The organism is Blautia sp. 1033sp1_1033st1_G9_1033SCRN_220408 (assembly GCF_040929965.1).
GTDB classification, from domain to species: domain Bacteria; phylum Bacillota; class Clostridia; order Lachnospirales; family Lachnospiraceae; genus Blautia_A; species Blautia_A ammoniilytica.
Genome location: NZ_JBFKZO010000001.1, coordinates 230686 through 288356, shown reverse-complemented (window position 1 = coordinate 288356; position 57671 = coordinate 230686). Strand labels below are relative to the sequence as shown.

Genomic DNA, 57671 nt, shown 5'->3' with positions numbered 1-57671 from the left:
TATCCCGGAATCGTCCCAGGGGAATGTCTGCCACCTTAATAGAATGCATCCGTCCACCGTCTGTAAACAGACAGATCTTATCTGTATTCATACAGGTAAAGATATATTTATTCTCGCTGTTGGCTGCTTCTTTATTTCTTTCGTAAACATTCATATCCACCAGCTTCATATAGCCGAAGCGATCCATCAGGAAGCATACCTGCATTTCTTCCATTTTTTTCTCTTCATATACAGCTTCCTGGGCATTTTCAATGGTTGTCCGCCTTTTTACAGTATATTCCTTCTTGATCCGATCCAGATCATCCATGATCACATGTGCCATAGAATCATAATTATTCAGAATATCTTCGTATCTGGCAATATTGTCCATGGTCTGCTTGTACTCAGCTTCCAGGGCTTCGATCTCCAGACCAATGAGACGATACAGACGCATTTCCAGAATAGCCGTTGCCTGCTTTTCAGAAAAATGCAGCTTCCCGGCTGCCGTTTCACTTGCCTTTGACTTAAAACGGATTCCCTTTGTAACACCTTCCACCAGACATTTTTTCACCTGCTCCCGGTTCTTGCTTCCACGCAGGATTTCAATGATCAGGTCGATCACATCGCAGGCCTTGATCAGCCCTTCCTGAATCTCTTTTTTGTCCATCTCTTTTGCAAGAAGGGTGGTGTATTTCCTTGTAGTGACCTCAAAAAGAAAATCCACATGATACTCGATCACCTGCTTAAGGCTTAAGGTTTCCGGTCTGCCCTCTGCCACTGCCAGCATATTAACGCCAAAGGTATCCTCCAGCCTGGTTTTCTTATACAGCATATTGGTCAGATTCTCCACATCCGTATCCTTTTTCAGTTCCAGTACGATACGGATCCCTTCTTTGGAAGACTGGTTGGAAATGTCAAGAATGTCTGTAGTCTTTTTTGTTTCTACCAGGGCAGCTACGTCATTCAGGAATTTACCGATATTTGCTCCCAGCATGGTATACGGGATTTCTGTGATCACCAGCAGCTGTCTGCCGTTTTTTTGCTTTTCAATCTGCACTCGTCCACGGATACGGATCTTCCCGGTTCCTGTTTCATAAATATTCAGAAGCTCATCTTTATTGACAATGATACCTCCGGTAGGAAAATCCGGGCCTTTCATATAACGCATCAGCCCCTTAACACTGATCTCATTATTTTTCATATATGCTTTAACCGCATCCACCACTTCTCCCAGATTGTGGGGCGGAATACTGGTAGCCATACCTACCGCAATACCGTCTGCACCATTTACAAGAAGATTAGGGATACGTACAGGCAGTACCTCCGGTTCTTTCTCCGTTTCATCAAAGTTAGGAAGAAAATCCACCACATTCTTATCAAGGTCTGCAAGGAATACTTCCTGGGTAAGCTTTTCCAGCCTGGCTTCCGTATACCTCATAGCTGCAGCTCCATCTCCTTCAATGGAGCCGAAGTTTCCATGTCCATCCACCAGGGTCTTGCCCTTTTTGAAATCCTGAGCCATCACTACCAATGCCTCATAAATGGAGCTGTCTCCGTGCGGGTGGTATTTACCCATGGTATCTCCAACAATACGGGCGCATTTTCTGTAAGGACGGTCATACCGGATCCCCAGCTCATACATATCATAAAGGGTACGCCTTTGTACAGGCTTCAAGCCATCCCTTACATCAGGAAGTGCCCTGGAAATGATCACGCTCATGGCATAATCAATATATGATTTCTGCATTACTTCCGAATAATCGGCAGCAATTATATTATCCTGCTTTGTTTCCATCTTCTATATCCTCTCTGCACTGACTATACGTCCAGTTCTGCATCTGTAGCATGCTCATAGATAAATGCCTTCCTGGGAGGCACATCACTGCCCATCAGGATTTCTGTCACACTGGATGCAAGCCTTGCATCCTCGATCTCCACCCTCTTCATCCGTCTTGTTTCCGGATTCAGGGTGGTTTCCCACAGCTGCTGGGCATCCATTTCACCAAGACCTTTGTATCTTTGCAGGGTAAAGGTACCGGATTTGTGGGTACGTCTGTATTTTTCTAATGCCTTATCATCATACAGATATTCCTCTTCGCCTTTTTTTGGCATAACCTTATACAGCGGAGGCATGGCAATATACACATGTCCTTCATAGATCAGTTCCGGCATGAAACGGTAAAATAACGTAAGAAGCAAGGTTGAAATATGTGCTCCATCCACATCCGCATCTGCCATGATCACGATCTTATCATAGCGCAGCTTTGTAATATCAAAATCATTTCCGTAGCCTTCTGAAAAGCCACAGCCAAAAGCATTGATCATGGTCTTGATCTCTGCATTTGCCAGTACCTTGTCAATAGTGGCCTTCTCCACATTCAGAATCTTACCCCTGATTGGAAGGATAGCCTGATAATTCCTATCCCTGGCTGTTTTGGCAGAGCCGCCTGCAGAATCTCCCTCTACAATAAAGATCTCGCAAAGAGCAGGATCCTTTTTCTCACAGTTAGCCAGTTTCCCATTGGAATCAAAGGAATATTTCTGTTTTGTAAGAAGGTTTGTCTTTGCACGTTCTTCTGTTTTGCGGATCTTTGCAGCTTTTTCCGCACAGGAAAGTACAGTCTTTAAGGTTTCAAGATTTCTGTCAAAAAACAGTACCAGCTGTTCTCCCGTTACCTTGCCGGTAGCACGGGCAGCATCCTGATTATCCAGCTTAGTCTTGGTCTGTCCTTCAAATCTTGGCTCCGGATGCTTCACCGACACAACTGCAGTCATACCATTCCGGATATCTGCCCCTGTAAAATTCGGATCTTTTTCTTTTAATATGCCAATTTCCCTGGCATAAGTATTCATCACTGTTGTGAAAGTGGTCTTAAAGCCAGTGAGATGAGTACCGCCTTCTGCATTATAAATGTTATTGCAAAAGCCTAGCACATTCTCCCGGAATTCATTGGTAAACTGAAATGCCACTTCCACCTGGATTCCATCTGCTTCGCCCTTAAAATAAACTGGCTCATGCAGTGTTTCTGAATTCTGATTCAGATCCCGGATATAACCCACGATACCCTCTGGCTCATGATAGGTAATATCCTCAGTCGCGTCCCCTCTTTTGTCCTCAAAGCGGATGGTCAATTCCGGATTCAGATATGCTGTCTCATGAAGACGGCTTTTTACTTCTGTAGCAGAGAAACGGGTCTTTTCAAAAATCTCCGGATCTGGCAGGAAATTCACACAGGTGCCTGTTGTCTTTGTCCGGCCCAGCTTCGGCAAAAGACCGCCTTCCAGAGGTATCGTAGGGATTCCTCTTTCATAATGGTCATGATGGATATAGCCGTCACGGCTGATCTTGATATCCAGATATACAGATAATGCATTTACAACAGAAGAACCTACTCCATGAAGTCCGCCACTTGTCTTATATGCAGAATGGTCAAACTTACCGCCTGCATGAAGTGTAGTAAACACAAGACGTTCTGCGGACATTCCCTTTTCGTGCATGTCCACCGGAATGCCTCGTCCATTGTCTGTAACTGTACAAGAGCCATCCTTTTCCAGAACCACATGGATCAGGCTGCAGTATCCTGCCAGGTGCTCATCTACTGCATTATCCACAATCTCGTAGATCAAATGGTTCAGACCCTTTCGCGATACACTTCCGATATACATTCCCGGCCGTTTACGGACCGCCTCCAATCCCTCCAGTACAGATATACTGCCTGCGTCATAGGTATCTTTTTTTGCCATGACTGTTTCAGATCCTTTCTTAACTGCCCAGTCCCATCTTTACTTCCATCGGCTGAACAGATATACTTGTTCTTTATTACGTTCAAACATTCGTTCTATATCATACCCCAGATCATACGGTTTTTGCAAGCATGAAAAATTTTTTAAAAAAGTGCTTGCATTTTTCTGAAAGGTAGTATATACTAAGCAAGTCGGTTGACGCAAGGCCAGTTGGTCAAGGGGTTAAGACGCCGCCCTCTCACGGCGGAAACACGAGTTCGATTCTCGTACTGGCTGCTATATTTAACCGATATTTATAAGTTTTATTTATACATATGGCCAGTTGGTCAAGGGGTTAAGACGCCGCCCTCTCACGGCGGAAACACGAGTTCGATTCTCGTACTGGCTGCTTTAGAAGAACTGTTTTTACAGTTCTTTTTTTGTGTAATCATAATATGGGGATGCCCTTTGGCATCCCCATATTATGATTATTCAATATCTTCTGCCGGTTCTGCCGGAATAAATACACGTCCATGATCTGTTTTCTGCTTTTTCACAGCTTTAGCCTTATCTTCCGCTTCCTGACAAAAAATCATCTGAGAATTCACTTTTGCTTTTCCACGTCGATTCATCTTTTCATAGGTTCCGTCTGGCTGCAAGATATGCGCCTTTACATTATCCTTAAACTCCACATCCAAGATATGCTTAATTTCTTTTTTAATCTCTTCATCCTCTACTGGGAATACGATCTCTACACGACGATCCAGGTTACGCGGCATCCAGTCTGCACTTCCCATAAAAATCTCTTCATTACCGCCATTATGGAAATAGAAAATACGACTGTGTTCCAGGAAATCTCCTACAATGGATCTTACATGGATATTCTCGCTTACTCCTGGCACTCCCACCTTCAGGCAGCAGATTCCTCTTACCAGAAGGTAGATCTGTACTCCGCAGGCAGAAGCCCGATACAGAGCTGCAATGATCTTGCGGTCACAAAGTGAATTCATCTTTGCCACAATAAAAGCCGGAATCCCCTTCTGTGCCATTTCCGCTTCCCTGTTGATAAGCTTCAAAAAACGATCCTTCATCCAGATCGGAGCTACAACCAGCCGGTTCCAGCTTTTTGGTTCTGAATATCCGGACAGCATATTAAATACAGCAGTTGCATCTTCCCCGTAACGTTCATCACAGGTAAAAATACCACAGTCCGTGTAAAGCTTTGCAGTAGAATCATTATAATTACCGGTAGCCAGATGCACATATCTGCGAATGCCTGTTTCTTCTCTACGCACCACAAGTGTGATCTTGCTGTGGGTTTTCAACCCTACCAGTCCATAAATAACATGGCAGCCTGCTTTTTCAAGCATTTTTGCCCATACAATATTATTCTCTTCATCAAACCTTGCCTTCAGCTCCACAAGTACAGATACCTGCTTGCCATTTTCTGCTGCCTGCGCAAGGGCTGCGATAATAGGGGAATTGCCGCTGACACGGTACAAAGTCTGCTTGATAGCCAGTACATCCGGATCCTTTGCAGCCTGGCGTACAAAATTAACTACAGGATCAAAGCTCATGTATGGATGATGAAGGAAAACATCTCCTTCACGGATCACCTGGAAAATATCTTTGTCGTTCTGAAAGGCTGGTACAGGAGCAGGCACATGCTTTTTCGCCTTGTACTCCTCATAGCCTTCCACACCGTAAACTTTCATCAGCATGGTAAGATCCAGCGGACCGTTAATATAAAAAATATCCTCATCCTTGATCTCAAACTCTGTTTTCAAGATATCCAGCAGTCTTTCATCTGTTTTTTCTTCTACTTCCATGCGAATCACTTCGCCCCACTGACGTTTCTTCAGCTGTTTCTGGATCTCAACCAGCAGATCCTCTGCTCCATCCTCATCAATGGTCAGGTCTGCATTACGCATGATCCTGTAAGCATGTGCACATACCACGTCATACCCCAGGAACAGCTCACCGATATTTTTCTCGATCACTTCTTCCAGAAGGATCACTGTTGTGTCGTTTTCTTTAACGGATGGGATCTGGATCACTCTCGGAAGCACGGAGGGAACCTGCACAGTAGCAAAAACAGTGGATTCTTTTCCTTTTTTCTTGTCCCTTTTGGAAATCAGTGCGCCAATATTTAATGTTTTATTCCGAATCAGTGGAAAGGGTCTGGAGGAATCCATAGCCATAGGAGTAAGCACAGGATATACATTGTCTTCAAAATAGCGATCCACATACTCCTGTTGTTCCTGATTCAGATCCTCATGTCTTGCCATCAGATGAAATCCAGCCTTTTCCAGTGCCGGCAGAAGGGAACGGTTCAGAGTATTATACTGAACATTCACCAGTTCATGGGTCTGAGAGCTGATCTCCTTTAACTGTTCCTTTGGAGTCATTCCTGCAATATCTTTTTTCTCATAATCTGCATGTACCTGATCCTTCAAGGAAGCCACACGTACCATGTAAAACTCATCCAGATTTGAAGAAGTGATGCTTAAAAATTTCAGTCTTTCAAACAGAGGAAGGTTTTTGTCCCTGGCCTCGCTGAGCACCCGGTCATCAAACTTCAGCCAGCTTAATTCACGATTCACATAATATTCCGGTTTTTCAAAATTTTTTTTATCCATGATGCTCTCCTCTACATTTTTCTTTTACGTCTGAGAACCAGGCGCACACCAAAGACTTCTTCAAAGAACTGCACCTTATCCTTAAGCAGTCCAAGTTCCAGGGAAATATCCTGATCTGAATCCACTACCAGCTGCAGCTCTCTTTCTTTTAATACTGCCTTGATCCCTTTTACCTTCTGGTAATGGCTTCTGTCCATAGCATTGGCAAGCCTTAAGATCGCTGTCAGCTTTGCGATCAGCAGATACTGGCTTCTGTCCAGTCCTGTTTCTTCATCCTTTAGCAATTCATAAGAAACAAAATCCGTAGTATTATACCGCACTGCATTGGCAATGATCTTTCTTTCTTCTGTGGAAAGTCCAATGATCTCTGTAGCCATAATGATCCTATACGAACATTCTGCCACATCTCCCATGCTGATATACTTTCCGCAATCGTGCAGCTGAGCTGCGATCTGTAAAAGCAGCCGCTGCCTTGCTTCCATCCCATGGATCTTACGGATACTGTCAAAAATAGCAAGTGCTACATCCGTCGTACCCTGGATGTGGCTTTTGCTGGTAGAATACCGCTTTGCAATATTCCTGGAAGCCACCAGGATATCATTTTCAAAATTATGGCCGCTTTTAATAAATTTCTTCTTTTCTCCGAAATCATAGGCGATCCCGTCCAGCAGTGAAACCCCTGGAAGCCACAAAGACTCTGCATGAAATGCATCCATAAAATTCTTAAGGACTACTAATGTAGGCACGATCAGGGACGCAGATTCCTGATCAATATCCATATCCTCAGCCAGTACCTGTGCAGACTTATGTACGATCTGCTCATACCTGGTCATAAATTCTTCTTTTGTAATAATATTATCCTGCCGTTCTTCCCTGAAAATGGTATCTGTAAGGAAATCTCCCATAAGTATCACATTTCTGATATCCCGTTCTTTCAGATAAAGCCGTTCAAAACCAACCAGGTCATTTCGGATAAATTCCTCCACCAACTGATCATAATGATTGCAAGACTTTTCCAGTTCACGAAGCCTTTCACGGATACGCAGACTTCCGATCTTAAGATTCTGGGTAGTAACCAGTGCATCCTTATCAAACAGGGAAACCTGCAGGCTTCCACCGCCCACATCCAGAATCGCAGTGCCCTTCTGGATGATCTTTTTAAATCCCGTTTCAATGGCAGCAATGGACTTATATCCAAGGAAATGCTGTTCCGCATTACTAAGTACCTCTATACGTATCCCTGTCCGCCGGTATATCTGCTCGATCACGATCAGCGGATTTTTCAATTCACGGAATGCACTGGTAGCACAGGCTCTCCATTCTTCCACGCCGAACTCTGCCATGATCCGTTTGAAATCGATGAGCACTTCGCAGATGGAATCTACCATCTCCATGCTTAAGGTACCTGTAGAATATACCGTTTTTCCCGGTTCCAGCCGAAATCGAACATCATCCAGTTCCCGGAAACCGATCCTTTTTGACAGTTCAAATATCCTCATGCTTACTTCATATGAACCAATATCTATGGCTGCAAAAGTAGTAACTGCCATTCTTTGCTCCTTCCTGCCCCTGAGGGGACCCGTTCACTTTTATTTACCATGTCAGAGATCATCCCTGAAAGTGCCTTTGCTTTATTAATCCACAGGTTTGCCAAGCAGATAATCAATAAACTGCTGTGCAGTCCGCCCTGTAAGTCCTCCATGGGAAAGCTCCCATTTGTTGGCCTCCAGCATAAGCTGGTCTTCCGGCATATGCACCCCATTCCTTTCGGCCAGAACTCTTACAATATTCTGGAATGCCTTTTTGTCCGGAGCCCCGAAATAGATCCGTACCCCAAACCTGTATACAAGAGAAAGCTTCTCCTGTACGGTATCTGAGGAATGAAGATCGTCATCCGGTGCGATTTCCAGCTTATCCGTTGATTTCTCTTTTACAAGGTGACGGCGGTTGCTGGTTGCATAGATCAGGATATTATCCGGCTTCTTCTCAAGGCCTCCCTCGATCACTGCCTTCAGATATTTGTATTCAATCTCAAATTCCTCAAAAGAAAGATCATCCATATATAAAATAAATTTATAATTTCTATTCTTGATCTGGGCGATCACATCATTCAGATCCTGAAACTGGTGCTTGTACACCTCAATGATCCGAAGCCCCTCATCATAATATTTGTTCAGGATTCCTTTAATACTGGAAGATTTGCCGGTTCCTGCATCACCAAACAGAAGGCAGTTGTTGGCTTTTCTTCCTCTTACAAAGGCTTCTGTATTCTCGATCAGCTTCTGCTTAGGGATCTGGTAGCCTACCAGATCTTCAAGCTTCACATGGGCGATCCTTGTGATAGGTACGATCCTTGCCCCTTCCCCATCTACATGCTCAATACGGAAGGCCTTATGAAGCCCCAGCTTTCCAACACCAAAGTCCTTGTAAAACTGCACCATATCTTTCATAAACTCTTCTGTGGTTGCAGCTGCAGCAAGGGTCTTGCTCATATCACAGATTCGATCCCGGATCCTTTGATTAAACATTTTACTGTTGCCGTTAATATTCTCATAATCCTTAAGGCTTTGGCAGCAGGTAGTATGAAATACCCGGTCAAATACCTGAAGGTCAAAATCATAAAGTTCTTTAAAAATCCGGAAATCATGAAGTGCCAGCTGATTAATGCTGCCCTCCACAGCACCTCTAATCTCACAGGCTGTGCTAAATGCATTTTCATGATTTACCAGAAGAAAAGTAAGGTAATTGTGCCAGAGATTTCCGGAAAAGCCATACATACCGGCCATTTCCACAAGACCGCCTACACTTTTATAAAAAATATCTTTTTCTTCCTCAAATTCCTTTTCTCCTGTCAGTTCATATCTATCTATCAAAAAGGTAATCTGTTTTAAGATCTCACCATGTTCAAAATCCCTGTAAAGGATACATTCCTCAATTCTTGCCATTTTTAAATCCCTCTTTTAATAATTTCCAAGTATACGCAGCATATTCGCTTCTGAACGAATCCCCATCAATGCATTTTTCACTGCGCTGTCCTGAAGGTTGCCGTCAAAATCCACAAAAAACCGGTACTGCCAGTTCTTGTCCGGAATCGGCCTAGATTCGATCTTAGTCATATTCAGCCCATTATATATAATGTGAGAAAGCATATTGTACAGAGCACCGCTTTCATGCTCAGCTTCAAAGCAGATGCTGATCCTGGAAGCGTTCTTTACAAACACCGGCTTTCTTCCAAGAATAATAAATCTGGTGGCATTCCCATCATTCTTACACACATTCTTGGCAAGCACCTTCAGTCCAAATAACTCTCCCGCTTCACGGCTGGCAATAGCAGCCTGGGAAACCAACTGTTCTTCGCTGACTTTCTTTGCTGAAGCCGCTGTATTTCCAGCCTTCACCTGTTTCCAGCAAGGATGCTCATCTAAGAATGCCTTACACTGGGCAAGTCCCTGTGGGTGTGAATATACCGTCTGTATATCTTCAAGCTGTGCATTGGACAGTCCCAGAAGCACATGCTCCACCCGGATGATCTGCTCTCCTGCTATATAAAGCTGGTATTCCATCAGAAGATCATAAATATCTGCCACAATCCCTGCTGTGGAATTCTCGATAGGAAGGACTGCATAATCTGCTCTGCCCTCTGACACCTCTTCCATTGCATCCTTAAAGGTTTTCACATGGTAGCTCTTTATATTTTCTTTAAAGTAAGCACGCATTGCCCCGTAACTGTAGGCTCCCTCCACACCCTGAAACACTACAGTTACTCCTTCTCTTGGAAGCTCCTGGATCTGTTCAAAACCGCTGCTGCCTCCAATGCCATTCTGGGTAAGCAGCTGATACTGTCTCTTCCTGCTGATGGCCATGATCAGCTTAAACAGCTCTCCTGTACCCATTGCATTAAAGGAAGTATGTGCCTTTGCCTTTACTCCATCAATCTTTACCTTCTCCCGTTCCGGATCAAGTACCTGTTTGCCTGTCTGTATCTTATATCTAGCCACCTTTTCGCAGACTTCCATCCTTTCTTCAAAAAGGCGTACGATCTCATTGTCTATCCTGTCAATTTCATGACGATATTGTTGTAAATCAGTCATATTTTCTATCAATTTCCTCTTTCCGTTGTCTTATATTGCTTTACAGCCTCTGTAAGAACTCCGATAAAGGACAACGATCCAAATGCAAGGATCACATCCTTTGGTCCTGTTGCCTGAAAAGCCTGTGCTACTGCATCACTAATATGATCACAGGCTGTTACATCCGGATGAAATTCCCTGACCATATCTGCCAGTTCACCGGAGGGAAGTGCCCTCTCATTGTCCGGAGTCTGAATGGTAAACACTTGCTGTGCAAATGGAAGTGTTTTGGAAAGTACACTCCTGCAGTCCTTATCTCTGAACATGCCCATAATGTAGATCAGCTTCTGTCCTTCATTTTTCCTCATAAAGTAATGCCGAATGGTCTCTGCCATCATATCAGCGGCTCCCGGATTATGTGCCCCGTCCACGATCAACAGCGGATCCTTGTGGATCACTGTAAAACGGCCATTCCAGCTAGCTGCCAGAAGTCCTTCCTTTCTCTCCTTCAGACTGGTAGGATAACCACGCTCTTCCAAAAGTTCCAAAGCTTTTAATGCAAGCACACTGTTTTCTTTCTGATAAACTCCTGCCAGGGAAATCCTGTATTCCTCTCCCTTCAGCCAGAAGCTTTGTCCCCAGATCCCTTCTTCCGTGATCTGCGCCTCACTGCTGTCTGCATACACAAAAGGAATCTCCATCTTTTTACATCTTTCCTTCAGTGCTGCCTCTGCCTCCGGTTTTTGTTTCACGGTGACCATAGGGCATCCTTTTTTGATGATCCCTGCTTTTTTCTCTGCGATTTCCCCCAGGGTGCTGCCAAGAAATCCCATGTGATCCATGCTGATGGAAACAATTATGGACAGTACCGGCTGTTTAATGATGTTGGTCGCATCCAGATCGCCGCCCATTCCTACTTCTAGCAGTACAATATCACAGTTTTCTTTTTTAAAATATAAAAAAGCGGCAGCGGTTTCAATTTCAAAAGGGGTTGGATGAGGCAGGCCTTCCCTGGTCATTTCCCGGATCACTTCCGAAATCTCAGTCACACACTCCGCAAATTCTTCACAGGTAATTCTCTCCCCACAGATCTCAAGACGCTCACGATAAGAATAAAGGGTTGGGGAAACATAGCGTCCTACACGATATCCTGCCTTTCCAAGGACAGAATACAGATATGCAATAACAGATCCTTTGCCGTTGGTACCAGCCACATGGATAACCTTCAGGCTGTCCTGGGGATTACCAAGACGTTTCATCATCTCATACATATTATCAAGGCCGAGAACACTTCCATATCTCTCTGCATCCTTAATATATGCACGGCTTTCACCATAGTCCATCTCTACTGCTCCTCTAATGTATTATAAAAGTCCCGGACAGCAGCCACGCCTGTATAAGCAGGTGCATGGATATTGGACGGGCCAGATTTTCATATTATTATATCCTACACGTATTAATTTTTCAAGGCAGGCAATACTAGTTTCATGTAAAATAATTGTAAAATAGGTGTCAGATCATATGAAAAAAAATTTTATTCTTTGTGGGCTTACAGGCTGGTGCCTGGAAATTTTCTGGACAGGCCTTCATGCATTTTTACAAGGTGAAACCACTATGATAGGAAAAACCTCCCTGCTGATGTTTCCTATTTATGGCTGTGCCTCTGTAATCCCAATTGTCTATCAAAGAATCTCTCGCTTCCCAACAGCCTGCAGAGGTCTTGTATATACAGCAGGGATTTTCTTTACAGAGTTTACCAGCGGTAGCATTCTGAAGCATTTTCATATGTGCCCCTGGAATTACAATGATGCTCCTCTTCAGTACAAAGGACTGATCCGTCTGGATTATGCCCCATTATGGTTTATCACAGGTCTTCTCTTTGAAAAAATACTTACAAAACCATCTTGAAAAAATCACCTAAGTATTATATTATAGACCGAAAGGATTTTAGAAAAAAACCTGTTACAAATCACGATCATACATGGAGGTATGAAATGAGACATTTAATGAGTCCGCTGGATCTGTCCACCGAAGAACTTGAAAAAATTCTGGATCTGGCCAGCGATATTGAGAAGGATCCTAAGAAATATGCACATCTGTGTGATGACAAGCGTCTTGCCACTCTTTTTTATGAGCCAAGCACACGTACACGATTAAGCTTTGAAGCAGCCATGATGAATCTTGGCGGCAAGGTCCTTGGTTTCTCATCTGCTGATTCCAGTTCCGCATCCAAGGGAGAAAGTGTTGCTGATACTATCAGGGTTGTTTCCTGTTATGCAGATATTTGTGCGATGCGCCATCCTAAAGAGGGAGCTCCTCTTGTTGCTTCTCTTGCATCTAACATTCCTGTGATCAACGCCGGTGATGGCGGTCATCAGCATCCCACTCAGACATTAACTGACCTGCTTACCATTCGTTCCCTTCATGGACGTCTTGACAACCTTACCATCGGTCTGTGCGGGGATCTGAAATTCGGACGTACTGTACACTCTCTTATTGAAGCACTGGTACGTTACAAAAACGTCAGATTTATCCTGATCTCCCCAGAAGAGCTGCGGATCCCCAGCTATATCCGCGAAGATGTTCTGAAGCGAAATAACATTGAGTTCCAGGAGGTAGAACGTCTGGAGGAAGCTATTCCTGCACTGGATATCCTGTACATGACCCGTGTGCAGAAGGAGCGTTTCTTCAACGAAGAAGATTATGTACGCATGAAAGACTTCTATATTCTGGACAAGGCAAAGCTGGAGCTTGCCAAAGAAGACATGTACATACTTCATCCTCTTCCACGAGTAAATGAGATCGCAGTGGAGGTTGACTCCGATCCAAGAGCAGCTTATTTCAAACAGGTCCAGTACGGCGTTTATGTCCGCATGGCTCTGATTCTCACATTACTGGAGGTAGAATTACCATGTTAAATGTAGGTGCACTTCGTGAAGGTTACGTATTAGATCATATCAAAGCAGGAAAGGCAATGACCATCTACCATGACCTGAAGCTTGACAAGCTTGACTGTACAGTAGCGATTATCAAGAATGCCCGCAGTAACAAAATGGGCAAAAAGGACATCATCAAGGTTGAATGCCCTATCGAGAAGCTTGACCTTGATATTCTTGGTTTTATTGACCACAATATTACAGTTAATATCATTAAAGATGAGAAGATTGTTCAGAAAAAAGAGCTTCGTCTTCCAAAGCAGGTAGTAAATGTGATCCGCTGTAAGAATCCCCGCTGCATTACTTCTATCGAGCAGGGGCTTGACCAGGTATTTGTACTGGCTGATGAAGAAAAAGAGGTCTACCGCTGCAAATACTGTGAAGAGAAATATTCCGGACACAGAAATAAATAAGATGATCTCCATAAAACAAAACTACAGCCTCGGGTCCATGGATCCGGGGCTGCTGCTATTTATAAAAAATAATTTGTTATTTTACTGCGTAAGTAAACCTATAAGCCGGGTTATGTCTTGGGTAATCATCTATCTAGGCCATCCGTTACCGAATGGCTCAAGCGGCCCACCTGAAAGCACGACGGGCAGCCGTATCGCTTTCTTCTCGGCCTTGCTTCAAATGGAGTTTACATGTGCCCGTCCTGTTACCAGGCCGGCGGTAGTCTCTTACACTGCCTTTCCACCCTTACCGGAAAACCGGCGGTTTATTTCTGTTGCACTGGTCTGGGAGTTGCCTCCACCGGACGTTATCCGGCATCCTGCCCTGTGAAGCCCGGACTTTCCTCGTCTGAACCCTTTCGTCTGTCCAGCCGCGATTACCTGGTCTGCTTACGCAAATGCTATTCTAGCATGGTTTTTTCTGTGTGTAAAGCCCAAAATCACTTACACATTAAAACAGCTGCCGCCAACAAACTCCCTGAGTATGGAATTGTTGGGGATTTCTTCACTGGGCACTGCCACAAAATAGTCCAGGAACTTCAACAAACGGTTGGCTTCCAAGTACTCCGGCTCCCCTTTCTTAATGCCAAATAGAAGAGGCTCTGCATAAACTTTCAGACATGCCAGTTCATAGATCAGAGCAGAGTTAAACATAACATCCGCCCCTTCCTGGAACGGAAAAATATTCTGCTCCTCTCCTCTTCGCACAGAGGGCCATCTGGCAATGGTCTCCTTTGCAGAAGTACCTCGGGTTCTTGCATCCCGAACGATCCTTCGGATCAGACGTCCGTCAGTGGTGGCGATCCGATTGTGCTCATCCACATTCAACTGAGTCAGTGCACTGATATAGATCTTAAACTTGCTTTCTGATGGAAGTGCATAGCTTAACCTGTCATTTAATCCATGAATCCCCTCAATCACCAGAATATCCCCTTTCCCCAGCTGCAGATAGTCCCCTTTATACTCTCTCTGCCCTGTTTTGAAATTGAATACAGGCATTTCTACCCGTTTTCCCGCAAGCAATGCAAGCATATCTTTGTTAAACTGCTCTACATCAAGGGCTTCCAGACATTCATAATTCTTTTCCCCGTATTCATCTACAGGAGTATCCTCTCTGTTTACAAAATAATTATCTACAGCAATGGGATGAGGATTCAGCCCATGTGCAGAAAGCTGTATGGAAAGCCTGTGGGAAAAGGTGGTCTTGCCGGAAGAAGAAGGTCCGGCGATCATTACAAACTTCTTATCTCCGGCAGCGGCGATCTGCCTGGCGATTTCAGAAATCTTAGACTCCTGCAATGCCTCCTGGATCAAAAGGATCTGACGCAGACCTTTAACAACAATCTGGTCATTCAGTTCCCCAACAGTGGAAATATCCAGCCGGTCTCCCCATTCCTCGGAAATCTTCTGCACCTGAAAAAGCTTATCTTTAGGTACAAACTCTGGGATCTGATCTGGAGCCTGTGCCTCCGGAAGCATAAGAACGATGCCATCCTTATATAAAACCAGGTCAAAATACTGTATATATCCAGTATTGCATGCCATAAAACCGTAATAATAATCTTCAAAATTCTCGATGCTGTAGATGTTCACCTTGGACACACGGCGATATCGGAACAGTTTCTCTTTATCATACATGCCATGTTTGTGAAATAATTCAATGGCCTCATCTGTCCCAACGCTTCTTTTCATGATCGGTATATTTGCCTCAACAATCTGATGCATCCGTGTTTTGACCTGATCCAGAAACTGCTGATCCACCTGCTGTTTGCCGGAAATGGTAAAATAATAGCCTGCTCCAATGGAATAATGAAGCACTGCCTTTTCTATATTATTTTTGCCGGCCACATCATAAACTGCTTTCAGAAAGATCATACAGGCACTGCGCCTGTATGCATGGTTCCCGATATTTTCTCTGGTTGTGACAAAGCGCAGGGTGCAGTCCCTGTTTACTTTTTTGTGAAGCTCTTTCAGTTTTCCATTTGAAACTACAAGGATCACAGGTGCTTTCTCATCTGCCGGGTATTCTTTAACAATATCCATATAGGAAATTCCCTTTGGATATTCCTTTACGGTTTCGTTTATGGTTACTTTTACTGTTTCCATGTATAGCACCTCCATTTCTATGGCATGCTGATGGTATCACAAATCTGCCATCAGGGTATAGGGACACTGAACCTTTGTACATGTTACCTTCAGCCCGTCAAATACTTCCTGTATTCTTTTTTTCATGGCATCCATGAAAATGTACTCTGTACCATAATGACCTGCATCGATCACTGCCAAACCAGCCTGCAATGCATCAATCCCTGAATGATGATCAATATCTCCAGTCACATACACATCTGCTCCTGCTGCCAGTGCATCCGAAATCATGCTTTTTCCGGATCCTGTGCAAACAGCAGCCCTCTTTACAGGCATGTTTAGATCTCCGTACACTCTCACATCCTTCAGCTTTAAAGATGTTTTGATAAAACCTGCGTATTCTCCAAGGCTCATCTCTTTTGGAAGATTGCCTGCTCTTCCAAATCCCTGTGTTCCATCCAAGCCGTCCTCTGTCACAGACAAAACGCTGGTCTGTGAAATACCAATATATTCTGCACTTAGATCTGCCATTCCAAGAATATCATAATTGGTATGCATGGCATAATAAGGAATATCCTCCTGGATCAGCCGGATCACCTTTCTGCCTGTAAAATCATGGGTATTGATCTTTTTCAGGCCTGAAAAGATCATAGGATGATGAGTAATGATCATATCTGCACCGCAGGAAACTGCTTCCTCCAGCACGCGATCTGTAAGATCCAGCGCAAGAAAAATATGCGAAATTTCTTTCTGATCATCTCCCACCAAAAGTCCTACATTATCCCAGTCCTCTGCTGCCGAAGAAGGAAACTCCTTCTCCAGCCAGTCCGTCAGTTCACTTGCTTTCATATCTTGTAAGCGCAGCCATTAAAAGCTGCTTTTCCTCCTCTACCTCTGCTTTTCGCTCCCTGGCGCCTTCTCCTGCATCCACCAGCTTCTCCAGGATCTTCTTACGGATCCCAAGCTCTCTTTGCAAATATAACTTAAGCACCGGATGCCTGGCTTCTAAAAGAAATTTACCAAAGGCCTCTTCTTCCTTTGTCCAAGGAACACATCCTTCTATGCTCCTGGTCACACGCATCATAGGATAAAATTTGCCATCCTCAAGGATCAGCTCCTCTTCCCGGATCTCCCAGCCCTGTTCCCGGATAAAATGCCGGAAATGGCATACATCCGACTGAGGCTGCAGGATCAGCTCCTGGAAGGAATCAAGCACCTGTTTTCCTTCTGTCAGGATCCGTTCCATCAAAGGACCTCCCATCCCTGCGATCACCAAGGTATCTCCCTCTCCGGCCTTTAGTGCAGACAAGCCATCAGAAAGACGAAGTTCTATGTAATCTGAAACCCCGTACTGCTGCACATGCTCCTTTGCCCGAAGCAACGGGCCTTTTCTCACGTCCATGGCGATCGCAGAAGGGATCTTTTTATTCAAAACCAGGTACACCGGCAGATATCCATGATCACATCCCACATCTACCAGCCGGTTGCCGCCATGCACCATTTTACTGATGGCAGCCAAACGTAAAGACAACTGCATACGCTTCTCCTGATCAATCCAAATAATCTTTTAATTTACGGCTACGGCTTGGGTGGCGAAGCTTTCTAAGGGCCTTTGCCTCGATCTGGCGGATACGTTCTCTGGTAACATTAAACTCCTTGCCAACCTCTTCCAATGTTCTTGCACGGCCGTCATCCAATCCGAAACGAAGTCTAAGCACTTTCTGCTCTCTTTCGGTAAGGGTTCCCAGAACTTCTACCAGCTGCTCCTTAAGAAGGGTGAAGGCTGCTGCATCTGCAGGAACAGGCACATTATCATCCTGAATAAAATCACCCAGATGACTGTCCTCTTCCTCACCGATTGGTGTCTCCAAAGATACCGGTTCCTGGGAAATCTTCAGGATCTCACGCACTCGTTCTACAGACATGTCCATCTCTTCTGCAATCTCTTCCGGGGTAGGTTCCCGTCCCAGCTCCTGAAGCAGCTGTCTGGAAACACGGATCAGCTTGTTAATGGTCTCTACCATGTGAACAGGAATACGGATAGTTCTTGCCTGGTCTGCAATGGCTCTGGTGATCGCCTGACGGATCCACCAGGTAGCATACGTACTGAACTTATATCCTTTTCTGTAGTCAAATTTCTCAACTGCCTTGATCAGTCCAAGATTTCCCTCCTGGATCAGATCAAGGAACAGCATTCCCCGACCTACATAACGTTTTGCAATACTGACCACAAGACGCAGGTTAGCCTCTGCCAGTCTTTTCTTAGCATCTTCATCTCCCTGTTCCATTTTTTTTGCCAGTTCGATTTCCTCTTCTGCTGTAAGAAGAGGCACTTTGCCGATCTCTTTCAGATACATGCGGACCGGATCCTCAATGCTTACCCCTTCAGGTACCGAAAGGTCGATCTTGTCCAGTTCCACTTCTTCCTCATCATCCAGGCCGTCAATATCCACATCATCATCAAGGATCATGTCTTCTCCGCTGTTTCCAGTGATACGGAGAACATCTACACCACTGGCCTCCAGAAAATCAAAAACCTTTTCCATCTGATCCACATCCAGTGGCTGGTCTTTGAAAAAGTCACTGATTTCCTGATATTCCAGTACATTTTTTTTCTTTTTTGCAAGTTCCAGAAGCTCTACAAGTTTCTCACTGAATTTGCCCATATTCATTTCCATAGGTGTTTTAACCTCCATATAGTGTTTATATTTTATCCTTATTCAAAGGAAATATGCAGCTGCTGTCTTTTTCTTCCCAGATCCTCCAGTTCCTTCTTGGCCTTTACAAGTTCTTGCAACCCGGCCATGTCTGTAGGATCCCAGTTTTTATTTTTTTCTGCAAGACTTTCCTGCTTAATACGGATCAGAGTGTCGCTAAATGCCCGTTCCTGCTCTTCCATTGTTTCCAGATGGATGGTTGCATTAAAAAGTGATGCTACCTCTCGCTGCTCTTCGCTGTCAGTAAAGCTGTTCAGCAGCCGTGCCGGATTCACATCTCCCTGGGCATGCTGTTCAAAAAGCATTTCTGCCACTTCATGATATAAAGGAACGATAAAATCCCCCGGAGACAGATATTTCTCAACTGTATCAAAAATCCCTGGATAAGTTACAAGCCAGGTCAGCATCAGTTTCTGAGCCTTATCTGCTGCAGATTCCTTCTTCTGTGCCTGACGGGCTTCCACAGTCTTTGGCTGCTGCCGCTGCTCTATAGGCGTTCCCTTCATAGCCAGGGTATTTACTCTTTTGCGGAGATCCTCCACGCTGATCCCATATCTGTGATACTGCCTGACAATGGCTTCTATGTAAAGATTCCGCTCAAGCTCATCCGATAATTCCAGAAGAAGACGTGCACACCGTTCAAAGAAACGATTCTGTCCCTGCGGCTCCTCCATAGGGAAATCCTTCTCTGATACGCTCACCCGGAACATAAAGCTGTCTCTTGCCTGATCCAGCCTCTGCTGAAAGGCCTCTGCTCCTTCTGTCTTGATAAATTCATCCGGATCCTTGTGAGGCTTCAGATCCACAACTCTGGAATTGATCCCTGCTTCCCGCAATATGGGAATGGCACGTAATGCTGCCTTCACTCCTGCCTCATCACTGTCATACAAAAGCAGCACCTCCTGGGTGTAGCGCTTTAGAAGGCTGGCGTGCCCGGAAGTAAGGGAGGTTCCAAGGGACGCCACTGCGTTGGTAAAGCCTGACTGATGCATGGAGATCACATCCATATAACCTTCGCACAGGATCAGATATGGCTTTCTGGATGTACGAGCCACATTCAGCCCATACAGGTTACGGCTTTTGTCAAAGATCTTTGTCTCCGGGGAATTCAGGTACTTGGGCTTTCCATCTCCCATGACCCTGCCGCCAAAACCAATCACCCGGTTATTCACATCCATAATTGGGAAAATAACTCGGTTCCAGAATTTGTCATACATTCCATGACGCTCATCCACATTAAACAGACCGCTGTCCCGCAGCTGATCGTCATCATATCCCTTGCCTTTCAGAAATTTGTAAAGGTCATCGCTGAACTTGTCCGAGTACCCAAGGCCAAATTTCCGGATGGTTTCATCACTTAATCCTCTGTCCGTAAGATATCGATAACCGATCTGTCCGCTTTCTCTGCGAAGCTGATAATAAAAATACTGGGCAGCCTGCCGGTTGATCTCAAGAAGAGTCTCCCTCTGCTTTGCCTTTTCCCTGGCTTCGCTGGAATATTCGATCCTTGGAAGCTGTACCCCCGCCCGGTCTGCCAGATGGGAAAGAGCCTCACCAAAGGAATAATTCTCATATTCCATTACAAAATTAAATACGTTTCCTCCTGCACCACAGCCAAAGCAGTAATACATCTGCTTGGATGGCGTAACAGAAAAGGAAGGCGTTTTCTCATTGTGGAATGGACACAGTCCAAAATAAGAGCTGCCTTTCCTGGTAAGTTTCACATATTGTGAAACCACATCCACAATATCATTTTTCATCCTGACTTCTTCAATAATATCGTCAGAATATCGCATGTGCATCCTCCTCTATTGACTCCCACCACTGATACAAGCTTGTTTCTCACCACCTATAGAGGTGGGAGTCATCTCCCAGCTAATATACTTCCCATGCTTTCGGAATATATATTTCCCGGAACTTTTCCATGGAATACTGGTCTGTCATCCCTGCAAGATAATCGCATACAGCCTGAGCCACAGACTCCTGCTTCCTGCTGATCAGCTCCCTGTATTCACCAGACATAGCTTCCGGATGTTCTATATAATACTGATATAATTCAGTAAGCATCTTGATTGCCTTGGATTCTTCTTTCTTTGCTACAGGATTCAGGTAAACATCCTGGAACATGATGCTGCGAAGATCCATCATTGCCTCCTGTACCTGAGGCGACATACTGATCGCCGGACGGTCCAGGCTGTTCTCAATAATATCATGTACAAAGGTGTTCAGCCTCTCACGTGTGGTATACCCAAGAAACATCCTAAGTGTAACTGGCAGATCATCCTCTGTCAGAATCCCAGCCCTTTGGGCATCATCCATATCATGATGGATATAGGCGATCTTATCAGCAAAGCGCACCACCTGTCCCTCCAGTGTGGAAGGATGACCGCTGGTACGATGATTTAGGATCCCGTCCCTGGTCTCCCAGGTCAGATTCAGTCCTTCCCCATTCTTCTCCAGAAGCTCTACCACCCGAAGACTCTGGCTGCAATGCTCAAAGCCTCCTGGATGCACCTGGTTTAGTGCGCGCTCTCCTGCATGACCGAAAGGTGTATGGCCCAGATCATGACCTAGGGCAATGGCCTCCACCAGATCCTCATTCAGCCGCAATGCCTTTGCAATGGTACGTGCGATCTGCGATACCTCCAGAGTATGGGTAAGCCGGTTCCTGTAGTGATCTCCCTGCGGTGCAAGAAAAACCTGTGTCTTGTCCTTCATCCTGCGGAAAGCCTTGCAGTGCAGGATCCGGTCCCTGTCTCTTTGATAAACAGTTCGCACATCACATTCTTCTTCCGGTCTGCCACGCCCCCTGGAATCACCGCTTAGAGCAGCATAAGGGCTTAAAAGCTCCCGTTCTCTTTGTTCCATGCTCTCTCTGATATTCATCCAATTTCCTCCACAGAACAACCATGTGCCCGGCAGCACATCCCCTCTGCCGGATCAACTGAGACAAACCTCTTATTAATTATATTCTACACAAAATTGCAAATTCCTCTTTTTTTCAAAAAAATCTTGAAAATTATTTTATTTTTTCAAAAAAGCTGTTGACTTTCCATAGGGCTTTTGATATACTACGTTTTGTTGCGAGGGCGAGAGACAAAAAGCCCATGAAATGCAGCATGCGGAAGTGTCGGAACTGGCAGACGAGCAAGACTAAGGATCTTGTGAGCATTACGCTCGTGTGGGTTCAAGTCCCATCTTCCGCATTAGTATTTTCGAAACCTTTTATTAGAAAGGTTTCTTTTTTTGTCTTCAAGAAAAGAAATCCCTGTGGAACAATTTAAAAAACCGTGTTCCACAGGGATTTTGTTTTAGATTTTGTTTTGGATTTTATTTAGGAATCTCAGTAAGGATCTCCAGCTTAAAGCCTTCCCACATATCTGCAGACACATTCCATTCCCTCAGATCTGTAACGATCTTATGGTAAAATGCCTGTCCTCCTCTTACAATATCATAGGTACGGGCGTCTCCCCTTGCCTCCAGGTGACGGCCAAAGCTGCAGTTCTCCACATCCTCAGGTCCATAATCATCAACCTCTTTCCCTGGCCAGAAAATATATAATCTGGGAATATCCTCAATCTGTCTTGGATCAACTCCTGCAACATGAAGAAACTTCTTACCTGTGCTTTCGTGGCAGGTAAATACATGGGCATACCGCCATACAGTTCTTGTAAAATCCGATACACGGAACTGCCCCAGCCAATCCTCATCCATCATGCCATCCGGTGTGCTTCTGGAAATAACCAGCACTACTGGAAACATCCTCTTGGGATCCTTAAGTGCTGCAGCCAGCATGGAAAACTGATCCTCCTTTAAAATCCTGCGCCGGTTGGAGCAGGAAATCCCGCTGATGATTCCCACCTCGTCTACAATAGACTTATAATATCCGGGGTAACTAAAGAATACCACTCCAGGCTCCTGGGCGGAATGCTCTCTTTGCGGATCTGCATATCCGTTGCATACTTTCAGAAGCACCTGTCCATCTTTCACTTCCAAACCGGCTTCTGAATACCAGATACGTCCGCCAACCTCCAGATCCATATGGCGCACATGCATGTTCATCCTAAGTGCTTCCGGATTATAGTTCACAGCCACATGGTAAGCCAGGATATCTGCGTGATAAGTCACGGTTTCCCTTGGCATGCTCTTAAACAGGCCGCCATATTTCTCTACGATCCACTGATAAATAATATCTGCCGATTTTTGAAAAATAGAGGCCGCATCACAGGCAGAAGAATCCTTGATCCGGCTTCCATCCACCCGTGTATTCATCTGAAAAACATTATACCGGATCAATGGTTTCATCTCATAATGCCTGGACTCACCTGGGATCTCCTCACGGCCGTCATTGTATACGTCCCGCTCCTTAAAGATTGCTGTCAGCCGGCTGTCGTGAAACTGGCTGTCATTTAACAATGCAATAATAGTATTTACATTAATAGGTGTTTTCTTGGGCCGCTTTAAAAGCTGTTCCACCAAAGTCTGTTTACTGGTTTTGTAAATTCGCTTTGCCAGATTATCTACCTGTTTGTCTTTATCCTCATCTAAAAGGCTGGCAACCTCCGGATAAAGAGTTCCTTCTCCAAGTTTCAGGCGGAAATGGCTTTTGATCATATCGCTCCATCTGCCCGACTTATAAAGGGAATGTCCCAGATCCTCAAATAAAGTGACCATAGATTTGTCACACAGTTCCAATGTAGCCAGAATACTGTTAAAGTATCTGGAAAATCCCTTATAATTATGCCAAAGCTCCTCGCCCTTGTAACGCATGTCATGCTCAATCTCATGCCATCCTTCAAAAAACATGGTTTTGATCTGGATCTCAAATGTGTCATCAATACACATATCCCACGTTTCTGGGGAAATCTCAGATCTAAGATACTCCGGCAGCTTACATACCCCGTTCAGCTTGGTTGGCTTAAACTCTTCTTCGCTACGCTCTGATGTGGACCATCCCTCTACATCAAAAGTATTCTCTACAATATTCTGGCAGATATCCACATCATCATCAAAATAAAGGTTGATCCTTACTCCTACCAGATCCTGCAGCTTCTTATCCTCAGCACTATAATCCTTTAATTCAAATTTATGTGCCATGGATGCAGCCGTCTTTGTACGTGAAAAAACCCGGTAATACAATCCGCACTGCTCCAGACGGTCACTGATGATCCTTTTTAAATCCTGTTCCACAATCGCAGGAACCTTTACCTTAGCAGCCAGTTCCTCCTTTGTGAATGTTACTCTTGTCTGTTCTTTCAAATATTCTACACCACCATTTTTATTCAGATATACTGATGTATACCCTGTTAAGTTTCCCGATTTTTGTCATACTTATTAAGTATAACAGATTTTCTCCATTAAAAAAAGAATAAATGCATAAAAAAAGAAACCTTTACATCCAAAAGGTTTCTTAAATCTTAATGCGGAAGATGGGACTTGAACCCACACGAGCGCAATGCTCACAAGATCCTTAGTCTTGCTCGTCTGCCAGTTCCGACACTTCCGCATGCTGCATTTCATGGGCTTTTTGTCTTTCGCCCTCGCAACAGATAGAATTATAGCAAATCATTTTTCAGAAGTCAAGATATTTTTAGAATTTCTTTCTCAGAATGTTTGTAATGATTTTGGTGTCAAAACACCAAAATCATGATTACACGGATTTTTCTATTCATCTATGATTTATCTGCTTTCACACCAGGCGGCTGTCACCAGCATTTTTTGCAGGCCTCATACCCCTGTGCCACAGCCTGATCCACCGGCATTTCCACTGCCTTAGAAGGATTCATATTCCCACAGTCTGGTCTGCTGTGATACTTGCTTCCAGTTGCAGAGATCCAGACCTGCTGCTCTGCTTCAGTTTCCTGATCAGAGTTTCCATCCCCCAGATCCTGTGTATCTGCATCAGTGCTCTGGCTGTTTTCGGTTTCTCCCTGTGCGTACGTATATGCAGCAACACCTGCATCCCCTGCCATTGTGCCGGTATCGTCCGGATTCCCCGGTGTATAATCATCACAAGGAGAAACATCCCAGGTGATCCCGTTTCCTGTGGAGTACGCTGTCACTGTCCCCTGTTTATCCGTACGCAATACATGGATCCCCATGGACTGCAGTTTTTCCATGGTATCTGCATCCGGATGTCCGTAACTGTTCCCACTGCCGCAGCTAACTACTGCATATTCAGGCACTGCTGCCTGAAGAAGATCCCAGCTTGTGGAACTGGCTGAACCGTGATGGCCTACCTGCAGTACTGTGCATTCCAGGTCAAGCCCGGCTGATACCATCTGTTCCTCACTGCCATGCTCCGCATCTCCGGTGAATAAAAAGCTGTCTTCTCCATTATCCAGCCGGATCACAACAGAGCTGTTATTACTGTCCTGATCACTGGCATTTTGCGGTGCCAACACAGTAAAAGTCCCACTGCCAACCTGATACACATCCCCAACCGATGGATGCTGCATCTTTAATCCCATCTGTTTTGCCTTACCCATAAAAGAAGTATACAGCTGGGAATCATGCACATAATCCGGCCCTATCAGGTTCTCTACCGGGAAACTGCTAAGACAGCCAACCAGCCCGCTGATGTGATCTGCATCATAATGTGATGCAATCATATAATCCAACTGCTGCACGCCCTGATTTTGCAGATAGGAAACTACATAACTGGAAGCATCCCTGCCACCGCCATCATAAAGAAGATTCTCTCCTTCTGACTGTACCAATATGGACAGACCCTGACCTACATCCAGAAAATGCACCTGCATATCCCCGGCCCACACCATTTGCGGAATAAGCAGAAGGAATAAAAATATCAATAATCCGTTTCTCAGTTTTTTCTTCATTTGTACTCTCATGTCCTTTTTATGTTTGCGTATATTGTACCACCGTTTTTTACAAATAAACATAGTAAACGCACATATTATTGATTCATTCTTTTATTTGTACATCCCAGCAGATTTTCTTTTATTGAAGCTCTGCGATCCGGGTGACACCTACATAGATTTCCTGGATTTTGTACCAGGTACTGTAGTCCACAATCCCGGTTTCCGGAAGACCGAAAATGTTCTGAAACTTCCGCACAGAAGCCTTTGTAAGCGGTCCATAGATTCCGTCCTCATTTACCCTTGGAAGTGCAGGATATGCCTGACTGATAGCATTTAACTGCTCCTGGATCTGCAGAACCTTACTTCCGGACGCACCAATATCCAGATCGTACCCTGGCCACGAGGCAGGAACTCCTGAGATTTCCTCAGCTACATTGATATACATATCATTCCCATAAAAATATCTGATGATTTCTATAGCAGAATATCCTCTGTCACCCAGAGCCTTGCTCCCCCACTGTGTCATCCACCCACGGCTCTGGCACTCTACCTTCCGGCCATCACAATACTGGGTCAGGATCGGCTGACGCACATTTGGCCTGGAAAGATAGTTTTCAAAAAGTTCATCCACGATCCGTTCAATGGAATCAAAAATATTCCTTCCCCGAATCCATTTATGATCATAGGCTGTAGATGAAGTAATGGTAAAATCATAGCCTTTATTCCGGTACCACCTGTTATATAGTCATTCAGGATTTGAGGGGGTAAAAGCGCCCCTCAAATATTCTATATACTATTCATTTATGTTAAATTTCTCCAACGGGACACGAAGCTGTATTGTAACCTGATTCTCCTTTATGTGGATTTTTTCTACCAGTTTATTGATCAGAATCCTTTTGGTATGGGGATCTGCACCCATAAATACCTGCTTCCATGTAGGAACATTTTCCGTGGAAAGCTTCCATTCAGAATCGGGTCTGTTCATGCTTTCCAGTATCATTTCTTTTTCCTTAATTATTTTCTGCTGTCGGGTACACGCCTGTTTCTGCTTATCTATCAGAGGAACAAGTTCCTCTAAAGACAATGGATATTCCCCGGTCATAGCCTGTGGAATCTGATCTTCCATCACATTAATTCTTTTCTTTATCCTGTCCAGCGCCTGACGTTCTTTTTCCAATGCTGCTATTAATGTCTTCTTTTCGGACTGCTTATAAAGTTTAATTTCTTCGGCCACATCTTTGTTTTTCTGAAGCTTTTCTACATATTCAGAAATGATCTCAAAAACAATTAATTCAATCTTATCTGCTCTGTATGCCCCTGTTCCCGGATGAGGTATTCCCCTATCCTTGTTCTGACATTTATAAACTCTGGTCTTACTGGATCTCTGTTCTTTGGTGCCCTTTATTTTCCAATAATTATATCGGGTGCCATTGGTCATTTTACACCCACAGCAGCTGCAATACAAAACATCAATAAGGGCTAAAGTACCCAGATGATTCCGGATCACCACAGAATCCCGTTTCTGCTGGTCTTCAGTTTTAGCAATTCTGTCCGCTCTTTCTTTTCGCATATACTGAACCCGGTTCCATGCATCTGCATCAACAATAGAAATACCAGGATCAGGCGCAGCCGCAAGGATCCAGTTCTCACTACCGATCTTGTGGTATTTTCCATCAATCCTGGTTCTTCTGTTGTATGCTGTATACCCCGCATATATGGGATTGGTCAGGATACTGGTGATGGTTCCGGCTTTCCACACATCATTGGGAGCCATGTGCTTATACTTTTCATGGCTGTTCAGGATTTTGGCGATTTTTACAGAGCCATATTCCTTATGTAAGGCCTGTTCATAGATAAATCGAACCACCTCACACTGTTCCTGCCAGATCACAAGGTGCTTCAGCGCCCGACCATGTTTACTGATCTCTCCGGACAATTCCAGTTTGTATCCATAGGGTGCTTTGCCACCCATAAATTTCCCCTGTTGTACCAGCTTTTTTGCAGTATCTTTTACACGCATGCCGGTATCTGAACTGCTTTTCTGTGCATTCCCATAACGAAGTGCCAGCACCATTTGCCCCATAATATCGTCTGATTCCGGTGAGATGCAATTGTCCTTCACAGTATAAATATCTACGCCGTATTTTTTCAGTGACATCACATAAGCACCGATCTCCCACATACGGCGTCCTATCCGGTCGTCCTTGTACGCAACCAGAATATCATATTCTTTCTTTCGTGCGTCCTCCAGTGCTTCCTGCAGCACATCCCGGTCAGTAACAGCATTTTGATAACCGCTGTTACTTCCTTCAAAATACTCCTTTGCATCCAGCTTCCAGTCCGGATGCTGCTGTATGTATTCGGTCACCAGCTGCCTTTGCACGCTTAAATCACCGTCTGCCTCCAGCTGCTGATTAGAGCTTACTCTTAACAGGATCCGCACTTTCTTCATGCAATAAACCGCCTTTTGACCGGGTCAGGCTTTCTTTCAGCATTCCCGAAAGGATTTCCCTTGCTTCCTGCAGGACCTTTATATCGTTCGCCTCTGCTTGTTTCGGAAATTCCAAGTATAGCTTTATCCCGGACTCCGACAGCATTTCCACACAGTCATATTCATGATCATGTTCAGAATCTTTCATACATACTCCAGCCCCGATCATTCTTATTACAGCTGTATTCCTTATGCTGGGATTATATGTACGTTTTTTCTTTCTTAAAAAGCACTGTAGAACCCGGAAGACAACGTACTCATCATGTCATTTACCGTATCTTTGCCAATCAGATATACTAAAATTCCTATGATCAGAATACTGCAGAGCTTAGATACAAAAAAGGCATACACCTTTTTATTTTCATCTGCATTAATGGCAGCCCTGAACGAAGCAAACTGAACAAAGGGGATCAGCATCATAATCCCAAGATAAACACATACTGCCAGACTGTCTGAAAAAACAGATAAAACTGCAGTAACCACCATCAGTGCAAAATCAAATACTGCCCGAACGCCAACTACGCAGTACATGTTATTAACAGACGTAGTACCGCCAAATGCCCTGCCAAAAAAATTCATAAAATGTGCTTCCATACAGTCGTATCCAATGGTCGTTAGCAATGTAAGGATCAACACGCTGGCATATGGTACTTCGATCATACCGCCGTATTCTTTTCTGATTCCTGCTGCAGTCACTAACACAAGGATCAATACGATCGCTGCTTTTACCAAAATAAATTGCATGCCTGTTGTTTTCGTATTTTCAGCTGCAAGCCTTTCTGTTTCTGAAACAGGTTTCTTCAGGATCTGTAACACTTTTCCAAGAAATTCTTTGATACACTTAAGTGCCTGTGTACCACTCTCCTGCAGCCATTCTGCCTGTTTTGACGACTGCTCCGGTGCTGTTCCCACTGCATTCTGATTCTCATTAGATGGCTGTGTGGGAGTCTTCTCCTGTACCTTCGTATTCTTTTGATCCTGTGTGCAGGTGCATACCTCCCCTTCTTTCAGCTTTCTTCCACATCTTGTACAATACATATCTCTTCCTCCCATGACTCATTCGATCTATCATTTCAATTCTCATGTACTTCCCAACTTTTCATTTATGCATAGTCTCTATGACACATTCATGCTTCTTAGTCGTCTTATTATAATTAATACCAACCAGCAATAAATTCCCCTGATAGTCTTTTAATGCATTTCCGTATTGTTTTTCTTTAATCTGATCTAATGCACCAACTGCGTTTTTATCCCATTTCAATTCAATGACTATCGCCGGCTTATCCACATATCGTTTACGTGGAATCATACATACATCAGCAAACCCTTTACCTGTAGGCAATTCACGAACTATCGTATAACATTCCCTTGCAAAATAAAATGCAAGATTAATCGTACAGCTAAGTGAATTTTCGTCATTATTATTGTAGAATTGAAATTTCATCATGTGCTTTCTCAATTCCCGCTGCCACGGCATCTGCATCCCCTTCCCACAATGCTTCTAATAGTTTGCGAGATGATTCCACAGAATCAGCTACGCCATGCCAATTCATTGTACTAATTACGTTTACATACTCTTGAGCAACCTCTTTATTAGGGATACTGACCATTTCTTTTGTACCATCATAGTTCAGATATCCTAAATGGACAAGCAATGTCAATACATCATCCTTAGTAGCAAATGTAATCATATCATTACTGAACGTACCCACATTCACCTTTATTGATTCACCTGCAAGCATTCTGACAATTGCATTCTGTAACCCATCCATATCCATCTGAATATAAGTTTTTAACGCTTCATATGTTTCTGTCTGATTCCAGTAAGTACCAAATTTATGTCTTAACATTGCTTCAACAACAGATTTCGGGCTATACATAGAAAAATACTCATCACCCGACTGTCGATGCACTATAAATTTGTAACCATCATACCATGTTTTTACATCATCAAAACTCATTTCATATTTCTCACAAAGAACTGACACTTCCCTCTCAGTAAAGCCAAAATATTCTGCCAGATTGCCGGGATCTGTCATAGAATACTCCATAAACATATTCAAGGCAGAATGTGATCCATATTTTTTTACAGGAAGAATGCCAGTCATATAAGCCATAGCAATATAATCTTTATCCTTAAGCCATGCTCTCAGAAAATCCAGATATTTTTTCTGCGACGTCTGGTCCTGCTGATATTCCCTAAAGCATGGTCTATCAGCTTTATTATAGGATAGAGGTATCAACATTCTTCTTAAAGATTATATTCTTTATATAACTGCTCACGTCGCTTAGAATCTACTGATACAATTGGAATTTCTTCAGTTCTCTGATCTTGGATCAGTCTAGTAATCAAGCTTCCCAAGCGATTTTCTCCCTGAGCCTGACCAATCGCTTTTCCTTCTGCTTTAAGTCTTTCAGATTCCAGTTCCAGAACTTTTCCACCCATTATCTCACCTATTCCTTTCCGGACATCCTCTTCTTTTTGAAAAATATAATCCGCAATCTTTACAATCAGTTTCGTCAGATCTGTATATAGCTCCGATCTTCCTGTTTCTGTCAGTTCTTTTTCCAGACTTATCCGAATTTCCTCGTATTCATTTAAGAGTACCTGAAATAATTCTGGATTGTTATTAAAATCATGTCCTTTTTTCTCGTATCTCATAATATAAAACGGCAACAACATTAACAGATTTTTCTCAAAAATGCTGTCTTTTGTATAGTCAGCCATTTTTATAGTCGGTATGGAATACCTCGTTAATCAGCGGTACTGCCAGATATGGCATCTTCTCAATCATTGTACGGAACACATCATCAAAAATCGTATTATTCATATAACACTCCTTTTTGTACCTACATTATAACATTTTGACAAGTTTTATCAAATACTTAATCTCTTTAAAATTATGTATTTTTATCTTTGGAATTAGTGACAGATATTACCTGAAAAATCGCTTATTAGAAAATTTAGACTACTGCTTATATTTTATACTATACAGTATTCGCACTAATATGGAAAGTCCAATTTAGGCAGTTCTTTAATCTTCCCTATTCTTGTTATTCTCTATGGTATAAGCGTTTTTTCCATGAACTTTAATACATAACTCATCAAACTGAATGTTCCTGCAATACCGAATTAGTGAACATTCCGGTACCATTCCGTATATACACGGTTTAATGTAAATGACATGATAGCCAGCACATTTGCCCGGATGGTATCGTCCGGCCAGGTGGCATAGATTTCACTGCTTGCCACATTTTTTATATAGTCTCTGTATCGAACATAATAATTGGATGCTGATGGATCATTGGCTGGCCCGTCATGAACCACAACGTATTCCGGAATTACCACTTTGCTAAGAACGATCTCACCGGATTCCTCTATTGGCTTTACTTCTGCCTCTTCAATCTTAGGCGGATAATCCCCGAACAATGTATGAGGGGGTATCACAATCCTCTGATAAGAATCTGTTATATTCCGTGCTGCCAGAAGCACCGGCTGTTTTGCCAGTACTTTTGGCAACACTTCTGTTCCGGCCACCTCTTCCTTTTCATACCCTTCTGCTTCTACCTGTACAGTATACTCTGCATATGGCTGCTTTTCCTGATCAGCGCTCATACTGTATTCCAAAGGTGGAGACTTTAGTTCCAGTACCGGTGTCTGACCGGATTCATCTGTGCGTACCTCTTCAATAAAGCTGTCCGGGACACCTGTATAGGATATTCTGACTAACGCATTTTCTACCGGATGATTGTCTGTCCCTGATCTTATTGTTACCTGAAGCTTTCCCTTGTCTATATTTTCTTCCATGGCATGAATTTTTGAAACTGCCCCCATATAGTCCCTCAAAAAATGCTTTTCAGATTAGCATATGAACTAAAGCAGGATCTTGTTCCTGTTTTGGGGCAATAAAAAGAGGCCCGGATTTTCCAGACCTCAGATATAAAATATTACATTAAAAAATCTTCAGAAGATCATTATACATCACTACCACCATCAAAAGCATAAGGAGCATCAGCCCGGCAAAATGAACCATCCCTTCCACCTGGCGGTTCACCGGCTTTTTCCGCACTGCTTCAATCACCAGGAAGATAAGCCTTCCTCCATCCAGTGCAGGGATGGGGAGCAGGTTCATAACACCCAGGTTTGCAGAAAGAAAGATTGCCATATAGATCATGTTTACCCATACTGCAAGTGTTCCTTCTTTTTTGCTTTGTTCATAGGTGGTACCGATAGCATCCACCACACCTACCGGTCCGCTCAGATCCTTGATCCCCAGGTGTCCGGTGATCAGCTCTTTCAGGCTCATAATGGTAGAGCGGATCAGATATTTTACTTCATAGGCACTGTATTTCAATACAGCCATCCCTTTTGTCTTCTGATAGCCTGCATTATAGGAAAATCCAAGATCCGGGGTACGGTATTCCCTTGGCGTAATGGTGGCATCATATTCCAGTCCATTTCGCTCATAAGTGATCTGTACAGGCTCGTCGGAAAGCGGGTGCGCATCAATATATGCCTGATATTCATCCCCGTCTGCCACTTTAACCCCGTTAATGGATGTGATCACATCCCCTGCCTGAAGACCAGCTTCCTCCAAAGGCATTCCCTGGATCAAGGATTCCACCTCCATAGAGGAAGCATCGCTTCTGTTAAAGCCAAGCAGATACCTGACAGATACATCCGGCTTAAAGGCCAGATCGATCTCCTGACCGTCACGATCTACCGTCATGTGTACGGTCTTGTCTTCCTGTGCAGGATTAAAATACGTATACAGATACAGATCCCTGGATAGATCAATGGTATATCCTTCATATTCCGTGATCACATCTCCTGTCTGAAGACCTGCCTTTTCTGCTGAAGATTCAGTCTTTACATCCAGTACCTCTGCAGGGTCATATCCTGCCAGAGAAACCATGATCACCGAAAATACAAATGCCAAAATAAAATTGAAAACAGGACCTGCTGCCACCACTGCGATCCGTCCCCAGACAGATGCAGCATTGAAAGTGCCAGGCCGGTCATCCTCCATATCCTCCCCCAGCATGGCACAGGATCCGCCAAGAGGAAGCAGCTTCAGAGAATACCTGGTACCTCCCTTTACCGTACTTACAAGCCTTGGCCCCATTCCCAAGGAAAACTCTGTAACTACGATCCCATTTTTCTTTGCCAGCAGAAAATGTCCCAACTCATGAAACAATACAATTGCACTGAAAATAATGATTGCCAGAATGATCTTCAATCTACCACCTGCTTTCAATCCACTGATAGGTTTCTTTTTCCACATCCAGGATCTGATCCAGATCCGGATGCCGGATCACTTTATGTCTTCCCATAGACTGCCCGATAATCTGATAAATATCCAGAAAACGGATCTTTTCCTGAAGAAATAGCTTCACTGCCAGCTCATTGGCTGCATTAAAGACAGTAGGCATGCTGCCTCCAGCCTGCGCTGCCTGGATTGCCATAGGAAGCCCCAGGAACGTATCCATATCCGGTTCTTCAAAGGTGATCTGCCTGAGTTTATGGAAGTCAAGGCGTTCCCCATCCAGATAACGTCTCTCAGGATAATACAGGGCATACTGGATGGGCAGGCGCATATCCGGTGTCCCAAGCTGTGCCATCACTGCCCCATCTTTAAATTCAACCATGGAATGGATAATACTTTGAGGCTGTACCACTACCTGAATATGATCAAGATCCATATCAAACAGCCATCTTGCTTCCATTACCTCAAGTCCTTTATTCACCAGGGTTGCTGAATCTACTGTGATCTTCTGTCCCATAACCCAGTTAGGGTGTTTTAATGTATCTGCCACAGTCACCTGCTGCAGATCTTCCCGTTTTCTTCCTCTGAAAGGTCCGCCGGAGGCTGTGATCAGAAGCTTATGGATCTCTTTTTTGTTTTCTCCATGAATAGCCTGAAAAATGGCACTGTGCTCACTGTCTACCGGCAGGATCTGTACTCCCTTTTCCTTTGCAAGGGGCATGATCAGATGCCCGGCTGTTACCAGGGTCTCTTTATTGGCAAGTGCAATGTCTTTTCCTGCACAGATGGCTTCCATAGTAGGACGGATCCCGATCATCCCTACCACAGCCGTCACAAGTATATCTGTCTCATCCATCCTTGCCAGCTGAAGCAGACCGTCCATACCCGAAACCACTTCTACAGGCAGATCTGCGATCCGTATCTGCAGGTCTTTTGCAGCCTGTTCATCCCATACAGCTACCAGCCTTGGATGGAACTCCCGTACCTGTTCTTCCAGCTTAAGGATATTTCTCCCTGCGCTGATACCAAGAACCTGTATATCTTTATTGCCCCGGACTACATCCAATGTCTGGGTGCCTATAGATCCGGTAGAACCTAAAATTGCTATTTTTTTCATAAAAAGTGCATCCTCTCTTCCTATATAGATCAGCCCAGGATCAGGGTTGCCAGATAATAGATTACCGGTGCAGTAATGATCACACTGTCAAAACGGTCAAGGATTCCTCCATGTCCCGGGATCAGTTTGCCGTAATCCTTGATTCCCTGATTTCTCTTGATGGCAGAAGCAGCCAGATCGCCTACCATGGAGATCAGCGCTCCAACTGCGCAGATCAAGGCATACTCTGCCACTTTACCACCAGTGGCTGCTGCATATAATGCACCCAGAAGTGCGGCTCCTGCCACACCTCCTACAGCTCCTTCCACCGATTTCTTAGGGCTTAGTACAGGGGCCATCTTGTGCTTACCGATGAGCATACCTGTACAGTAAGCGCAGGTGTCGCATCCCCAGGAGCATAAGAAGATCAGCCACACAATATACTTGCCATCTGCAAGATTACGGGTAAGGTAAATAAAAGAAAGCATAACCGCAACATAGACGATTCCGAAAAAGGCTTCCATTACTTCTCCTGCATGAAATCTTGGATATGTAAATACATATACAAAAAGCAGAAGGATCAATGCCAGGATCAAGCCCATCATGCCATATTTCTCATAGTCTGCTGCCATGGCAATGTAATATACCACAGCCCCCACATAGCCTGTGATCTCCAAAAGAGTAAACTTCTCTTTATGAACCTGCATGGCCTTATATAATTCCTGCATACCGATCAGGGAAATCCCGAGAAGGGTAAAAAACAGTATGTAACTGCCGCTCATGATCGTAAGAAGTGCCACTGCTACCAGCAGGATCCCGCTTATAAGTCGTGTTTTAAACATGCTGTTCCTCCTTTACCCCACCGTATCTTCTGTCTCTTTGATTATATTTCTCAATGGCTCTGATTAATTCTTGTTTATCAAAATCCGGCCATGGAACTTCTGTAAAATAAAACTCTGTATATGCCAGCTGCCATAAGAGAAAATTGGACAGGCGCAGTTCTCCACTTGTGCGGATCAGAAGGTCCGGATCTGGTACTCCGGCAGTATCCAGATATCCCTCTATGGTTTCCTCTGTAATCTGTGCCGGAATCAGCTTCCCTTCTGCAGCATCCTGTGCCATCCTTCGCATACCTCTGGTAATCTCATCCCTGCTGCCATAATTCAGTGCGATCTGGAAATACAGTTCGTCATAATCCTTAGATACTTCTTCCAGGTAGTGGATCCTCTCCCGGATCACTTCATCAAATACAGAGGTATCTCCTATGATCTTCACCCGCATTTTATTTCTTTCTGCAATTTTCACACACTTTTTCAGATAGCTTCTAAAAAGCTTCATCAGCGCTTCCACCTCATCCCTGGAACGCTTCCAGTTCTCTGTGGAAAACGCATATACTGTCAGATATTTGATTCCTAAGTCTTTTACATCATCACAAATGGTTTCCAGGTTGGCACAGCCTTTTACATGCCCGTAAGTTCTTGGCATGCCCTTTGCTTTCGCCCATCTGCCATTCCCATCCAGAATGATTGCAACATGATTGGGTACTTTCATATTCTCTCCTTCTTTTAAGACTGCACAAAAGGACTGCCGCAAACAGACAATGCCTTATTTGCAGCAGTCCTCCCATATATAGCGCTTATACTGTCATAATTTCTTTGGATTTCTTATCAACTGCAGCATCTACATCCTTGATATACTTATCTGTCAGTTTCTGGACTTTCTCTTCAAGTTCCTTTACTTCATCTTCAGAAACATCTTCTTTTTTCAGTTTCTTGAAAGCATCATTGGCATCCCTGCGGATATTGCGGACAGCAACCTTCGCTGCTTCCCCTTTCTTCTTAACATCCTTGACAAGCTCTTTACGACGGTCCTCTGTAAGTTCCGGGAAAAGAAGACGAATCACCTTGCCGTCATTACTTGGATTCAGGCCCAGGTCAGAACACAGAATAGCTTTCTCGATCTTCTTGATCAGACTGTTCTCCCATGGCTGGATCTGGATCAAACGTGCTTCAGGAACGGTAATATTGGCTACCTGCTGAAGGGGGGTAGGTGTTCCATAGTAATCTACTGTCAGTTTATCAAGGATATGCGGATTAGCGCGTCCTGCACGGATCGTTGTAAGCTCTGTCTCAAAACCACTCAGGGTCTTTTTCATTTTGTCCTCATATTTCTGAATTCTCTCATCCATTGTTCAATCTCCCTCTCCTGTTATTATCTATTTTCTACACGGTTACTTTTGTACCGGAGAATTTACCATGAACAGTATTTACAATACTGTTCTCTTCCTCAAGGCCAAATACCAGCATAGGCATCTTCTGCTCCAGACACATAATAGATGCAGTAAGATCCATAGCTGCCAGTTTCTTATCAACCACTTCCTGTATGGAAATCTCATCATACTTCACTGCATCCGGATTTACCTTGGGATCACTGTCATAAATACCATCCACTGCTTTTGCAAGAAGGATAGCATCTGCGCTGATCTCCACTGCACGAAGCACAGTCGCTGTATCTGTAGAAAAATAAGGATGACCTGTACCACCGGCAAAAAATACTACCTTGCCCTGTGCAAAGCTCTCCTCTACGCTGTCCTTGGAATACAGTCTGGTAAATGCACCACAGGTAAATGGCGTATAAATCTCTGTAGAAAGGCCTACATATCTGCAGATATCGGATACATAAATGCAGTTCATGATAGTAGCGAGCATACCAATCTGGTCTGCCTTGCTGCGCTCCATGGCACCGCTGGTACGTCCGCGCCAGAAATTGCCGCCTCCGATCACGATCCCTACCTGAAGACCTTCAGATACGATCTGATGGATCTGCTTCGCAACTCCGATCACTGTAGCCTCATCAAAGCCTGTCTTCTTAGGGCCTGCCAGTGCCTCACCACTTAATTTTAATAGTACTCTTTTCATTTCCATTGTAAAATCCTGCCTTTGCTTCGATTATTCTCTGGTTAATGCTCACTCTGCTCATCGTAACCTGCTCCTGCCAACCGGCAGTACTTATTACCATACACCTGCAACAATCTCGTTCCCGCTCTCGTCCACAGTAGTAGAAACTGTAAAAGATGGATAATAATGGTAGCCTGTCTCTCCAGTCTCCGGTTCATTCTGATAGTCACTGCCCTGGGGCTCCCCACATGCTGCGATCAGACTGTCCAGGGACTGCCCGATATACTGCTCTGCCACGCTGGCACTATTGTCTGTAGGATCTGTATTATTAGGATCCGGGGTAGGGGTAGGAGCAGTAGTAGCAGCCGGTGTAGAGGTCACTCCCGGAGTGGGTGTGGCATCTGTATCATTACCACTGCCATCTGTACTCTGTCCATCATCATCGATCAGCCCCAGACGCTTCTTAACCTCTGTGAGCGTGGATGTCTCCTTCTTGCTGCTGCCTGTTAAATAAGTAGCATAGGGAATAGAAGAATCTCCTGAGCCATCCATCTTCAAAGTGATCTGGCTGATATTCTGAAGAGGGATCTTTCTGAAGAAGCACTCGCTCTTATTCTCATCTGTGTAAGAAATACGGATGTCATAGCTGGAAACTGTATTACCAGATGCATCCTTGGCATTCTTCTCAAAGTAGTACAGAGCCTTATCCCCGTCCTTCAAAGTAAACATACCGTTCACAAGATCATCACCCCAGTCATCATCGTCATCGGAATTAGGACGGATATAAATCCTGGCAACTTCAGAACCTGTCTTATTGATCACAACCACCTTGGAAGATGTGCTTGTCTTCTCTCCCATAATATTGGTAATATCTTCATCTGTGCTCTTCTCCATATCCACCAGTTCTGTGTCACTGCCGGAAGAGCCGTCTTTCTTCTGGTCATCTGATGCAGGTGCTACTGTTACCTGCGTCTCAGACTGTTTTCCATCGTCTTTGCTCTTTTTTCCACATCCACATCCTGCTACAGCTGCCACACAGACAAGCAGCCCTGCCAGGATTAGATAACGTTTTTTCATAATATATATTCCTCCCGAAAATTGGATCATAAACAATAAAGATCTGGACATAAATCGTAACTATTCTGTACCCTCACAGTTACAAATCCAGTAAAAATACTATTTTATTATTACAGAGTATCCCCATCTTGTCAACCAACCCCGGCAGGATTTCATACAATTTTTAGACTTTTTGTTTCTATAATGGGATAAGTGCTTTTCACTGAATACCCCTGTTAAAACCCTGTCTTCATACGGTTCTTCCGCATGTTTTTCCTAAGGAGCCCTGCCTCATGTCTGCCCTTTTCTGCCTCAGTACAAATCTTAAGCCCCGGTACCTGCATAGGATGCTCGTTTTCGTCCATTGCCACCATGACAAAAAATGCACGGTTCACAGAATAGCGCATGCCATCTGACCTTTCCACATACGTATCAATTTCCACTTCCATAGAGGTATTACCTACACAGGTAACATATCCGATCAGTACCAAAAGCTCTCCTTCATAGGTTGCTTCTTTAAACTGAAGATTATCAATGGCAGCTGTGGTCACACGGTTGGTGCCTGCATGACGCATGGCTACCACACTGGCCACCTCATCTGCCCACTGCATCAGCATTCCCCCAAACAGACGGCCGCCTGCATTTAAGTGCTGATGCATGATCAAATGTACCTGTTCTGTCCTTGAATCTGCCACAGTACGAATCCGTCGCTCTTTATCCTGAATTTGATTTTTCTCCATGAATCCTGCTTTCTTCATGCTGCCTCCATCAGTACAGATTCTTTACCTTAAAGTCTCGTTCAGCCTCTCGTCTCTGGTCTTTCTTTGCAATATCCTGACGTTTGTCATACAATTTCTTTCCTCTTGCCATTCCGATCTCCACTTTCACCAGGCTGTTCTTAAAATACACCTTTAATGGTACAAGTGTCAGGCCTTTCTCCTTCAGCTTTCCTTCGATCTTGTTGATCTCGTATCTGTGCAGAAGAAGCTTCCTTACACGAAGAGGATCTTTATTGAAAATATTCCCCTTTTCATAAGGACTGATATTCATACCATATATGAACATCTCCCCTCTCTCTGACCGAACATAGGATTCTTTGATACTGCATTTCCCCATTCGGAGAGATTTTACCTCTGTGCCAGCTAGTGCGATCCCGGCTTCATAGGTATCTTCTATAAAATAATCATGAAAGGCTTTTTTATTATTTGCGATCAGTTTGATCCCAGGTTTCTTCGCCATTGGCTCTCTCCCTTTCTTATTTTTTTACGGATGGACTACTGTAAAATCCACAGTCTTCAAAAATGTATCTGCATCTGCTACCCGGACCTTTACCTTCTGGCCCAGCCTGTATACCTTCCGGGTCATGTCTCCCCGTAGTTCATAAGTTTCTTTGTCAAAGGTGTAATAATCATCCCGCAATGTATTTACATGTACAAGTCCTTCTACTGTATTGGGAAGCTCCACATAAAAGCCCCAGCCAGTAACACCGGAAATGATCCCTTCATATTCTTCACCCAGATGATAGGACATGTATTCTGCCTTTTTCAGCTTATCAGACTCCCTTTCTGCCTCATCAGCCCTGCGTTCACAGGCACTGGACTGCTGTGCCACATCCTCCAGAATCTCCTGATAATGTTCCGTCCTTCCTTCCCGGATCAGGCGTCCCCTTAAATTATCTTTAATGATCCTGTGGATCTGAAGATCCGGATATCTGCGGATAGGAGAAGTGAAATGGCAATAATACTTTGCAGCCAATCCGAAATGACCGCTGCATTGGGTAGTATACCTGGCCTGCTTCATGGTGCGAAGAGTAAGACGACTAATCTGCGGTTCATTCTCCAGCCCCTGGATCTGCTCCAGGATCTGCTGTATCTCCTTGGGAGTGATCTCCTGGCCCATCTTCTGTACAGCCACTCCCTGATTACGCAATAGGGTCAGCAGACTTTCCACCTTTTCAGGATCCGGATTATCGTGGATCCTGTAAACAAATGGTTTTCCTTCTTTACAGTATTCTTCTGCCACAGTCTCATTTGCCATCAGCATAAAGTCTTCAATGATCCTGGTAGCTACATTAGCTTCATAAGGCTTTACATCGATAGCCCTTCCTGCTGCATTCAGGATGATCTTGCTTTCCGGAAAATCAAAATCAATGGAACCTCTGTGATGTCTGCTTTCACGGATGATCCCTGAAAGTTCTTTCATAAGGAAAAACATGGGAATCAACGATGCATATCTTTCTTTTGCCTGTGGGTCCGTATCCTCCAGAATATTCTTAACATCTGTGTAACTCATCCGCTCATCCACACGGATCACAGTCTCTACGATCTGGTAGGAAATCCGCTTTCCTGATGAATCAATATCCATCAGACAGGAAAGCGTAAGGCGGTCCTGTCCCTGATTCAGGGAGCAGATCCCATTGGAAAGCCGCACCGGAAGCATAGGCACCACACGGTCTGCAAGGTAAACGCTGGTGCCCCTTTTCAAGGCTTCACGGTCCAATGCACTGCCGCCCTGCACATAATTGCTAACATCTGCAATATGTACTCCCAGGTGATAGATATCTCCCTCTTTTGTCAGGGAAATCGCATCATCCAGATCCTTTGCATCCTCACCGTCAATGGTAACCGTCTGAAGATGGGTCAGATCCAGCCTGCCCTCCCTGTCTGCATCCAGCACATGATCCGGTACACGTTCTGCCTGACGCAGCACCTTATCCGGAAATTCACTTGGAATTCCAAAGCTTTTCACAATAGCCAGGATGTCTGTCCCTGGCGCTTTCATACTCCCCAGATCCTCGATCACCTTACCTTCCGGGCTTTTGTTCTTAGTGCCGTAATCGGTGATCTGAACAACCACCTTATCTCCATCCCGGACTCCCTTGGAATCCTTCTTGGGAATAAAGATATCTTTGGAAAATCTGGGATTATCACTGAGAACAAAGCCATAATCCCGGTTATTCTGATACGTACCTACAATCTGGGTGGTACCACGCTCCAGGATCTTCACAACAGCGCCTTCCCTGCGTTTTCCATCCTCCGGCTCCCTGGTCACAACTACCACTACCCGGTCCTGGTGCATAGCTGTTCCTGTATTTTCCTCCGGAATATATATATCCTCTTCCAGTTCTTCGGTTTCTACAAAGCCAAAGCCTTTATTGTGCCCGATAAATGTCCCTTCATACCTGGGCATATCCGCAAGATCTTCCTGGAAATGATTTTCTGTCAGTCTTTTTTTAACCCGGTTTTTTTCTTTTCCGCTGTTCCATTCTTTTGCAGCTTTTGAATCTTTTTCCCTGATCTTGTTTTTTTTCTTTTTACCGGATACTTTGGAATACCTGCCTTTTTTGTCCTGCTGTGCCTTGCCCTCCTGCTCCAGTTCATCCAGCACCTGCCACAATTCTCTTTTTTCTTCCTTTGACAGGCCAAGCAAAGAGGCCATTTCCCTCAGCCGCATAGGCTTGTAGACAGGATCTCCCATTAATTCCAGTATGAATTTTTTCCTTTTGTCTGTATTATTTCTTCCGCTCAAAATATCTCCTTTGATAAAAAAAAGGCTGTTGTAATATGCAACAGCCTTTCCCATTTACTAACTTATACACAATGTCCACAGCATAAAGCTGTAAAACCTGCGGCTTGTCCTGTCACTGGAATATGCTTAGAAATTCAGGTTCAGAACTACAGCAAGCACAAAGAACAGAACTCCCATCACAGAAGTAGCTTTAACAAGGCCGCCTTCCATGGTACGTCCCTTATTCTTTCCCCAGTAGGTATCTGCTGCTCCTGCAATTGCGCCCAGTCCCTGAGACTTTCCTTCCTGCATCAGGACTACTACGGTAAGGGCAATACAATCTATAGCAAAAATAACTGTCAATATCGTTCTTAAAATCTCCACTCTGTTACACCTCCTAATCAACTGTTTTTCATTGTATCATAGGTAAAGTGGGATTTCAACTGTTTTTCCAAAATGTTTTTATAATGTTTTGTTAAAATTACTGAAAACATACAAACAGATCAAGAAAATGGATTCTGATAGATTGCCAGTCCACCCAGATGCTCATGAATCCGAAGAAGCTGATTGTATTTGACATTCCGCTCAGATCTGCATGGTGCTCCTGTTTTGATCTGCCCTGCTCCTGTTGCCACTGCCAGATCGGCAATAAAAGGGTCCTCAGTTTCCCCGGAACGGTGGGATATGACAGAACGATATCCTGCACGATGAGCCATTTCCACAGCATCCAGGGCTTCTGTTACCGTTCCGATCTGATTCACTTTGATCAGAATCGCATTGGCAGCATCCAGACGGATCCCACAGCCAAGTCTTTTAATATTGGTAACAAAAAGATCATCTCCTACCAGCTGAAGATGGCTTCCCAGAGCCTTTGTCAAATTCTTCCAGCCTTCCCAGTCATCCTCATGAAGTCCATCCTCCAGAGACACAACAGGGAAATCCTGAGCCAGCGTCTGATAATAATGGATCATCTCTCCACTGTCCCGTAATACTTCTTCCCCTGTCATCTGACTTTCGCCAGGGAAAACATAAACTCCTCTTTCTTCATCATACAATTCACTGGCAGCCGCATCAATTGCGATTCCAATCTCTTTGCCCGGCTGATAACCACTTTTTTCAATGGCCTCCATGATCAGCTCCAGAACCTGCCTGGAGTCCTTCACATCCGGTGCAAAACCGCCTTCGTCGCCCACTCCGGTATTCATATTTCTCTGCCTGAGGATACATTTCAGATGCTGATATATTTCTGCACTCATCCGCAATGCTTCCGGAAAGCAGTCCGTCCCAAGGGGCATGATCATAAATTCCTGCAGATCCACCGTATTGTCTGCGTGACAGCCCCCATTCAGGATATTCATCATAGGCACAGGCAGCCGGCTGGCATGACAGCCTCCCAGATATTGATAAAGGGGAATCCTCATGGCCATGGCACTTGCCCTTGCTACTGCCATGGATACTCCAAGTGTAGCATTTGCCCCCAGATTCCCCTTGTTGTCTGTCCCGTCTGTGTACTGCAAGATCTGGTCAATGTACATCTGATTTAAGGCATTCTCTCCCAGAACTGCTTCAGCAATCTTCGTATTCACATTTTGGACTGCTTTCTCCACACCCAGCCCCAGATATTTGTCTTTTTCCTGATCCCTTAGCTCTACAGCTTCAAATTTCCCTGTAGATGCTCCTGAAGGTACCATTGCTCTTGCTGTATATCCATTGATCCCGATCACACCTTCTCCTACTGTAACTTCTACTTCTACCGTAGGATTGCCTCTGGAATCCAGTACTTGTCTTGCGTGAATCTTTCTGATAGGAAGATACCGTAACATGTTTTTACCTCCTGATATTTATGAAGGTAGTTTTTCCTGTAACAGCATTTTCTATTCAAAACAGATCCTTTTATCACATTTTCATTTTGACTGCAGCTTAAAGGGAAATAAATCCTTTGCTTTTCAGGCAGGCTTCTACCTCCAGAATATCCTCTACATGAAGGATCATAATGGGGCGTCCTGTATCCCTGTTAAAGGACAGGTACAGATAATCAATATTTACATTGCTGTCAAGAAAACTCTGAAGAAGATTGTTAAGATTTCCCACTTCATCCTTAACCTCGATCCCCAGGACATCGGTAAGCTTACACAGAAATCCTGCTTCTGTCAATGCCTTGCCAGCCTTGTCCGGATCCGATACCACCATACGTACAATACCATACTCAGCACTGTCATTGGTAACAGATCCAAGAATATTGATATCATTCTCCTGAAGGATCTGTGTCATTTTGTGCATGGCACCTTTTACGTTTTCTGCGAAAATAGACAACTGTTTTAACATAATAATCTCCTCGGTATATGTTCTATTCTACTGGTAACTCGATCAGTTCCTTTGGTGAGTGGGCCAGATTTATATGACCTTCTTTTGTAACAACCACCATATCTTCGATCCTTACGCCTCCCAAACCAGGTACATAGATCCCTGGCTCTACAGTTTCGATCATATTCTCCTTAAGAATAGTGTCATCAGACGGAGAAAGCCTTGGATTCTCATGGATGAAAAGTCCTACGCTGTGTCCCAGTCCATGTCCAAAATACTCTCCGTAACCTGCATCTGCAATAATATCCCTGGCAACTTTGTCTACACTTGCTCCGGATTTGCCGGCCTTTAATGCATCCAGTCCGGCCAGCTGCGCTTTCAGAACAACATTATAGATCTCTTTCTGTTTGTCACTTGCTTTTCCAAGGACTACTGTACGGGTCATATCTGAACAATATCCCTTATATTTGCATCCGAAATCAAAGGTGATAAAATCGCCTTTTTCAAATTTCTTTGTACCTGGAATAGCGTGAGGCATAGAGCTGTTCAGTCCTGAAGCCACGATGGTATTAAAGCTGAGATCCTCTGCCCCTTCCTGTTTCATAAAGTATTCCAACTCAGCAGCTGCCTCCAGCTCTGTCATTCCTGGCTTCAAAAGAGGCAGGAGCCTTGCAAATGCTCTGTCGCCAATCTCCTCAGCCATTTTCAGGTATTGGATCTCTTCCTGGGTCTTCACCTGTCTCAGGTCATTGATGCTGCTTTCAAGAGGTACCCAGCACTGAACCGGCAATGCTTTTGTTAATTTTGCAAAATCACAGCAAAGCATTGACTGGTCTTCATAGCCCAAAGCAAAATCTCCCTGTACCTGCTCTTTTTCTATACACTCTTTCAGGATTTCTTCTCTTTTATGCTGATTAGACTCCTGGAGCACGGTAAAACTGCTTTCCTTTGCTGCTGCTTCAGTATATCTGGAATCTGTGATCAGAACGGTCTGGGTGCCTGAAATATAAAGGGCACCTTCTCCTCCTCTGAATCCGCTTACATGGCGCATATTATATGGGTCTGTGATCAGAATTGCCTGAACCTGTCTGTCTTTCAGAATTTGATCTAACATAATCTGTTCCTCCCTTATCTCTGTCAAATACGCTTGCTATTATACCCTTATTCTTCCCAAATCGCAACATCCTGTTCGTACACTTCTTACAATCTTCACCTGGCTCTCCCATTTCTGCCTGATCTTTTGATTTTCATTTCAATATTTTCCAAATATCCTCTGGTTAATTGTATAGATTTTCAGTTTTTTTAAATATTATCTCTTTATAGTCTTTTATTTGTTGTATTTTTTATTTATTTTTCTATTTTTCTATTGACATATGCAAAATATTCTGTTATAGTAAACGCATAAAACAAAAGGGAAACATAATAAATAGAAAAGGAGTGATTCCCCCAGAAACGTAGAAATGTTATTCAAATAAACTCCAGGAAAGTGAGGTACAGACCACCGAAATAAGAATTGATTTTCCTATATTCTAAGAAAGGAAGGTACGGTCCACCAAGAACTTAAGCGAAATACCTGAATTGTTTTATTAAATTTTGAAAGTGAGGTACATTCCATTGGACAGTGAACACTCCTAAGAGTCATCGGTTATTAAGACGGATGGCTCTTATTTTTTCACATATTTTTTACTATTTCTCATAAACTGATACAAATCTTTTCTTCTGAGGTTCTATGAAAAATTTCCGTTTAAAATTTTTTCCCATCTCAAAAGTCCATCTTATGATCCTGATTCTTTTTGCAGCAGCTTTCTGTACCGGCTCTCTGCTAGGCAAAACCACTGGACAATTACTGCCTGACTTCGGCAGCGTCAGTGCATCCTCCGAAAACACCAGCTGGGGTTTAAGCTTTCAGGAAAAGGGGAAACGTCCTATTGGGAATGCTTCCATAGAAGAATTGAAAAAATATAATGCTTACTATGCTGCAGACACAGAAGAAAAAATCATATATCTTACTTTTGACTGCGGTTATGAAAATGGTAATATGCCAAAAATTCTGGAAGCCCTGAAAAAACACCAGGTATCAGCAGCTTTTTTTGTGGTGGGAAACTTTATTTCAGATCATCCGGATCTGTTAAGAAAAATGATCCAGGCAGGCCACACCATTGGAAATCATACCATGACCCACCCGGATATGTCTTCCATTTCATCCATGCAAGGATTCCAAAAAGAACTTCAGGATGTAGAAAAACTTTACCAATCAGCCACCGGATCCTCTATGCCAAAATATTACCGGCCTCCAAGAGGAATCTACAGTCCTGTCAATCTTTCCATGGCAAAAGAACTGGGGTATAAAACCTTTTTCTGGAGTCTTGCCTATGTAGACTGGTATCAGGACAAACAGCCAACAAAAGAAGAGGCCTTTGAAAAGCTGCTTGGACGCATCCATCCTGGTGCCATCGTGCTGCTTCACAGTACCTCTTCTACAAATGCTGATATTCTCGATGAACTTCTTACCCGATGGGAAACCATGGGTTACTCCTTTGGCAATCTTCAGGATCTTTGATCAGGCCCGGTTTTTCCCATAATAGATCACAGCCTGAACGCCCGGTCCTGTATGTACGCCAATAATAGGACTCATTGGCATGATCACAACCTGTGCCTGGGGCATTGCTGCAAGAATGTCTGCCTTTAACTTTTCTGCCTGCTCCTGTGCATCCCCATGGCAGAGGAATACATATGGATACTCAGGATCATAGTTTTCTGGAATAGATGTATATTTACCGGAAATATAATTCAGGGCTGCTTTTGACCCTCTTACCTTTTCCATAATAGCAAGAGTCCCGTCCTCAGCGATCCGAAGAACAGGTTTGATCTTTAATTTGCCGCCGATCCAGGCAATTGCCGGTGAGATCCTGCCACCTCGCTTCAGAAAATCCAGATCATCTACAGTAAACCAGTGGCAGATATTATTTCTGTTTTCTTCCAGCCAGGCGGTATTTTCCTCCAGGCTCATGCCCTTTTCCTGATTTTTCCTTGCGATCAGGGTAAGGATCCCCTGCCCTCCTGTAGCCGCATGGGAATCCACACAGGAAATCTTCCTGTCCGGATACTCTTCCATCAGGTCAGTGGCAGCAAGCTTTGAGCTTTGCCATGTAGATGTAAGTCCGCCTGAAAGGGAAATATACAGGATATCTTTTCCTTCTTTCAAGATCTTTTCAAAATATTCTGTATAGACCATAGGAGGAATCTGTGAGGTCTTGCCCTGTCCGCCGTCACGTAGTTTCCCATAGAATTCCTTGCTGTCCCAATTTCCCGGATCAGAATGTACCCGCTCTTCTCCATTCAGTTCAAATGCCATGGGAATAAGCTGAATGTGACCTTTTACAAGTATTTCTTCTGGAATGTCTGCGGAAGTATCTGTCATAATTATATATTCGCTCATGATTTTCTCCTTCACGTTTTTCTTTTCAATATAATTTAGAATCAGAATTATTCTACCATAGATCATTTATTTTGTAAAAGACAATATTACGATTACAGTGTTGGAAAAGCAGATCTTACGATTACAGTATTGGAATGCAAAACAGAAAAGGAGAACGCCATATGCACAAAACAGAGGGCTGCAGCAGCCCCCTGTTTTATATATTTTGATATTTATTCGTAATTTTTGTGACGTTTAAAGAAATCCTTGGTTTCCCTTACTACCACACCGCTTAATGCAAGCAAAGCGATCAGATTGGGGAAGGCCATCAGTGCATTGAAAATATCCGCAATATTCCATACTGCCGCAACTGTCATATATGGTCCGATAAATACACAGATGATGTAAAGTAAACGATAAGTCTTTACTGCTCCCTGATTCCTGTTAAATAAATATTCCAGACACCGCTCTCCATAGTAATCCCAACCCAGGATCGTGGTAAACGCAAAGAATACCAGACAAATCATCAATGCAAAGGATGCCACCTGTGGAGGGAATGGCAAACCCTTTTGGAAAGCTGCAGTGGTGATCTCTACGCCTTCCAGTCCTGTATTCCAGGTTCCTGTCATAACAATGGCAAGTCCTGTCATGGTACAGATCACAATCGTATCAATAAATGTACCTGTCATAGATACCAGACCCTGACGTACAGGCTCCTTTGTCTGTGCCGCAGCTGCTGCGATCGGTGCACTTCCAAGACCGGATTCATTTGAAAAGATTCCTCTGGCAATACCCTTCTGCATAGCTACAACCATAGTTCCCATCGCTCCGCCTGCCAGGGCACTTCCTGAAAAGGCTGTTTTTACGATCTGGGCAATGGCTGCAGGTACAGCCGTAATATTTGTAATAACAATGATCAATGCAAGTGCCACATATAAAACTGCCATAAAAGGCACAATGACCTGTGATACATTTGCAATACGTTTGATCCCGCCAAGTACAACCAGTCCTACACATACCGTAAGGATCAGACATGCGATCACTGTTGCCCAGGAATAATCTCTTCCCAGGATCGAAACAGTATGTACTGTATCCGGGTCAAAGAAATTCTTAACTGCAGACGCAATACCATTTACCTGGGTAAAAGTACCAATGCCAAACAGTCCAACTCCAGCCCCGAAAAATGCAAAAATCTTGGCAAGCCATCTCCACTGTTTGCCCATACCATTTTCGATATAATAAAATGGGCCTCCAAGTACATGGCCATCTTTATCGATGGTTCGATATTTGATTGCCAGCAAGCCTTCCGCATACTTTGTTGCCATTCCGAAGAATGCTGCTACGATCATCCAGAACAAAGCTCCCGGTCCTCCTGCTGCAATTGCAGTGGCAACACCTACAATATTCCCTGTACCGATGGTTGCAGACAATGCTGTGCAAAGGGCTCCAAAGCTGGTAACTTCACCTTCGCCGCCTTCTTCATTTTTTACCATGAATTTCAGGGCTTTTCCCAAATGCCTTACCTGTAAAACACCTAACCGAACGGTTAAAAGAAATCCTGTGATCAGGATCAGAATGATCAGCGGAAGTCCCCATACGACTCCGTCAAACCATGTGATAAAGTTGTTGATTTGTGTAAACATAATTTTTCCTCCATCCTTTTGCCTGAGAGAATGACAGCTTTACTGCTGCGTACACCTTCGGCGCTCTTCCTCGGATTTTTTTGAAGAGACTCTCCTGAGTTTACGAATCCGCCTTATTTCTGTGCGGCTGTGGCGGTCATTCGTATTTAGAATAAACACACAGGAATACAGGTTAGCACATTTTCCTCACTTTTTCAAGATTAAATTCACAAATTTGCAGATAAAAAGACCACCTCAGGATTTTTCCCTAAAGTGGTCTATCTTACTAAATATATTCCTCAGGCAGATCCAGGTGAAACACTTCTGCCAGTTTTCTATACTGCTCATCTGTTACCACGCCAACCGGTTCTTCTTTATATTTCCGAATCTCCAGATACATATCTGATGATTTCTCTACCGTATGAACAATCCCGATGGTTTCATTACAGTCTGCTGCGGATACCAGGATTCCATGCTGGCTCCAAAGAACCACATTATATTTTTTCATCAGTTCACCGGTTTTTTGAGCCAGCTGCACTGTTCCCGGTACACACCAGTCGATGATTCCGATCCCTTTTGGAAATGTCATGGGGCACTCCGGCTCCATATCCCACAATGCCCTAGTGATTTTTCTGCTGTCATGCTCCAGTATGCTGGTAAGGATAATAGCCTTTTTCGGATGGGCATGATAAACGATCCTGTTATATTCTTCCCCAATCTGCACCTTTGTTTCATGTATAAACAGATGAGGCATAAATTCACTGGTTGGTTTTCCCCCATTTCCGGTCAGTCCCCACAACACCTTATAGGCGGTTCCTTTTTCATTCAGCTTTACGATTCCAAAAACCTCTTCCGGATACTCTGATGCATCTCTGAAGCATTCCCCGCTGCCTGTAACAACAAAGAAGCTGTCTCCCAGAACAGAAAAGCCTTCCTCCATTTCCACCCATGGAGAATCTTCTGTCAAAAAGGGCTGTACCTGTTCTGCTTCCTGCTTATTCATTCGATAGGTAATATTTCCCCCGTGATATTCATGCCAGCCAAGCTGCCATCCATCACAGGCCATACGGATCAAATCCCTGAAAAAGCGTATTTTTTTCATCTCCATATTTACTTTAACGCCTCCGTAATCCAACTGAATATAACACCAAGGGCATAAGCACCTGCATCCGGATGTCCAAGACTTCTCTCTCCTACCACACCGGCTCTCCCCATTCTTGCCACAATCTTTTCCGTTTCCTTTGCTCCTTTCACAGCTGCCGCAGATGCCTCCTTAAAAGCTTCTTTTATATCCATCTGTTTTTTTCCGCATGCAACAAGTGTATCTGCATAAGGGACCAGTGCATCGATCAAAGTTTTATCACCGACAACTGCACCTCTGCCAAAGGATTTTTCTCCGGTTCTCTGAATGCTTCTTACTACTTCTTCCATCATTTCGCCGAACTCATCCAAAGACAGAGATACTTTTCCTTTTGCCCATTTTCCAGCTCCCATAAAGGCAGAACCCCAAATTGGTCCGGAAGCTCCTCCGCAATACTCAATAATGATCATTCCGCAGGCTTTCAGAAAACCTTCTATGGTGTCTTTCTCTTTCAGCATCAGCCATTCGTTTCTCAGCTGTCTGAATCCCTTTGCCACGCTTGCCCCAAAGTCCCCGTCTCCGGCATAAGAATCAATGGTACAGAAAGGCACCTCATGGTCAATGATACACTGTCCCATCTGAGCAACCATATATTTTATATTTTCAGGAGATACCTGTTCTCCCACATACTTCCAGGAGTCTTCTGTTTCAAAAACCTGTGCCTCTGTTACAGTAAGATCCGTTTCCCTGAAAGGGATCACTGGCACAGGCCCGTCCACACGAAAAGCAGGCGCACAGGATTCACAGTCCAGATAATGCTTTAAAGATTCATCCAGCTTCATAATGGTAAGAGATGCCCCCATCATATCAATACTGGTCATATAGTTTCCAACAAAACTTCGGTACACTGTAAGATTTTCATACTGATCCAGTTCTCTTCGCACATCATTGGCAAGTACGTACAGTTCCTGCAGTGCCGTTCCGCCAAAGCCATTTACCAAAATGGCGATCTCTCCCTTATTTTCCATATTAAGCGCCTTAAGAAGCTGGCTGGTCATACGTGCTGCCAGTTCCCTGCTGGTAACAGATGTTTCCCTCTGGATCCCGGGTTCTCCATGGATCCCTACGCCATACTCCATTTCACCGTCACAGATCTGGAAGGTAGGAGAGCCTTTTGCAGGAACCACACAGGAAGAAAATGCAAAACCAATCGATTTTACAGAATCTGCTGCATGTGCTGCAATTTTCTGTACTTCCTCCAGGGAACAACCTTCTTCTGCAGCAGCTCCTGCAATCTTATGCACCAGCACAGTTCCTGCCACGCCACGCTGTCCTACTGTATATAGGCTGTCCTTCACAGCAATATCATCACTTACAACTACATATTTTACTTCTATCCCCTCTTCTTCTGCCAGGGCCGCACCATTTTTAAAGTTCATAAGATCCCCGCTGTAGTTTTTTATGATCAGCAAAGTACCTTTTTCACTTCTTGTTTCTTCAATCGCCTTATATACCTGGATCTGGGTAGGGGATGCAAAAATGTCTCCGCATACAGCTGCATCCAGCATACCTTTTCCTACATATCCGGCATGTGCCGGTTCATGACCGCTGCCGCCTCCACTGATCAATGTAACCTTGCCGGGATCCAGATCTTTTCTTCTGATTATCTTATATCGCTCATCATTTGTAACCAGCGGATTTGTCATTGCAATGCCATTGCACAATTCATAAACAAATCTGTCGGCTTTATTCATGATTTTTCTCAAATCCTCTGCCCTCCGTCATTCTTTATTACCCGTCTGTATCTTTCGTACATAAGCTTCCAGACATCCTTGTTTTCCGGTTCATAATATCGGATATTTTCTTCTCTTTTCAACATTTCCCGAAATTCCCACTGGGAATGAAATTCTCCTGCATGATACAGCTGGGCAAATGCATTACCATAGGAGGTTGCCTCCGAGATTCCTGCTGCCACCTGCATTCCTGTGGCATTGGCCACACACTGGTTCAGGAACGCAGCCTGGGATCCTCCTCCCACAATATAGATCCTGGCATAATCCGCTTTTTTCTGCTCCTTTAATATTTCCACAGTTTCCAGGTAGTTCATTGCCAGACTTTCATAAATACATCTTGCGATCTGTGCCTGTGACTGTGGCACTTTCTGTCCTGTCTTCCGGCAATACTCCTGGATAGCCTTTGGCATATCACACTGTTTCTGGAAGGCTTCATTCTCCGGATAGATAAAGCACATAAATTCTTCTGTATCTTTCAGACCCTCTCCCATCTGATCATAGGTGATCGTTTGTCCCAGTTCCTTCCAGCACCGCATACATTCCTGTATCAGCCACATTCCTGTCAGGCTTCTGCAGTAGCGGATCGTTTTTCCAAATCCGCCTTCATTGGTAAAATTCCCCAGAAATCCCTTTTCATTGATCACAGGTTCCCTGGTTTCTATCCCGATCACAGACCAGGTTCCACTGCTGATATAGATAAAATTTTCTTTTTCTGCTGCCGGAACAGCCAGCACAGCAGAAGCTGTATCATGAGATGCCACCGTCACCAGTTTTGCCTCTTTCATCCCTGTTCTGTCCTGAATCTCTGAAAAAAGGGTATAAGAATCCTCTCCCGGATACTTTATATCCGAAAAAAGTGTTTTTCTTAATCCAATTTCACTGATCAGAGGGAAATTCCATTGTTTTGATTTCATATCCAGCAATTGGGTAGTAGATGCGATAGTGTATTCCGCTCCCTTTTTGCCGGTAAGAAAATAAGAGATCAGATCCGGGATCATTAAAACTGCTTCTGCGTTATTTAACTGCTCCGGATGTTTCTGAATTTCATAAAATAACTGATAGATTGTATTGCCACATAAAAACTGGGTTCCTGTCCTTTGATACAGTTCCTTCCCCGTCATCTTCCGCAAAAGCAGATCTGCTCCTGCAGCCCCTCTTTTATCCCGATAGGATACCGGATTGCCTGACAGTCTGCCGCAGCTGTCAATCACTCCGTAATCAAGGCCCCATGTATCAATCCCCATACTGCTTATGGGATACTGTGTCCCCACACGGATCATAGCCTCAAGGATATTCTGATACAGATACAGAAAATCCCAGTAAGCAGTACCGTTCAGATAAACTGCCTGATTGCCGAACCTGTGCTGGCAGATCTGCTCCATCCTTGTTCCGTCAAAAGAAAAAACGATTCCTCTTCCGCTGGAAGCACCAAGATCAAAGGACAATACGTATTTTTTCCTGTCCATATCCTGTTCCTGCTTCCTTATCCTCTTTTCTTTCTGTCTGCAAAATATTCAGAATGAATATAATTTGTATATGGATCACCCTGGATCCCATGACGGTTCCGCCACTCCTCAAGAAGAAGACTTACATCTGTATGATAAGCCTGCATCAGGCACTGATTTGCCCCCAGGATATCATTATCCAGCTGCAGCTGCTGAAGCTTTTTCCTGTTTACCAGAAGGGCTTTTGCATAGGCTGTCTGAAGATTTACCACGGAAAGGATCATGGCTTCTACCTTTGGTTCAATATAAAAACTGATGTCCAGTCCCTGTAATACACTTCTTGCAGAGCTTTCTGTTTCTTTTTCACAAATCCCTGCAACGATTTCATTTTCAATTGCAAAAAGCCTTAATGGATTGATGGTTCCCGGGATCAGGTCATCATCTGCACAAACATTATCGTTTAAATGGAAAGCTCCCAGACGCTGCTCATCAATGAGAAGGGAAACAATCTGTGCCACATTTACACCGAAAGCATGATGTCCAAGATCTACGGTTACTTTCGCCTGCTCCCCAAGTCTGGACGCATAATATAAGGCTGTACCCCAGTCCGGAATATCCATATGGTAGGAAGATGGTTCAAACAGTTTATATTCAATATTATACTGAACGCCACAGGACACTGCATGGTCATAGCCTTCTTTCAAGGATTCCAGCATCCATTTTCTACGCATTCTGTAATCATTCTGTCCTGGAATGTCACTCCCGTCAATGGTCCACACATTCAGGGATTTAGCACCAACTGTATGGGCTACATCAATACAGTGGTTCAGTGTATCTACGGTCTTTTTACGTATCTTTTTATCTGAATTTGCAAGTGTGCCGAGCCTAAAATCATTGTCCTGGAACATATTTGTATTTAAAGTTCCAAAGGTCATCCCCTTTTCTTCCACATATTCCCTGGCAGCTTTATAATCACACTGATCCCACGGAATATGCATACAGATCTGTCCGCCTTTTCCTGTGTATTTCAGAACCTGTTCACAGTCATCCACTCTCTCAAAAAAGTCCCTTGCATCTCCCTTTTGTTCAAAAGAGAAAAATCTGGTTCCTGATTTTGAAAATCCCCAGGAAGGAACCTCCACAAGAAGCTGATCCAGTTCCCTTAGCACCCATTCCACATCAATTCCGTTTTTTTCCAGTTTTTCTGCCAGTATTTCAAATCCGGTCCTATCCATTCATTCATATCCTTTCTGTCTATTCCAGCTGTTTTTCACTTCCATCTGGATCTGCAACAATCATTGGTATCCCGGCTTTTTCATATGCATTTACGATTTTCGGATCAATCTGTGAATCTGTAATAATTCCTGTCAGTCTTTCCAGGGGTGCTGTTACGATCGGGGTAAGGATGGAAAACTTGGTATGGTCTGCAAGAAGATAAATCTTCTCTGCGGATGACATCATTGCCCGTTTTACCCTGCTTTCAGACTCATGGGCATCCATCATCCCATATCCAAGACCTACTCCTTCACTGGTAAGAAAGCATTTGCTTACCCTGTAACTGCCAACGATCTTCTCCGTTGTTTCCCCTGTCATAGACATGTTTCTTTCCCTTAGTTCTCCACCTGCTACAAAGCATCTGACTCCCTCTGCCACAGCAAGCTCCCTGGCAATATCCAGTGAATTGGTCAACACTGTAACATTCTTCTGAAGCTTTTTTGCCAGACAGAATGTGGTCGTCCCGGAATCCAGTGCGATAAAATCCCTGTCATTAATCAGTGAAACAGCGGCGGCAGCAATCTGGTTTTTCAGATCCAGTTTCTCCCAGTAGCGATTATTAAATGGTTTCTCATCAAATTCTTCTACCAGTACCGCCCCTCCAAGGACTCTCCTTATCAGATTCTTTTTTTCCAGCTGGATCAGATCCTTACGGATGGTTTCATTGGTCACGCCACAGGTTTTTACAAGCTCCTCGATTTCTCCTTTTTTACCATTTTTATGCATATAATCCAGGATTATCTGGTGCCTTTCTGTTTTATTCATCATACGCCTCCTGTTTACACTGTATATTATACTGGTTGTCTTTTTTAATGTAATCTAAATAAAACAGAAAAGCAACCATTTTTTCAGATTATTCTGCTGTGTCTTTGGTGATCAGAGTTACTTCAATCGCTGTAGACTCCTCAATCTCTTTTCCTTCCAGATAATCATGAGCCAGATCCACGCCTCCTGTTCCCATAAGCTCTGGCTGTTGTGCTACAGTTCCTGCCAGTTTTCCATCTTTTACTGCCTGTACTGCATCGTCATCTGCATCAAAACCAACGATCACAATATCTTCTCTGCCTGCTGCCTGGCATGCTTCCATTGCGCCCATTGCCATTGTATCATTGTGGGCAAATACTGCCTTAATATCAGGATGTGCCTGCAGTGCATTTTCCATAATGGTCATACCTTCTGCTTTATCCCAGTTACCGATATCACTGACAACTACATCAATGCCTTCCACATCATCAACCGCTTCATGGAAGCCCTGTCCTCTGTCACGGGCAGCAGAAGTTCCTGCCTGTCCCTGGATCTCCACTACTTCACCGCCATCATCGCCAAGCTGTTCTACAATGTACTCTCCTGCAATCTTTCCGCCATATACATTGTCGGATGCAAGATGAGAGATCACTTCTCCTGAATTTGCCACACGGTCAACAGTAATAACCGGGATCCCGGCATCGTTGGCAAGAGCAAGAGTGGCTCCTGCTGCATCGGAATCCACAGGATTATAAAGAATCACATCCGGATTCAATGACAGAAGGTCTTCCATGTTGGTCATTTCTTTTGCAGCATCCTTATCAGCGCCATATTCCACCAGTTCATATCCATATTCATCACATTTTTTCTGGGCACCATCAATCAGCTTCTGGATAAATTCATTTTTATCATTATAAACAAGAAGACCGATCAGAACATCCTTTTTCTCTGTATCCTTGCTTTCCTCTGCCATCACTGCTCCACATGGAACTGTCATTGCTGCTGCAACACCGATTGCTGTAAGTTTTTTCATTAATTTTTTATTCATGATACCTTCTCCTTTTAAATTTTTATGCCTTTTTCCCCGTTTTTGCATCTGCCAATACTGCCAAAAGAATTACCACACCCTTTACAACTACCTGATAATAGGTATCCACACCCATCAGATTTAAAAAATTATTCAGCATTCCGATAATAATGGCACCTATAATGGTAAATCCAACATGTCCCTCCCCTCCTCGTAATGATGTACCGCCGATTACAACGGCTGCAATTGCATCCATTTCATATGTTTCACCTGCATTAGGCTGTGCGGATGCCACTCTGGCAGATATGATGATCCCAGCAATTGCCGCCATTACTCCACAAGCTACATATGCCAGTATCATTGTCAGTTTTGTATTGATTCCGGAAAGCTTTGCAGCTTCCTCACTACCTCCTACTGCATAAATATGTCTTCCATAAGTTGCTTTGTTTAGCAGATAGTAAGAAACTATGTATACAAGAAATACCAGTACAAAAGAAAATGGGATTGAATTTGCTATCAGACCTCCATAAATCCATTTATATCCCAGCCCACTTTTGGATGAAAGATCAAGTGGAATGGGAGAGCCTTTTGTAATGATATAGGTAAGTCCCCGAAAAATAGACTGAGTAGCCAATGTAACAATCATTGGCTGAAGCTGCATCTGTGATACGAAAATACCATTAAAAGCACCTATCACCGCTCCAAATGCCAGTCCTGTAATCAGGGTAATTCCCAGATTCACACCGCTTCCAATCATGTTTATGGTTACTGCCCCAACAAAAGCCAGAGTTGCTCCTACTGAAATATCAATTCCTCCTGTAAGGATTACAAAGGTCATTCCTGCTGCAAGAATGGCATTTGTTGCGATCTGTTTGAAAATATTGGAAAAGTTTGATACCGTTAAAAACTTTGGTTCTATGATTCCCAGAATCACTGCTGCAAAAATCAGAATCAGAAACATTCTGTATCTTCCCAATATTTTGATATATTCTTTTTTACTTTTACTCATTTTCCACACCTTTCCTCATGCCTGATCCAGGATCATATGCATGATTTTTTCCTGAGAAGCTTCCTGCCTGGATAATTCCCCCTTGATATAGCCTTCATTCATAACAATGATCCGGTCACTCATTCCCAGGATTTCTGGCATCTCTGAAGAAATGATCACAATTGCCTTATTCTTTTCTTTCAATTCATTGATCAGGTTATATATTTCTTTTTTTGCT

General features: G+C 43.9%; 50 protein-coding genes, 4 tRNA genes, 1 other RNA gene, 1 pseudogene and 1 riboswitch (2 of these 57 only partly in view). Of the genes and pseudogenes, 7 read left to right on the top strand and 49 right to left on the bottom strand.

Annotated features, from left to right (window positions below; all coding sequences use genetic code 11):
* Positions 1–1774: the 5' portion of a DNA topoisomerase (ATP-hydrolyzing) subunit A gene (locus AB5916_RS01340; RefSeq protein ID WP_368188951.1), read on the bottom strand. 473 nt of this gene lie to the left of the window's left edge; the window shows 1774 of its 2247 coding nt (coding positions 1–1774); the start codon lies at positions 1772–1774; the stop codon falls past the left edge of the window.
* 23 nt (positions 1775–1797) lie between these two features.
* Positions 1798–3723 (bottom strand): type IIA DNA topoisomerase subunit B, encoded by a 1926-nt coding sequence (locus tag AB5916_RS01335; protein WP_158422053.1) that lies wholly within the window; start codon positions 3721–3723, stop codon positions 1798–1800.
* Between the two features lie 204 nt (positions 3724–3927).
* Between AB5916_RS01335 and AB5916_RS01330 the strand changes: the two genes are divergently transcribed.
* Together AB5916_RS01330 and AB5916_RS01325 are read left to right on the top strand one after the other, a co-directional pair.
* Positions 3928–3999 (top strand) — tRNA-Glu (locus AB5916_RS01330).
* A 40-nt stretch (positions 4000–4039) separates the two neighbouring features.
* A tRNA-Glu gene (locus AB5916_RS01325) sits at positions 4040–4111 on the top strand.
* Between the two features lie 79 nt (positions 4112–4190).
* On the opposite strand, the gene AB5916_RS01320 is transcribed toward AB5916_RS01325, so the two are convergent.
* The 5 genes from AB5916_RS01320 to AB5916_RS01300 all read right to left on the bottom strand — a co-directional run bounded on the left by AB5916_RS01320 (position 4191) and on the right by AB5916_RS01300 (position 11754).
* Entirely contained in the window at positions 4191–6341 is a 2151-nt protein-coding gene (locus AB5916_RS01320) for an RNA degradosome polyphosphate kinase (protein WP_368188950.1), read from the bottom strand.
* An 11-nt stretch (positions 6342–6352) separates the two neighbouring features.
* The gene (locus AB5916_RS01315; RefSeq protein WP_368188949.1) at positions 6353–7891 is read right to left on the bottom strand and encodes an exopolyphosphatase; all 1539 of its coding nucleotides are present in this window, start codon (positions 7889–7891) and stop codon (positions 6353–6355) included.
* Positions 7892–7975: 84 nt separating this feature from the next.
* A complete protein-coding gene (locus AB5916_RS01310) occupies positions 7976–9286 on the bottom strand; it encodes an ATP-binding protein (RefSeq protein WP_368188948.1) in 1311 nt (436 codons plus the stop codon).
* A 15-nt stretch (positions 9287–9301) separates the two neighbouring features.
* Positions 9302–10432, bottom strand: coding sequence for a prephenate dehydratase (pheA, locus tag AB5916_RS01305; RefSeq protein WP_368188947.1), 1131 nt, complete (start codon positions 10430–10432; stop codon positions 9302–9304).
* Positions 10433–10440: 8 nt separating this feature from the next.
* Positions 10441–11754, bottom strand: a complete 1314-nt coding sequence (locus tag AB5916_RS01300; protein ID WP_368188946.1) for a folylpolyglutamate synthase/dihydrofolate synthase family protein — start codon at positions 11752–11754, stop codon at positions 10441–10443.
* Positions 11755–11932: 178 nt separating this feature from the next.
* On the opposite strand from AB5916_RS01300, the gene AB5916_RS01295 reads away from it, so the two are divergent.
* The 3 genes from AB5916_RS01295 to AB5916_RS01285 all read left to right on the top strand — a co-directional run bounded on the left by AB5916_RS01295 (position 11933) and on the right by AB5916_RS01285 (position 13760).
* Entirely contained in the window at positions 11933–12319 is a 387-nt protein-coding gene (locus AB5916_RS01295; protein ID WP_368188945.1) for a hypothetical protein, read from the top strand.
* An 86-nt stretch (positions 12320–12405) separates the two neighbouring features.
* Positions 12406–13329 (top strand): aspartate carbamoyltransferase, encoded by a 924-nt coding sequence (gene pyrB / locus AB5916_RS01290; RefSeq protein ID WP_158420200.1) that lies wholly within the window; start codon positions 12406–12408, stop codon positions 13327–13329.
* Positions 13323–13760, top strand: coding sequence for an aspartate carbamoyltransferase regulatory subunit (locus AB5916_RS01285; RefSeq protein ID WP_158420199.1), 438 nt, complete (start codon positions 13323–13325; stop codon positions 13758–13760). Before pyrB ends, AB5916_RS01285 begins: the two co-directional genes overlap by 7 nt.
* 85 nt (positions 13761–13845) lie before the next feature.
* Here AB5916_RS01285 and rnpB read toward each other — a convergent pair.
* From rnpB to AB5916_RS01250, 7 genes are all read right to left on the bottom strand, one after another.
* Positions 13846–14192, bottom strand: an RNA gene (rnpB, locus tag AB5916_RS01280) — RNase P RNA component class A.
* A gap of 51 nt (positions 14193–14243) precedes the next feature.
* A complete protein-coding gene (locus AB5916_RS01275; protein ID WP_368188944.1) occupies positions 14244–15905 on the bottom strand; it encodes a nucleoside kinase in 1662 nt (553 codons plus the stop codon).
* Positions 15906–15941: 36 nt separating this feature from the next.
* Positions 15942–16733 carry a Nif3-like dinuclear metal center hexameric protein gene (locus AB5916_RS01270; protein WP_368188943.1) on the bottom strand — a complete coding sequence of 264 codons (792 nt, stop codon included), beginning with the start codon at positions 16731–16733 and terminating at the stop codon, positions 15942–15944.
* Positions 16720–17421, bottom strand: coding sequence for a class I SAM-dependent methyltransferase (locus tag AB5916_RS01265; RefSeq protein WP_173727037.1), 702 nt, complete (start codon positions 17419–17421; stop codon positions 16720–16722). Before AB5916_RS01265 ends, AB5916_RS01270 begins: the two co-directional genes overlap by 14 nt.
* A 13-nt stretch (positions 17422–17434) precedes the next feature.
* Complete coding sequence (rpoD, locus tag AB5916_RS01260) at positions 17435–18562, bottom strand: RNA polymerase sigma factor RpoD (RefSeq protein WP_158420195.1); 1128 nt, start codon at positions 18560–18562, stop codon at positions 17435–17437.
* Between the two features lie 38 nt (positions 18563–18600).
* The gene (gene dnaG, locus AB5916_RS01255) at positions 18601–20397 is read right to left on the bottom strand and encodes a DNA primase (protein WP_368188942.1); all 1797 of its coding nucleotides are present in this window, start codon (positions 20395–20397) and stop codon (positions 18601–18603) included.
* Positions 20398–20476: 79 nt separating this feature from the next.
* Positions 20477–21487 (bottom strand): deoxyguanosinetriphosphate triphosphohydrolase, encoded by a 1011-nt coding sequence (locus AB5916_RS01250; RefSeq protein WP_173727035.1) that lies wholly within the window; start codon positions 21485–21487, stop codon positions 20477–20479.
* A 235-nt stretch (positions 21488–21722) separates the two neighbouring features.
* Between AB5916_RS01250 and AB5916_RS01245 the strand changes: the two genes are divergently transcribed.
* A tRNA-Leu gene (locus tag AB5916_RS01245) sits at positions 21723–21807 on the top strand.
* A gap of 124 nt (positions 21808–21931) precedes the next feature.
* Here the strand turns inward: AB5916_RS01245 and AB5916_RS01240 are convergent.
* The 25 genes and pseudogenes from AB5916_RS01240 to AB5916_RS01120 form a co-directional block, all read right to left on the bottom strand.
* Entirely contained in the window at positions 21932–23860 is a 1929-nt protein-coding gene (locus tag AB5916_RS01240; protein ID WP_368188939.1) for a hypothetical protein, read from the bottom strand.
* A gap of 162 nt (positions 23861–24022) precedes the next feature.
* Positions 24023–24107, bottom strand: a tRNA-Leu gene (locus AB5916_RS01235).
* A gap of 199 nt (positions 24108–24306) precedes the next feature.
* On the bottom strand, positions 24307–25440 hold the full coding sequence (locus AB5916_RS01230; RefSeq protein ID WP_368188938.1) for a ComEC/Rec2 family competence protein: 1134 nt from the start codon (positions 25438–25440) through the stop codon (positions 24307–24309).
* Between the two features lie 121 nt (positions 25441–25561).
* Positions 25562–26155, bottom strand: a pseudogene (locus AB5916_RS01225) (peptidoglycan-binding protein); the annotation flags it as partial.
* 60 nt (positions 26156–26215) lie between these two features.
* Positions 26216–27874: a recombinase family protein gene (locus tag AB5916_RS01220; protein WP_368188937.1), complete on the bottom strand. Its 1659-nt coding sequence runs from the start codon at positions 27872–27874 to the stop codon at positions 26216–26218.
* On the bottom strand, positions 27837–28061 hold the full coding sequence (locus AB5916_RS01215) for a hypothetical protein (RefSeq protein ID WP_173727031.1): 225 nt from the start codon (positions 28059–28061) through the stop codon (positions 27837–27839). The genes AB5916_RS01220 and AB5916_RS01215 overlap by 38 nt, the downstream gene beginning before the upstream one ends.
* 74 nt (positions 28062–28135) lie before the next feature.
* The gene (locus AB5916_RS01210) at positions 28136–28951 is read right to left on the bottom strand and encodes a Yip1 family protein (RefSeq protein WP_368188936.1); all 816 of its coding nucleotides are present in this window, start codon (positions 28949–28951) and stop codon (positions 28136–28138) included.
* Between the two features lie 61 nt (positions 28952–29012).
* Positions 29013–29360 (bottom strand): PD-(D/E)XK nuclease domain-containing protein, encoded by a 348-nt coding sequence (locus tag AB5916_RS01205; protein WP_368188935.1) that lies wholly within the window; start codon positions 29358–29360, stop codon positions 29013–29015.
* Positions 29335–30159: an AAA family ATPase gene (locus tag AB5916_RS01200; protein ID WP_368188934.1), complete on the bottom strand. Its 825-nt coding sequence runs from the start codon at positions 30157–30159 to the stop codon at positions 29335–29337. The genes AB5916_RS01205 and AB5916_RS01200 overlap by 26 nt, the downstream gene beginning before the upstream one ends.
* Before the next feature lie 5 nt (positions 30160–30164).
* Complete coding sequence (locus tag AB5916_RS01195) at positions 30165–30575, bottom strand: hypothetical protein (protein WP_368188933.1); 411 nt, start codon at positions 30573–30575, stop codon at positions 30165–30167.
* A gap of 471 nt (positions 30576–31046) precedes the next feature.
* Entirely contained in the window at positions 31047–31748 is a 702-nt protein-coding gene (locus AB5916_RS01190) for a hypothetical protein (protein ID WP_368188932.1), read from the bottom strand.
* A gap of 118 nt (positions 31749–31866) precedes the next feature.
* Entirely contained in the window at positions 31867–33198 is a 1332-nt protein-coding gene (rseP, locus tag AB5916_RS01185) for an RIP metalloprotease RseP (RefSeq protein ID WP_368188931.1), read from the bottom strand.
* Complete coding sequence (dxr, locus tag AB5916_RS01180; protein ID WP_368188930.1) at positions 33155–34297, bottom strand: 1-deoxy-D-xylulose-5-phosphate reductoisomerase; 1143 nt, start codon at positions 34295–34297, stop codon at positions 33155–33157. Before dxr ends, rseP begins: the two co-directional genes overlap by 44 nt.
* Before the next feature lie 29 nt (positions 34298–34326).
* Entirely contained in the window at positions 34327–35118 is a 792-nt protein-coding gene (locus AB5916_RS01175; RefSeq protein WP_368188929.1) for a phosphatidate cytidylyltransferase, read from the bottom strand.
* Positions 35111–35827, bottom strand: a complete 717-nt coding sequence (locus tag AB5916_RS01170) for an isoprenyl transferase (RefSeq protein ID WP_158420177.1) — start codon at positions 35825–35827, stop codon at positions 35111–35113. Before AB5916_RS01170 ends, AB5916_RS01175 begins: the two co-directional genes overlap by 8 nt.
* Positions 35828–35912: 85 nt before the next feature.
* Positions 35913–36464 carry a ribosome recycling factor gene (gene frr / locus AB5916_RS01165; RefSeq protein ID WP_158420175.1) on the bottom strand — a complete coding sequence of 184 codons (552 nt, stop codon included), beginning with the start codon at positions 36462–36464 and terminating at the stop codon, positions 35913–35915.
* Between the two features lie 34 nt (positions 36465–36498).
* Positions 36499–37194, bottom strand: a complete 696-nt coding sequence (gene pyrH / locus AB5916_RS01160; RefSeq protein WP_158420227.1) for a UMP kinase — start codon at positions 37192–37194, stop codon at positions 36499–36501.
* Between the two features lie 93 nt (positions 37195–37287).
* Complete coding sequence (locus AB5916_RS01155; RefSeq protein WP_368188928.1) at positions 37288–38250, bottom strand: hypothetical protein; 963 nt, start codon at positions 38248–38250, stop codon at positions 37288–37290.
* 215 nt (positions 38251–38465) lie between these two features.
* Complete coding sequence (locus AB5916_RS01150) at positions 38466–38987, bottom strand: acyl-CoA thioesterase (protein WP_158420172.1); 522 nt, start codon at positions 38985–38987, stop codon at positions 38466–38468.
* Positions 38988–38997: 10 nt separating this feature from the next.
* On the bottom strand, positions 38998–39468 hold the full coding sequence (gene smpB, locus AB5916_RS01145; protein WP_158420171.1) for an SsrA-binding protein SmpB: 471 nt from the start codon (positions 39466–39468) through the stop codon (positions 38998–39000).
* Positions 39469–39492: 24 nt separating this feature from the next.
* The gene (gene rnr / locus AB5916_RS01140) at positions 39493–41757 is read right to left on the bottom strand and encodes a ribonuclease R (RefSeq protein ID WP_368188927.1); all 2265 of its coding nucleotides are present in this window, start codon (positions 41755–41757) and stop codon (positions 39493–39495) included.
* 126 nt (positions 41758–41883) lie between these two features.
* Positions 41884–42120: a preprotein translocase subunit SecG gene (gene secG / locus AB5916_RS01135; RefSeq protein ID WP_158420169.1), complete on the bottom strand. Its 237-nt coding sequence runs from the start codon at positions 42118–42120 to the stop codon at positions 41884–41886.
* A 119-nt stretch (positions 42121–42239) separates the two neighbouring features.
* Complete coding sequence (gene eno / locus AB5916_RS01130; RefSeq protein ID WP_368188926.1) at positions 42240–43559, bottom strand: phosphopyruvate hydratase; 1320 nt, start codon at positions 43557–43559, stop codon at positions 42240–42242.
* Positions 43560–43656: 97 nt separating this feature from the next.
* The gene (locus AB5916_RS01125; RefSeq protein ID WP_158420167.1) at positions 43657–44061 is read right to left on the bottom strand and encodes an amino acid-binding protein; all 405 of its coding nucleotides are present in this window, start codon (positions 44059–44061) and stop codon (positions 43657–43659) included.
* Positions 44062–44083: 22 nt separating this feature from the next.
* The gene (locus AB5916_RS01120; protein WP_368188925.1) at positions 44084–45154 is read right to left on the bottom strand and encodes a M24 family metallopeptidase; all 1071 of its coding nucleotides are present in this window, start codon (positions 45152–45154) and stop codon (positions 44084–44086) included.
* Positions 45155–45817: 663 nt separating this feature from the next.
* On the opposite strand from AB5916_RS01120, the gene AB5916_RS01115 reads away from it, so the two are divergent.
* Positions 45818–46600, top strand: a complete 783-nt coding sequence (locus AB5916_RS01115; protein WP_368188923.1) for a polysaccharide deacetylase family protein — start codon at positions 45818–45820, stop codon at positions 46598–46600.
* Here AB5916_RS01115 and AB5916_RS01110 read toward each other — a convergent pair whose 3' ends face one another.
* From AB5916_RS01110 to AB5916_RS01065, 10 genes are all read right to left on the bottom strand, one after another.
* Positions 46601–47479, bottom strand: a complete 879-nt coding sequence (locus tag AB5916_RS01110) for a DegV family protein (RefSeq protein ID WP_368188922.1) — start codon at positions 47477–47479, stop codon at positions 46601–46603.
* A gap of 212 nt (positions 47480–47691) precedes the next feature.
* The gene (locus tag AB5916_RS01105; RefSeq protein ID WP_158420161.1) at positions 47692–49101 is read right to left on the bottom strand and encodes a sodium:alanine symporter family protein; all 1410 of its coding nucleotides are present in this window, start codon (positions 49099–49101) and stop codon (positions 47692–47694) included.
* Positions 49102–49208: riboswitch (glycine riboswitch) on the bottom strand.
* Positions 49209–49366: 158 nt separating this feature from the next.
* Positions 49367–50188 (bottom strand): rhamnulose-1-phosphate aldolase, encoded by an 822-nt coding sequence (gene rhaD, locus AB5916_RS01100; RefSeq protein WP_158420159.1) that lies wholly within the window; start codon positions 50186–50188, stop codon positions 49367–49369.
* A gap of 2 nt (positions 50189–50190) precedes the next feature.
* A complete protein-coding gene (gene dhaK / locus AB5916_RS01095) occupies positions 50191–51927 on the bottom strand; it encodes a dihydroxyacetone kinase subunit DhaK (RefSeq protein WP_158420157.1) in 1737 nt (578 codons plus the stop codon).
* A complete protein-coding gene (locus tag AB5916_RS01090; RefSeq protein ID WP_158420155.1) occupies positions 51924–53420 on the bottom strand; it encodes a rhamnulokinase family protein in 1497 nt (498 codons plus the stop codon). Before AB5916_RS01090 ends, dhaK begins: the two co-directional genes overlap by 4 nt.
* Positions 53421–53437: 17 nt before the next feature.
* Positions 53438–54634, bottom strand: coding sequence for an L-rhamnose isomerase (locus tag AB5916_RS01085; protein WP_158420153.1), 1197 nt, complete (start codon positions 54632–54634; stop codon positions 53438–53440).
* A 19-nt stretch (positions 54635–54653) separates the two neighbouring features.
* Entirely contained in the window at positions 54654–55439 is a 786-nt protein-coding gene (locus AB5916_RS01080; RefSeq protein ID WP_368188920.1) for a DeoR/GlpR family DNA-binding transcription regulator, read from the bottom strand.
* 88 nt (positions 55440–55527) lie between these two features.
* Positions 55528–56466, bottom strand: coding sequence for a substrate-binding domain-containing protein (locus AB5916_RS01075; RefSeq protein WP_202188986.1), 939 nt, complete (start codon positions 56464–56466; stop codon positions 55528–55530).
* 22 nt (positions 56467–56488) lie between these two features.
* Positions 56489–57454 carry an ABC transporter permease gene (locus AB5916_RS01070; RefSeq protein WP_158420149.1) on the bottom strand — a complete coding sequence of 322 codons (966 nt, stop codon included), beginning with the start codon at positions 57452–57454 and terminating at the stop codon, positions 56489–56491.
* Between the two features lie 15 nt (positions 57455–57469).
* Positions 57470–57671 carry the final stretch of a sugar ABC transporter ATP-binding protein gene (locus AB5916_RS01065; RefSeq protein ID WP_158420147.1) on the bottom strand. Its footprint extends 1325 nt past the window's final position, so the window shows 202 of its 1527 coding nt (coding positions 1326–1527); its start codon lies off the right edge, out of view; it ends in the stop codon at positions 57470–57472.

Excerpts from the sequence above, each read along its gene's own strand:
- AB5916_RS01175 (WP_368188929.1), bottom strand. The coding sequence starts at position 35,118 with ATGTTTAAAACACGACTTATAAGCGGGATCCTGCTGGTAGCAGTGGCA.
- pyrB (WP_158420200.1), top strand. The coding sequence starts at position 12,406 with ATGAGACATTTAATGAGTCCGCTGGATCTGTCCACCGAAGAACTTGAA.
- AB5916_RS01105 (WP_158420161.1), bottom strand. The coding sequence starts at position 49,101 with ATGTTTACACAAATCAACAACTTTATCACATGGTTTGACGGAGTCGTA.
- rhaD (WP_158420159.1), bottom strand. The coding sequence starts at position 50,188 with ATGGAGATGAAAAAAATACGCTTTTTCAGGGATTTGATCCGTATGGCC.
- AB5916_RS01295 (WP_368188945.1), top strand. The coding sequence starts at position 11,933 with ATGAAAAAAAATTTTATTCTTTGTGGGCTTACAGGCTGGTGCCTGGAA.
- AB5916_RS01120 (WP_368188925.1), bottom strand. The coding sequence starts at position 45,154 with ATGTTAGATCAAATTCTGAAAGACAGACAGGTTCAGGCAATTCTGATC.
- AB5916_RS01315 (WP_368188949.1), bottom strand. The coding sequence starts at position 7,891 with ATGGCAGTTACTACTTTTGCAGCCATAGATATTGGTTCATATGAAGTA.
- pyrH (WP_158420227.1), bottom strand. The coding sequence starts at position 37,194 with ATGAAAAGAGTACTATTAAAATTAAGTGGTGAGGCACTGGCAGGCCCT.
- AB5916_RS01335 (WP_158422053.1), bottom strand. The coding sequence starts at position 3,723 with ATGGCAAAAAAAGATACCTATGACGCAGGCAGTATATCTGTACTGGAG.
- AB5916_RS01200 (WP_368188934.1), bottom strand. The coding sequence starts at position 30,159 with ATGTTGATACCTCTATCCTATAATAAAGCTGATAGACCATGCTTTAGG.
- AB5916_RS01215 (WP_173727031.1), bottom strand. The coding sequence starts at position 28,061 with ATGAAAGATTCTGAACATGATCATGAATATGACTGTGTGGAAATGCTG.
- AB5916_RS01250 (WP_173727035.1), bottom strand. The coding sequence starts at position 21,487 with ATGAATATCAGAGAGAGCATGGAACAAAGAGAACGGGAGCTTTTAAGC.
- AB5916_RS01075 (WP_202188986.1), bottom strand. The coding sequence starts at position 56,466 with ATGAATAAAAAATTAATGAAAAAACTTACAGCAATCGGTGTTGCAGCA.
- dnaG (WP_368188942.1), bottom strand. The coding sequence starts at position 20,397 with ATGCGATATTCTGACGATATTATTGAAGAAGTCAGGATGAAAAATGAT.
- AB5916_RS01170 (WP_158420177.1), bottom strand. The coding sequence starts at position 35,827 with ATGAAAGTACCCAATCATGTTGCAATCATTCTGGATGGGAATGGCAGA.
- eno (WP_368188926.1), bottom strand. The coding sequence starts at position 43,559 with ATGTTACGGTATCTTCCTATCAGAAAGATTCACGCAAGACAAGTACTG.
- frr (WP_158420175.1), bottom strand. The coding sequence starts at position 36,464 with ATGGATGAGAGAATTCAGAAATATGAGGACAAAATGAAAAAGACCCTG.
- AB5916_RS01210 (WP_368188936.1), bottom strand. The coding sequence starts at position 28,951 with ATGTATTGTACAAGATGTGGAAGAAAGCTGAAAGAAGGGGAGGTATGC.
- AB5916_RS01190 (WP_368188932.1), bottom strand. The coding sequence starts at position 31,748 with ATGGGGGCAGTTTCAAAAATTCATGCCATGGAAGAAAATATAGACAAG.
- AB5916_RS01155 (WP_368188928.1), bottom strand. The coding sequence starts at position 38,250 with ATGAAAAAACGTTATCTAATCCTGGCAGGGCTGCTTGTCTGTGTGGCA.
- AB5916_RS01285 (WP_158420199.1), top strand. The coding sequence starts at position 13,323 with ATGTTAAATGTAGGTGCACTTCGTGAAGGTTACGTATTAGATCATATC.
- AB5916_RS01300 (WP_368188946.1), bottom strand. The coding sequence starts at position 11,754 with ATGGACTATGGTGAAAGCCGTGCATATATTAAGGATGCAGAGAGATAT.
- dxr (WP_368188930.1), bottom strand. The coding sequence starts at position 34,297 with ATGAAAAAAATAGCAATTTTAGGTTCTACCGGATCTATAGGCACCCAG.
- rseP (WP_368188931.1), bottom strand. The coding sequence starts at position 33,198 with ATGTGGAAAAAGAAACCTATCAGTGGATTGAAAGCAGGTGGTAGATTG.
- AB5916_RS01085 (WP_158420153.1), bottom strand. The coding sequence starts at position 54,634 with ATGGATAGGACCGGATTTGAAATACTGGCAGAAAAACTGGAAAAAAAC.
- AB5916_RS01115 (WP_368188923.1), top strand. The coding sequence starts at position 45,818 with ATGATCCTGATTCTTTTTGCAGCAGCTTTCTGTACCGGCTCTCTGCTA.
- AB5916_RS01150 (WP_158420172.1), bottom strand. The coding sequence starts at position 38,987 with ATGAAGAAAGCAGGATTCATGGAGAAAAATCAAATTCAGGATAAAGAG.
- rpoD (WP_158420195.1), bottom strand. The coding sequence starts at position 18,562 with ATGGAAATGAATATGGGCAAATTCAGTGAGAAACTTGTAGAGCTTCTG.
- AB5916_RS01265 (WP_173727037.1), bottom strand. The coding sequence starts at position 17,421 with ATGCAGTTGTCTTTACGTTTGGCTGCCATCAGTAAAATGGTGCATGGC.
- AB5916_RS01195 (WP_368188933.1), bottom strand. The coding sequence starts at position 30,575 with ATGAGATACGAGAAAAAAGGACATGATTTTAATAACAATCCAGAATTA.
- AB5916_RS01320 (WP_368188950.1), bottom strand. The coding sequence starts at position 6,341 with ATGGATAAAAAAAATTTTGAAAAACCGGAATATTATGTGAATCGTGAA.
- smpB (WP_158420171.1), bottom strand. The coding sequence starts at position 39,468 with ATGGCGAAGAAACCTGGGATCAAACTGATCGCAAATAATAAAAAAGCC.
- pheA (WP_368188947.1), bottom strand. The coding sequence starts at position 10,432 with ATGACTGATTTACAACAATATCGTCATGAAATTGACAGGATAGACAAT.
- AB5916_RS01270 (WP_368188943.1), bottom strand. The coding sequence starts at position 16,733 with ATGAAAGCAAGTGAACTGACGGACTGGCTGGAGAAGGAGTTTCCTTCT.
- AB5916_RS01125 (WP_158420167.1), bottom strand. The coding sequence starts at position 44,061 with ATGTTAAAACAGTTGTCTATTTTCGCAGAAAACGTAAAAGGTGCCATG.
- AB5916_RS01110 (WP_368188922.1), bottom strand. The coding sequence starts at position 47,479 with ATGAGCGAATATATAATTATGACAGATACTTCCGCAGACATTCCAGAA.
- AB5916_RS01070 (WP_158420149.1), bottom strand. The coding sequence starts at position 57,454 with ATGAGTAAAAGTAAAAAAGAATATATCAAAATATTGGGAAGATACAGA.
- AB5916_RS01275 (WP_368188944.1), bottom strand. The coding sequence starts at position 15,905 with ATGGAAACAGTAAAAGTAACCATAAACGAAACCGTAAAGGAATATCCA.
- AB5916_RS01310 (WP_368188948.1), bottom strand. The coding sequence starts at position 9,286 with ATGGCAAGAATTGAGGAATGTATCCTTTACAGGGATTTTGAACATGGT.
- AB5916_RS01230 (WP_368188938.1), bottom strand. The coding sequence starts at position 25,440 with ATGAAGAAAAAACTGAGAAACGGATTATTGATATTTTTATTCCTTCTG.
- AB5916_RS01080 (WP_368188920.1), bottom strand. The coding sequence starts at position 55,439 with ATGAATAAAACAGAAAGGCACCAGATAATCCTGGATTATATGCATAAA.
- AB5916_RS01205 (WP_368188935.1), bottom strand. The coding sequence starts at position 29,360 with ATGATGAAATTTCAATTCTACAATAATAATGACGAAAATTCACTTAGC.
- AB5916_RS01220 (WP_368188937.1), bottom strand. The coding sequence starts at position 27,874 with ATGAAGAAAGTGCGGATCCTGTTAAGAGTAAGCTCTAATCAGCAGCTG.
- AB5916_RS01090 (WP_158420155.1), bottom strand. The coding sequence starts at position 53,420 with ATGGACAGGAAAAAATACGTATTGTCCTTTGATCTTGGTGCTTCCAGC.